The sequence below is a fragment of the Pseudomonas sp. 10-1B genome, assembly GCF_000935045.1.
Taxonomy (GTDB): domain Bacteria; phylum Pseudomonadota; class Gammaproteobacteria; order Pseudomonadales; family Pseudomonadaceae; genus Aquipseudomonas.
In genome coordinates this window covers 1-55734 of record NZ_JYKS01000011.1, presented here as the reverse complement: position 1 = coordinate 55734, position 55734 = coordinate 1, and the positions used below count along the sequence as shown (strand labels likewise).

Sequence of the window (55734 nt, the reverse complement as noted above, 5' to 3'; positions counted from 1 at the left end):
GCATCGGCGGTCTGCTGGGACAACCCGGCAGTATCCAGCACGTTGCGGTTGATTTCCTCGACCACATGCGACTGCTGCAAGGTGGCACTGGCGATGGAGGCATTCAGCGCGGTGAGGTTGTTCAGGGCCTGGTTGATGGCATCCAGGCTGGCACCGGCCTCGCGGGCTTGCTCGACCGTTTGGCGCGAGGCCTCGCTGCTGGTATCGATGGCCCTGACCGCGGCGTCCGACTGGCTTTGCAGGTGCTCGATCATGGTATGGATCTCGGCGGTCGACTGGGCGGTGCGCTGGGCCAACAGGCGCACCTCGTCGGCGACCACGGCAAAGCCACGGCCTTGCTCGCCGGCCCGCGCCGCCTCGATGGCTGCGTTCAGCGCCAGCAGGTTGGTCTGTTCGGCGATGGAGCGGATCACGTCGAGCACGCCACCGATGCGCGTGCTGTGCCCGGCCAGGTCGCGGACTACCTGCACGGCCTGGTCGATGGTCAGCGACAGCCGGTCGATCTGCGCCAGGCTGCCGTGAATGGCCTCCTGGCCGTGCGCCACTTGCTGCTGCGCGGTGCGCATTTCCCCAGCGGCCTGTTCGGCGGTCTTGGCCACGTCCTGCACGGCGTAGGTCACTTCGTTGACCGCGGTGGCCACTTGGTCCATTTGCAGCGATTGCTGGGCACTGTGCTGTTGTGCGGCACCGGCGTTGTCGCCGACATGCCCAGCGGACTGGGCCAGGGCGTGGGCAGCCCCCTGTAATTGGCCGACCACGCCCTGCAGCTTGCCGTTGAAGCGATTGAAGTGCTCGCCCAGGTGGGTGATTTCGTCGCGGCCGTGGGTGTCCAGGCGGCGGGTAAGGTCGCTTTCGCCGCTGGCGATGTTGCCCATGGCCTGCACCGCCTCCTGCAACGGGCGGGCGATGCTGCGGGCAATCAGCATGACCACCAGCGCCATCAGCAGGGCAATGGCCACGCCCACCAGCGAAGCGTCGCGCAACTGGCGGGCGAACTCGGCCTGCACATCATCGACGTACACACCCGAGCCGATGATCCAGCCCCAGGGTTTGAACAGCTGTATATAGGAGGTCTTGGCCACGGGCTCACTGGCGCCGGGTTTGGGCCAGCGATAGTTGACCGGCCCGGCGCCCTGCTGGCGGGCCAGGGCGACCATTTCGTTGAACACGGCGAAGCCGTCAGGGTCGCGGATGGCCGACAGGTCCTGGCCGTCAAGCTTGGGGTTGGCCGGATGCATGATCATCTTCGGCCCCAGGTCGTTGATCCAGAAATAGTCGTCGTGGTCGTAGCGCAGCGCCCGCACCACTTGCAGGGCCTGTTGCTGGGCGGTTTCGCGGCTGAGCGCGCCAGCCGCCTCCAGGCCTTGGTAATAGGCCAGTACGCCGGCTGCCGTCTGCACCACGTGGCGGGTCTTTTCCGCTTTGGCCTGGTACAGGTCGCCATGGATCTGGCGCAGCATCAGCAGGCCCAACACCACCAGCATCGCCACCGCCACCAAAAGGATCAGCCACAAGCGACGGCTGATAGACATCGATCTCAGGGTTTTCATCCACGAGCTCCCGCACTGTTCTGGCGCATTGTTCTTGTTATCGAGGTGCATCCAAGCATGCTTTGCCGCGGGCCCCCACTCGACTAATGGCTAAGTGCTATGTTTGTCATAGTCTGCCGCAGCTCGGGTGAAGCGATTGCAAAGGCGCTCTGCTAGGATCTCGGCCGCGCAAGATGAAACCTTTAGGCAGCGTGAACTTTTCTACTGGCATTCGGACCAACAGGCGCTGTAAAACAGCCGGGCCGCGTGCGGCAATCTCAAGCAAATCAAGAACAAGGGGCCTGCAACGAGCAGCGCTCCATCGGGGGAATGATGGATTTTTGGACTGCCTTCCAGGCAATCATCTTAGGCGTGGTCGAAGGGCTGACGGAGTTTCTGCCGATCTCCAGTACCGGCCACCAGATCATCGTCGCCGACCTGATCGGTTTTGGTGGCGAACGGGCCATGGCTTTCAACATCATCATCCAGCTGGCGGCGATCCTGGCAGTGGTGTGGGAATTTCGCGGCAAGATCTTCGAGGTGGTCTTCGGCCTGACCAGCCAGCCTACGGCGCGGCGCTTCACCGGCAACCTGCTGTTGGCGTTCCTGCCGGCGGTGGTGCTGGGCGTGCTGTTCGCCGACCTGATTCACGAGTACCTGTTCAACCCGATCACCGTGGCGGCGGCGCTGGTGGTGGGTGGTGTGATCATGCTCTGGGCCGAGCGTCGCGAGCACTGCGTGGAGGTGGACCATGTGGACGACATGCGCTGGAGCCATGCGCTGAAGATCGGCTTCATCCAGTGCCTGGCGATGATCCCGGGCACTTCGCGTTCCGGTTCGACCATTATCGGCGGCCTGCTGTTTGGCCTGTCACGCAAGGCGGCGACCGAGTTCTCGTTCTTCCTGGCGATGCCGACCATGGTCGGTGCAGCGGTGTACTCGGGCTACAAGTACCGCGACCTGTTCCAGCCGAGCGACCTGCCGGTATTTGCCATTGGGTTTGTGACCTCGTTCATCTTTGCCATGATCGCCGTGCGCGCGCTGCTCAAGTTCATTGCCAACCACAGCTACGCGGCATTCGCCTGGTACCGCATCGTTTTCGGCCTGTTGATTCTGGCGACCTGGCAGTTCGGTTGGGTTGACTGGGCGACGGCTCATGGCTGAGGTAGCACGGGGGCAAAGGGCGGAAGGTGTGCGCAATGTGCGCCTGAAGCTGCTGCTGTTGGGCGTGCTATGCCTGTTGCCGGGCCTGGGGGTTACGCGCATGGCCTGGAATGACCAGGTCTGGTGGCCGTTGGCGCTGTACCCGGCGATGAGCCTGGTCAGCCTGTTGCTGTATTGGCAGGATAAACAGCAGGCGCGTACGCAGGCCTGGCGCACGCCCGAGAAAGTGCTGCATGCCAGTGAGCTGCTGGGCGGTTGGCCGGGGGCGTTGGTGGCACAGCAACTGTTTCGGCACAAGACACGCAAGGCTTCGTACCAGCTGATCTTCTGGGGCATTGTCTTGGTACACCAGGTCTTCTGGGCGGATTGGTTGTTCTTTGACGGGCGCTATCTGCCTTTAAGTTGATGTGTGGCTGTACCTGCCCCCGCGGGTTAACCGCAGGTCTCGAATCTTGTATTGCCTGGGCTGGCCTCATCGCCGGCAAGCCAGCTCCCACCTCGACCGCAGAGGCCTCGAGCCCTGTGCGGTACCTGTGGGAGCCGGCTTGCCGGCGATGAGGCCGGCACAGGCTACTTACATCATCAACCCCACCTGCAACCGCTTCGGTAACCGCCGTACCACCAGCTGGTGCGACCGCTGCAACAAATCACACAGCTCATCGCGCCCCATGGGGTAGGGCAGCGCCATGCTGATCCACCGCGCCCGCGCCAGATACGGCGCAGGCCGCACCCCCGGGCGGTCGCAGTAGCCGAGAAACAGCTCGTCGGCCACCTTGAACGATAACCCCGCGCCCGCCAGGTCGAGCACCGCGAACATCTTGTTGCCCGCCACCGAGAACACCCGGATGCCGCCCCATTTGTAATCTTCCCGTGCACCGGGCAGGCTCAGGCAAAACGCCGCCACCTGGGCTTCGCTCATGTTCCGCTCAGACATACCGATCTCCACAGGCTTCGAAAGACGCCGCCAGGTGATCGATCCATACCCGCACCGCAGGCAGCAAACCGCGCCGGTGCGGGTACACCGCCTGCAGGTAACCACCCGGTAGCGACCAGTCTGGCAGCAGGCGCACCAACTCGCCGCGTTCCAGTTCTTCTTCGCAGAACATGCTGGGCAGCGCCGTGAACCCCAGGCCGGCCCGTACAGCAGCATTACGTACTACGAAATCATCGATGGCCAAGCGCGGCTCCAAGGCTATTTCCTGCTGCTTGCCATTGGGGCCGAGCAGGCGAAAGTGTACCAACCGGTCTGCCTCTGCTGCGCCCAGCACCGGCAATGACGCCAGCTCGCTCGGTTCGCGGATGTGGTCGGCGAAACCGGGTGCGGCAACCAGCTGCATCTGCGCCTGGCGTAGGCGGCGGGTGACCAGGGCTGGGTCTTCATCGCCCAGGTCGCGCACGCGCAGGGCCACGTCGATACCTTCGGAAATCAGGTCGACCCGGCGGTTGAGCAACACCATGTCCAGTTGCACCAACGGGTACTGCGCGAGAAAGCGGCTGATTACATCCGGCAGGAAGGCATGGGCCAGGGCCACCGGGCATGACACCCGCAAGCGCCCGCGCGGTTCGCTGCTCATGCTGGCCACGGCTTCATCGGCGGCTTCGGCCTCCAGCAACATGGCCTGGCAGTGATGCAGGTAGCGTTCGCCCACGGCGGTGAGCTTCAGCTGCCGTGTGGTGCGTTGCAGCAGGCGTGTGCCCAGGCGTTCTTCAAGCTCGGCGATACGCCGTGACAAGCGCGATTTGGGGATGCCCAATTGGCGCCCGGCGGCGGCGAAACCGCCGGCTTCGACCACGCGGGCAAAGTAGAAAAGGTCGTTGAGGTCTTGCATGGTGATTCCCCACTGTTCCATCCATGGGACAAACTAGCGCATTTTTGCCGACTTATCAGCCATTGTTCCCTCCAGTAGGATTCTTCCCATCGTGATCGCCCACCGCCGCGGTCTTCATTCACAGGAGAGTCCCATGAAACTGTTGCATATCGATTCGAGCATCCTGGGCGACAATTCCGCCTCCCGCCAGCTGAGCAGCGAAGTGGTCGCCGCCTGGAAAGCTGCCGACCCGAGCGTGGAAGTGGTGTACCGCGACCTGGCCGCCGACGCCATCGCCCACTTCTCCGCGGCCACCTTGGTAGCTGCTGGCACCCCCGAAGATGTGCGCGATGCAGCCCAGGCCTTCGAAGCCAAGCTGAGCGCGGAAACCCTGGAGGAGTTCCTGGCCGCCGATGCCGTGGTGATTGGTGCGCCGATGTATAACTTCACCGTGCCGACCCAGCTCAAGGCCTGGATCGACCGCGTCGCCGTCGCAGGCAAGACCTTCCGCTACACCGAAGCTGGCCCGGAAGGCCTGTGCGGTGACAAGAAGGTGGTGCTGGTGTCCACTGCCGGTGGCCTGCATGCTGACCAGCCGACTGGTGCCGGGCATGAAGACTTCCTCAAGGTATTCCTCGGTTTCATCGGCATCACCGACCTGGAAATCGTCCGTGCTCACGGCCTGGCCTATGGCCCGGAGCAGCGCAGCCAGGCAATCGATGCTGCGCAGGCGCAGATTGCCACTGAGCTGTTTGCAGCGGCCTGATCAAGGGTAGACGGTTGGTTGCAGGGGGGGCTCTGTGGCGCAGGGAATAGAGCCCGCAAGCGCGCCGCAAGGGTTTCCCTTGATGCCAGTCAGTTAAGCGATTTGGGGCCGCTTTGCGGCCCATCGCCGGCAAGCCAGCTCCCACAGGGATCGCATCAGGGCTGACAGGTGTTTGCCACACCATCTTCAGCGTGTGTGAGCACCTGGCAACCTTCCCACAGTTTCAGAATGTCGGCGGCGTGATCACCCAGATCACCACTGCATCCACCTCGCCAGGGTTGCCATAGCGGTGGGGCTCCTGGCTGGAAAAACTGAAACTGTCCCCTTCGCCCAACTGAAAATGCCGCTCACTCACCCACAGCTCGAAGCTGCCACTGAGGACATAGCCGGCTTCTTCGCCGTCATGGCTGTAGCTTTGCTGGCTGTAGGTGCCTGGGGGGAAGCGTGAGTGCAGGATTTCCAGCTGGCGGTTGGGCTGGGGCGTGAGCAGTTGATCGACGATGCCGTCTTCGTAATGCACGCTCAGGCGGCTGTTGCGCCTTACCACATAGCCCTGGTCCTCGGGCGCGGTCGTGGCTTCGCTGGCGAAGAACCACTGGATGGTCACACCCAGGCTGCGGGCAATGTTGAACAGCGCCGGGATGGACGGGTAGGAGAGGTTGCGCTCCAGCTGGCTGATGTAGCCGGCGGTCAGTTCACTGTGCGCGGCCAGCTCCGCCAGGGTCATGCCGCGGCGCTTGCGCAGGCCGCGGATGCGGGTGCCCAGGAACTGCGGCGCGGCGCCCCCGGCTTCACTGGCGGGGGGCTGGGGGAGTTGGCTCATGCACGTCGGTCCATCGGAAAAGCCGCAGTATGTACAGCCTCAGAGTGCCCAGGCAACCGTCAGACCATCGTGAATCGCTTCTTCGGCGGTACGCGGTGCCAGGCAGTCGCCGACGCGCCGCACTTCGACCAGGCCGGCCAGCTCCGTCGCCAGGCGGTCTTCAGGTTGATGGCCAAGGCACAGTACCAGGGTGTCGATGCCTTCGAAGATCATCGGTTCGCCGCTGGCGGTATGCTGCAGGTACACCGTGTTGTCGTCGCTGCCATAGAGGCGGGCATAAGGTGTGATGGGGATGCCCAGGCGATGCAGCTCACCGGCCAGCTGGTCGCGCACGTACAGCGGCAGGCTTTCACCGCAATGGGTGCCGTTGACCGCCAACTGCACTTGGTGCCCCTCGCGCACCAGGCGTTCGGCGATGCCGGGGCCAATCCAGTCGCAACGCCAGTCGATCACCAGCACCGAGCGCCCCAGCTTGGCTTCATTGCGCAACACTTGCCAGGCATCCACCACCTGCAAATCACCGGTGCGTTCGAACGCCGGCCAGTAGGGGGTGGCACCGGTGGCGGCAATCACCAGGTCGGGCCGTTCACGTTCGACCAAGGCACGGTCGACCCGGGTGTTGCGTACCACCTCCACACCCGCCAGGGCCATTTCCCGCTGCAGGTTGGTGCTGGCGCCGCCGAACTCGCTACGGCGTGGCAGCAGCTGGGCCAGCAGCACCTGGCCGCCGAGCTGCGGGCCAGCCTCGTACAGCGTAACCTGGTGCCCGCGCGCGGCGGCCACGGCGGCGGCCTTCATGCCGGCGAGCCCGCCACCGGCAACCAGGATGCGCTTGGGGGTGGCGGTGGGCGTCAGTTGCCCATACTGCAACTCGCGGCCGGTTTCTGGCCGTTGGATGCAGGAAATGGCCAGGCCGCGGTGGAAGTGGCCGATGCAGGCCTGGTTGCAGGCGATGCAGGCACGTACGTCTTCGACCTGGCCGCGCTCGGTCTTGCTCGGCATCAGCGGGTCGCAGATCAGCGCGCGCGTCATGCCGCAAACGTCGGCCTGGCCGCGGGCCAGGATCAGTTCAGCCTCTTGGGGCTGGTTGATGCGCCCGGTGACGAACAGCGGAATGTTTAGCTGTTGCTTGAAGGTGGCGGCTTCCCGGGCCAGGTATGCCGGCTCGATGGCCATTGGCGGGACGATATGCACGGCGCCGCCCAACGACGCCGAGGTGCCGGCAACGATGTGCAGGTAGTCGAGCTGGTGTTGCAAGGCAACGGCTGCGGCCAGCGACTCGTCCTCGCTCAGCCCCTGGCTGTCGCGCTCGTCGGCGCTGATGCGCAGGCCGATGATGAATTGTTCGTCGGTGGCCGCGCGCACGGCGGCCAGTACTTCGCGCAGGAACCTCAGGCGCTGTTCCAGCTCGCCGTTGTAGCCGTCGGTGCGCAGGTTCACCCGTGGGTTGAGGAACTGCGCGGGCAGGTATCCATGACTGGCCACCACTTCAACGCCATCCACCCCGGCCTGGTGCAGGCGCCGGGCGGCGCTGGCGTAGCCTTGGATGATCTCGTCAATCATCGCCTGGTCAAGCGCGCGCGGCATCACCCGGAAGCGTTCATTGGGCACTGCTGACGCCGAGTAGGCCACCGCCAGCAAGCCGTCCGCCGACTCCATGATCTCCCGCCCGGGGTGGAACAGCTGCGACAGCACCACGGTGCCGTGCTCATGGCAGGCGTCGGCGAGCTGGCGGTAGCCGTCGATGCAGGCATCGTCGGTGGCCATCAGCACATGCGAAGTGTAACGCGCGCTGTCATGCACCCCGGCCACCTGCAGCACGATCAGGCCGACCCCACCGGCGGCGCGGGCGCGCTGGTAGGCGATGAGCTTGTCGTTGACCAGGTTGTCGGTGGGTAGGCAGGTGTCGTGACCGCTGGACATGATGCGGTTCTTCAAGCGTTTGCCGCGGATCTGCAAGGCTTCGAACAGGTGTGGGAAGGCGGTCTGCATACAGGCGGCTCCGGTGCGGTGTTGTTCTTGTTTTCGTTATGAAAGTGTAGCCAAAGTAAAAAATCAACTTGTTTTTTTACTTTGGCGCGGCTAGGTTTTTCTCACCCTCACGGCGAGGGTGTGACCTCACAACAACAAGAAAACGGGCCCCATGGGCACCGGCAGGAGGAAACTACGATGCAGGCATTCCCACGTGTAACCAGCCTTTGCGCAGCGTTGCTGGCCTTGGGCCTGGGCAGTGCGCAAGCGGCGCCGCAGATGGTCGTGGTCGGCTATGGCGGCGCGGGCCAGAAAGCCCAGGACGAGGCGATCTTCAAGCCTTTCAGTGCCGAGGATGGCAGCAAGCTGATCCAGAGCGAATACAACGGCGAGATGGCGCGTATCCAGGTGATGGCCGATACCGGCAATGTCGACTGGGACGTGGTGCAGATCGAAGGCCCCGACCTGATGCGCGGTTGCGACGAGGGTATCTACGAGCACCTGGACTGGCAGCGCCTGGGTCATGCCGCCGAGCTGATTGCCGATGCCGCGCAGGACTGCGGCTCGGCTGCCTTGGTGTGGAGCGTGGCGATTGCTTACGACCGCAGCAAGCTGGCCCAGGCACCTGCGTCGTGGGCCGACTTCTGGGACGTCGCCAAGTACCCGGGCAAGCGTGGTCTGCGCAAGCGTGCGGTATACAACCTGGAGTTCGCGCTGCTGGCCGACGGGGTGAAAGTGGAGGATGTCTACCAAGTGCTGTCCACCCCGGCCGGAATCGAGCGTGCCTTCGCCAAGCTCAGCGAGCTCAAGCCCTATATCCAGTGGTGGGACGCCGGTGCCCAGCCAGCCCAGTGGCTGGCGGCGGGTGATGTGGTGATGACCTCGACCTACAGCGGGCGCATCGCGGTGGCGGCCCAGCAGGGTAGCCCGCTGGCCGTGGTCTGGCCCGGCAGCCTGTATGGCATGGACTACTGGGCGATTATCAAGGGCTCACGGCATGTCGACCAGGCCAAGCGGCTGATTGCCTATGCCAACCAGCCGGATACCCAGGTGCGCTATGTACAGCAGATCCCTTATGGGCCGACCAACACCCAGGCAGCGGCCAGGCTTGACCCGGCCTTGGCCGACTGGGTGCCCACTTCACCGCAGAACCTGCAAGGAGCGTTGGCGATGAATGTGGAGTTCTGGGTCGACCACGGCGAAGAGCTGGAACAGCGCTTCAATGCCTGGGCCAGCAAGTGACCTGCCGCACAGGGACAACGATGATGAACGCAACGGAACAAAGCCTGCGCCAGGAACTGGCCGCTTGCTACCGGCTGGTTGCCCATTTGCGCATGAGCGACCTGATCTTCACGCATATTTCCCTGCGCTTGCCGGGGCCGGAGCATCACTTTCTGATCAACCCGTACGGCCTGCTGTTCGACGAGATCACCGCCTCCAGCCTGGTCAAGATCGACCTGCAGGGGCAGCCGGTCGAGCCCTCGCCGCATCCGGTCAACCCGGCCGGGTTCGTCATTCACAGTGCCATTCATGCCGCCCGCGAGGATGCCCGCTGCGTGCTGCACACCCACACCCGTGCAGGTTGCGCGGTGGCGGCACTGGAGTGCGGCCTGTTGCCGGTCAATCAGATGTCCATGGAGTTTTACGGCAAGGTGGCTTACCACGCCTATGAAGGCATTGCACTGGATATGGATGAACAGCAACGGCTGGTGGCCGACCTGGGTGACAAACCGGTGATGATCCTGCGCAACCATGGCCTGCTGACCACTGGGCGCAGCGTGGCTGAGGCGTTCCTGCGCATGTATTACCTGGAGAAGGCCTGCGAGGTCCAGTTGGCGGCGCAGAGTGCCGGGCAACTGCTGTTGCCGCCTGCTGAGGTGTGCGCACATACCGAGCGGCAGTTCAATGAGCCGACGAGGGGGTTGAAGCGGGGTGAGCTGGCCGACCCGGATGCGATACAACTGGCATGGGCAGCGTTGCTACGGATGCTGGAGCGGGTGGCACCGGGTTATCGGGATTGAAGAGCCAGGCTGATAAGCCAGACCGCACACATGAATCTGGTCAAGCTTTCAGTTCCTGTGACAGGCAGTCGTACAGGGAGGGGGTGCGACTGCTGTCGCACCCTCGAAACTGCAATCAATGTGTCTCAGGCACGATCATCGCCGGCGGCGCCTCGAATGCCCGTCGCCGCGCCACCAAGTAGTACAGCACGCTTGGCACTACCAGGCCGATTAGCCATGACACGTCCACACCGCCCAGGTGCGCGACCATCGGGCCTGTGTACAGCTTGGTATCGATGAACGGCATCTGGATCAGCACGCCCACGGTGTAGACAACGATGCCTGGCCAGTTCCACCGGCCGTAGCGGCCTTGTGGGTCGGCGAGGGCAGGGATGTCGTAGCGCTCCTTGGTGATGAAGTAGTAGTCCACCAGGTTGACCGCACTCCAAGGTACGAAGAAGGTCAGCAGGAAAAGGATGAACGACTTGAACGCGGTGAGAAACGAATGTTGGCCAAGCAGGGCGACCAGGGTGGCGGCGCCGACTATGGCCAATACGAACCCCAGGCGTTGAGCGCGGCTGATCTGCAGGTGGCCACGGAAGCCACTGATGATGGTGGCGATACACATGAAGCTGCCGTAGGAGTTCAGTGTCGAGATGGTCACCTTGCCGAACGCTATGCAGAAATACAACAGCGCGGCGGTGGTGCCGACTCCCCCCAGGCCGACGATGTAGGCCACTTCGCGGCCGGAAAACTCGCCACCTGCGATAGCGGCGGCAAATACACCCAGGATCATCGATGCCTGGGCGCCGATTACCGAGCCCAGGCCTGCAGCGAGGAAGGTCTTGACCGGTGACGTGCTGCTGGGCAGGTAGCGTGAGTAGTCGGCCACATAGGGGCCGAAGGCGATCTGCCAGGATGCCGCCAGGGAGACCGCCAGCAGGAACGATGCCCAGGTGAAATGGCGGTTATCCAGCAACTGCCCGATATCGGCCAGCATGAGGATGCGGCTGAACAGGTAGATGAACGCGATGATGCCCAGCACGCTGGCGATCCGGCCGATCCAATGGATAACCCGGTATCCGGCTAGCGTGGCGAGCACGATCACGGCGGCGAATATCAAAATCCCGGTGCTGTCGCTGACACTCAACAGCTGGCCGATCGCCTGCCCCGAGAGCACCGTACCGGTGGCGGTGAAACCCATATACATCAAGCAGACCAGCACCATCGGGATAGCGGCGCCATAAACCCCGAACTGCACGCGGCTGGAGATCATCTGTGGCAGCCCCAAGCGCGGGCCCTGAGCGGCATGAAGCGCCATGACCGCACCACCAATCACCTGGCCAAGTAGCAGGCCGACCAGCGACCAGAACACGTCGCCACCCAGCACCACGGCCAGAGCGCCGGTAACGATCGCCGTGATCTGCAAGTTGGCTCCGAGCCACAGGGTGAACTGACTGTACACGCGTCCATGGCGTTCAGTTTCAGGGATGTAGTCGATCGAGCGCCGTTCGAGCACGGGTTTGCTGGACATTGAATGGCTCCGCTTCATTGTTTTTGTGTAAGCGTGTAAGTCATTTGCGGGACGCAAGGCGAATGACTGCTGTCTGATATGATCATGTATATACAAGTCTGGTCAAGTGAAGTTTGGCGATGATAACAGTGACACTGTTGCGCCATCCTTCACCGCAACTGTGCTGGTCCCTGGTAAAGGAATAGCCTTATGCTGTAACGAAATATGTCTAGAAAGCCTGAATAAGGAAGCCGCAATGCCGATCAAGGACCTGTTCATCGCCCTGGTGGTGATCGTCGCCTGGGGAGTCAACTTCGTGGTGATCAAAGTTGGCCTTGACGGCTTGCCGCCGATGTTGCTGGGGGCATTGCGCTTTTTGTTGGTGGCGTTCCCGGCGATCTTGCTGGTGAAGCGGCCGAAGCTGCCGTGGCGCTGGCTGATCGCCTACGGCGCGACCATTTCGCTGGGCCAGTTCGCCTTCCTGTTCCAGGCCATGTACAGCGGTATGCCACCGGGGCTGGCCTCGCTGATCCTGCAGTCGCAGGCCTTTTTCACCCTTGGCTTCGCCGCGCTGTTCCTCGGTGAGCGGTTGCGCCTGGCCAGTGTGCTGGGGTTGCTGGTGGCCGCCAGCGGGCTGGCACTGATCGGCAGCGAAGATGGCGGCCACGTGCCGATCTTGGCGCTGGTGCTGACCCTGTGCGGCGGTGCCATGTGGGGTTTGGGCAATATCATTACCCGGCGGTTTGGCTCGGTTGACCTGGTGGCGTTGGTGATCTGGGGCGGGCTGATCCCGCCGCTGCCTTTTCTGGTGTTGTCCTGGTGGTTGGAAGGCCCTGAGCGTATAGGCCATGCCTTGGCCAACATCAGCTGGAGTTCGGTGTTGGCCCTGGCGTACCTGGCTTTTGTCGCCACCATGCTTGGCTACAGCTTATGGAGCAAGCTGCTGTCGCGCCACCCGGCGGGCAAGGTGGCGCCGTTTTCGCTGCTGGTGCCGGTGATTGGTTTGAGTTCATCGGCGTTGTTGCTGGGCGAACGCTTGACGGTAATCCAGGGCTGGGGCGCCTTGCTAGTGATGGCCGGGTTGCTGGTGAACGTGTTCGGCGCGCGCATCGGCCAGCGCTTGCGGGCGGCTAACGCCTGAATTGTCGAGCATCCAGACACTGGCGCGGTCACTGGGAGCAACTGTCTTGTATTGCCTGAACTGGCCTCATCGCCGGCAAGCCAGCTCCCACCTCGACCGCATAGGCCTCAAGCCCTGTGCAGTACCTGTGGGAGCTGGCTTGCCGGCGATGGGCTGCGTAGCAGCCCCGCTCTGCTAGAATCGGCCTCCTTTTGTCAGGCCAGCGGAGCGCCCCCATGATCATTTCCACCACCAGCCAGCTCGAAGGCCGCCCGATTGCCGAATACTTGGGTGTGGTCAGTTCCGAATCGGTGCAGGGCATCAACTTCGTGCGCGATTTCTTTGCACGTTTTCGCGACTTCTTCGGCGGCCGTTCGCAAACCCTGGAAAGCGCGCTGCGCGAGGCCCGTGAACAGGCCACAGAAGAACTGAAGGCGCGGGCACGCCAGTTGCAAGCCGATGCGGTGGTAGGGGTGGATTTCGAGATCAGCATGCCGTCGGTACAGGGCGGCATGGTCGTGGTATTCGCCACCGGTACGGCGGTACGCTTGAAGTAGAGCGTTTTGCCACTGGTCGGCTGCAGGGCTTTTGTCTAGTCGGTCTGCAAATGACCGGCTAGTCTCAGTTTCACAGGCCGCGTTTACCTGGGCAACTTTTCTGGTTGCCGGCGCGACCGTCACTGGAGGGAGACAGGGCATGAGCGAATCTTTTTTCGAAGACCTGAACGACGCGTTCCCGATCAACAGCCAGGTGCGTTGCGGCCAGGCGGCCTTCCGCCTGGGTTTCGCCCACATGACGCTGGATGATTCGGAACAGCTCCAGCCTGCACACCTGCAGCGCAGCAAGAAAGGCCGCTTCATGCCGCGGGTTCCGCTGAAGAAGTGATCCCGCCCCCAAATACCCCGCCCGATGGCGGGGTAATTTTTTACGCCCATGAAAAAGCCCGGCCTATGCAGGCCGGGCTCAGGTAAGGGTGCGAACCCTCAGTTGAGCGGTTCGATCACCTTGACTGCCTGCTGCTCACGGGCAGCGGGCCATTCTTGTTGCAGGGTCTGCAGTACGCGGCCGACGAACTCGGTGTCGGCGGCGGCCTTCTTGCCGACGTAGCCTTGGCCACGGCGGTAGACCTTGAAACGGGCACGCATGCTGGGCAGGTGCTCTTCGAATTCATCTTCGACGGTGTTCGGTGGCAGGCGGTCGAGGCGCACTTCACCGGTTTGGCTAACCCACAGCAGATGGTCGTCGAGGCTGTCCTTGCGCATGGCGAACAGCTGGGCCAATTGGTCGATTGTGGGATTGTTGTTCAAGTTCATCATAAAGCCCCCATTACCCATTCGTAGGTGATTTTCACAGTTGGCGCTACCACGGTGTAGCGCACTACCAAGGCTGCTACAGCAGCATCGCAACAGGGGCTTTCTCACGCTGCCTTTTGGACAGTTTCCCTCTCCACGGACGGCCTGCGTTACCGCGCAGGCCGTCTGGAACACCCTTGCCACCGCTCCCGATCGGGGAGACGGCTTCATCATGCACAAGGGCGATGAATGGCGTCAACCATTTTGTAGTGAATATTTTCAGTCACTACATTTTTGTCATTTTGTTCGACAATTACTGCCGACACTACAGCCCGGAGAGAATGCCGAAGGCTGCGCGCACCCTGGCTTCATTGGGAAAATTGCGGTTGGCCAGCAGCACCACAGCCAGCTGTTCGGCGGGCACGAACGCGGCGTAGGCACCAAAACCGTTGGTCGAACCGGTCTTGTTGTACCAGGCAGCAGGCAGGGCGGGGAGGGCCGGTTGCAAGCGTGTGGTGGCCTGCGGTTCACGGATCAGCCGCGGGCTGTTGCCATCGACCAGCGTGTCCAGCGGGACCGGGTAGGGGTAACGTTCCCAGCCCAGGCCTTGGGTCATGGCGCCGACCTGGAAGTAGCCCTGCTGGGTAAGGGCGGTGGCTTGCACCAGTGCCGGCGGCAGGCCCTGCGGCTGCATGTGCAGGCGCACATAGTGCAGCAGGTCGCTGGCGCTGGTCTTGATGCCATAGGCCTCGTCGGCGTAAGGGCCAGGGCCGACACGCACTGGTTGGTTCGTGGCATCGTAGCCCTGGGCATAGAGCCCCTGGGCACTGGCCGGGACATTCAGGTAGGTATGCTCGAGGCCCATCTTGGCCAATAGGCCTTGGGTCATCAACGTGGCAAAGGGTTGTTGCTGGGCGCGTGCGGCCAGGTCACCGAACAAACCCAGGCTGGGGTTCGAGTAGCAGCGCTGGGTGCCGGGTTTGGCGTGGGGTTGCCAACTGCGGAAGAACGCGACGACCTGCTGCGGCGTCTGCACCGTATCCGGGAACTGTAACGGCAGGCAGTCGGCACTGTAGGCGCCCAGTTCCAGCACCGTCGCTTCGCCGATGGGCGCCCCGGCAAGTGCCGGGTGATAACGTTTGGCCGGGGCGTCGAGGTCCAGTTTGCCCTCGGCGCTGGCCAGCGCGGCCAGGGTGGCGGTGTAGGTCTTGCTCAGCGAGCCGATTTCGAACAGCGTGTCGCGGCTGACGGGCACACCCTCGGCCTTGCTGGCCACGCCATAGCTGAAGTAGTGCGCATGGTCGCGGGCGTAGATCGCCACGGCCATTCCGGCAATGCCGTGCTCCTGCATCAGCGGGCGGATGATCCGGTCGACCTTGGCCTGCAGTTGGTCGTCGGCATGAGCGGCAGTGTGGCCCAAGGTGAGGGTGATGGCGGTCGCAAGTGCGGCCAGGCGGGGAAGGGGCATGGGCGGGTCCTTTTCTGGAGCGTGTCCGTTGAGCGATACCGGTGGGGGTTCCGGCGTTAGCGGCGCAAAGCCGCAGACCTTATCGTCTGCCCTGGCACAATGACAAGACGGAAGCAGTGATGAAGTATTTGCGCATGTTGTTCGACAATTTCACCCTGGCCTTACTCGGGGTGGTCCTGATCGCCACGGTGCTGCCTTGTTCGGGCACTGGTGCGGTGTATTTCGGCTGGCTGACCAACCTGGCCATCGGCCTGCTGTTCTTCCTGCACGGCGCCAAGTTGTCGCGCGAGGCGATCATCGCCGGTGCCGGGCACTGGCGCCTGCACCTGCTGGTGTTCTCGTGCACTTTCGTGCTGTTCCCGCTGCTGGGCCTGGCGTTCAAGCCGCTGTTCGTGCCGCTGGTTGGCAATGAGCTGTACCTGGGCGTGCTCTACTTGTGTGCCTTGCCGGCAACCGTGCAGTCGGCCATCGCCTTCACCTCGCTGGCCCGCGGTAACGTGCCAGCGGCCATCTGCAGTGCAGCGGCGTCCAGCCTGCTGGGTATCTTCCTTACGCCGTTGCTGGTGATGATGTTGCTGGGGGCTAGCGGGGATACCGGTTCTGGCCTGGATGCGGTGCTGAAGATCACCCTGCAACTGCTGGTGCCGTTCGTTGCCGGGCAGCTCGCGCGGCGTTGGATCGGCGCGTGGGTCAAGCGCAATGCGCGCTGGCTCAAGATGGTCGACCAGGGCTCGATCCTGCTGGTGGTCTACACCGCCTTCAGCGAGGCGGTGGTCACCGGGTTGTGGCACACGGTATCGCCGCAGCACCTGGCCGGGCTGTTCGCCGTGTGCGGGGTCCTGCTGGCGGTGGTGCTGTTCGCCACCCGGTTGCTCGGCAAGCTGCTGGGCTTTGACCTGGAGGACCGCATCACCATCCTGTTCGCCGGTTCCAAGAAGAGCCTGGCCACCGGGGTGCCGATGGCCCAGGTGCTGTTCGTAGGCAGCGGTATTGGCGCGATGATCTTGCCGCTGATGCTGTTCCACCAGATCCAGCTGATGGTCTGTGCGGTGCTGGCACAGCGTTATGCCAGCCGTGAGCAGGTGGCTGAAGAGGCTTCGGCGGCGTCCTGACTACTTGGTTGGCAACTGGCGAGGTCCCTATGTAGAAGCGGCACAATGGCTAATGCCAGTCAGTTAAGTCTTAGTGGCAGCCATTGGGGCTGCTTTGCAGCCCATCGCCGGCAAGCCAGCTCCCACAGGTACTGCACAGGGCTTGAGGCCCATGCGGTCGAGGTGGGAGCTGGCTTGCCTGCGATGGGCCGCAAAGCGGCCCCAATCGCTTAGCTGACTGGCATTAGGCACAATGGCTGGCTTTATCTGGCCTGCCCTGAGCTGCGCTCGCGCAGTGCCTTGCCCACCTCGGCCTCGATCTTGTAGGCCGGCCCCTCCAGGTCGTCGTAGTTGCGCGTATAGCGCCGGGCAAATTCCTCCACGCCCAGCTCCTGGTACTGCTGCACATGCTTGAGCTCGTGCGCCCACAAGGCCACGTTGTCCTCGGCATCTGCGGCACGGCGGAAGATGATCGTGTCGATCAGCGTCACGGCGTTTACATCGGGGTTCTGCAGTAGCGCATTGGCAGCGCTGATCTGCTGCTCATCACCCACCCGAAAGCGCGCCGCGTCGAGTACGGCAAAGTCATACCAGGGTTCAAGCTGCGCGCGGATATGCAAGGGGATCGGCTGCACGCCGCTGGTCGTAGCCTCGTCGCGGGCCTGGCGCAAGGCGTAGGTCAGGCTGGACGAGGCCATGACTTCCACGTCCTTGAGGATCTGCCCGGCCTGGCCAGGATCGATCGGGGCGCAGAAGCAACCCATCAGGCACACTTGGTACTGTCCCGGTGGGCAGGCTTGTTCGGCGAGCGCAGGCAGGGCCAGCAACAGCCCCAGCAATGCACTAATCGGCTTCATGCAGGGCCTTTTCGACGAAGTGGCGGCTGGCGTCCAGCACCTGCGACTGTACGCTTTCAGTGGCCAGCATGCGTCCGACCAGTAAGGCACCCACGCACTGGCTGATCAACACCCAGGCCAGTTGTTCATCCTCCAGTGTCGCGCTCCAGGCCTGGTGCAGTTCAACCAGCCAGTGCTCGGCCACTTCGCGCACCGGCTCCGGGGCTCGGGCGATTTCCACGCCCAGTGGCGGCAGCGGGCAGCCACCCTCGGCATTGTGCAGGTGGGCCAGGCTCAGGTACTGCTGCAGGCAACGCCCCAGGCGTTCACGGCTGGCGCCTTGGTTGGCCAGGCGCGCCAGCGGGCTGTTGCACAATTCCTGGCGCACCACTTCGGTGAACAGGTCATCCTTGGACGGGAAGTGGTTGTAGAAGGCACCGCCGGTCAGGCCGATCGCCTTCATCAACCCGGCCACGCCGGTAGTGGAGAACCCCCCGCGCTTGGCCAGCGCGCCGCTGCTGGCCAGCAGCCGTTCGCGGGTTTGCTGCTTGTGTTCATTGGAGTAGCGCATTCACATGCCTCTGCAGGCGGGCTTGACGATACCAGGGATCATAACATAGCGTTCGTTTACTAAACGATCATTCATCAATGGAGGCGGGCATGGCAGAACGACAAAAAGTAGTGCTGGTGATAGGCGCAGGCGATGCCACTGGTGGCGAAATCGCCAAGCGCTTTGCCCGCGAGGGCTACATTGCCTGTGTAACCCGGCGTCAGGCGGACAAGCTGCAGCCGCTGCTGGACGAAATCCGTGCTGCCGGCGGCCAGGCCCACGGTTTTGGTTCCGATGCGCGCAAGGAGGATGAAGTGGCAGCGTTGGTCGAGACCATAGAGCGTGATATCGGCCCGATCGAAGCCTTTGTGTTCAATATCGGTGCCAATGTGCCGTGCAGCATCCTTGAGGAAACCCCGCGCAAGTACTTCAAGATCTGGGAGATGGCCTGCTTCGCCGGCTTCCTCACCGCCCAGGCGGTCGCCCGGCGCATGGTCCAGCGCGAGCGCGGTACGATCCTGTTCACCGGTGCCACCGCCGGTACCCGTGGTGCGGCGGGTTTCGCCGCCTTCGCCGGGGCCAAGCACGGCCTGCGCGCCTTGGCCCAGAGCATGGCGCGCGAGCTGGGGCCGCGCAACATCCATGTCGCGCACGTGGTGGTGGACGGGGCTATCGACACTGCCTTTATCCGCGACAGTTTCCCCGAGCGCTATGCCCTCAAGGACCAGGATGGCATCCTCGATCCGGCCCACATCGCCGACAGCTATTGGTTCCTGCATGCTCAACCCCGCGATGCCTGGACCTTCGAACTGGACCTGCGCCCGTGGATGGAACGCTGGTAAACCCCTTACCCTGATCAAGGACCCTATCCATGCACAAGACCGTCGATTTCTTTTTTGACCTGGGCAGCCCGGCCAGCTACCTGGCCTGGACCCAACTGCCTGGCATATGCACACGCCAGGGGGCCTCGTTGCGCTACCGACCGATGCTGCTGGGCGGGGTTTTCCAAGCCACGGGCAACGCCTCGCCTGTCATGATCCCGGCCAAGGGGCGCTACATGTTTACCGATCTGGGGCGCTTTGCTGCGCGCTATGGGGTGCCGTTCGGGCTGCCGCCGGGGTTTCCGGTCAATACCTTGAGCTTGATGCGCGGGCTGATGGGCACCCAACTGCGTACGCCGGAGCGCTTCGAGGCGTTGCTGGCGGTGTTGTTCAATGGGCTGTGGGTGCAGCGCCGCAACCTCGGTGATAGCGCCGTTCTGGACGAAACGCTCAGCCAGGGTGGTTTCGACCCGCAGGCTTTTCATGCGCTGGCGGCTGACGGTGAGGTGAAAGCCGCACTCAAGCAGGCGACTGAGGAGGCTGTGGCACGCGGGGTGTTCGGCGCGCCAGCCTGCTTTGTCGGTGACGCGATGTTCTTCGGGCAGGATCGCCTGGACTTTGTCGAGGAGGCGTTGCGTCAGGGCGCCAGCAGCCTTTCCAACTGAGTGCGTTCCCACAGGCTGAGCAGATCGACCGGGTTGCTGCCATAGCGCTGCCAGTCTTCGAGCCCGGACTGTTCGCCATCGGCGCTCTGGCAGTGAACGCAATGTGCCAGGCTTTCGTTGTCTAGCGCGAGGGTCAGGCGCCAGCCATTGATGACGATGTCCACCAGGCCTTGGTCGTGGCGAGCTTCAATCGACAGCGCATGGATGCCGAGTGCGGCGTCGCGCAGGCATTGGTAGATAGTTCGAGTGTTCATGCCTCTCTCACAATGTGGGGCATTACCTGTGGGAGTGGCTTTAGCCGCGAACACCGGCGAAGCCGGTGCCATGCGCAGCGCATCACCCAATCAGAAATTCGCCGGGGTGTTGGCGCTGATGATCTCGGCCTCGTCCGGCCCGACGTTCTTGAAACTGTGCGGCAGGGTAGTGGGGATGTAGTACCCGTCGCCCGAGTTCAGCACGCTCACCTGGCCATCGACCCACAGCTCGACAGTGCCCCGGGTGACCAGGCCACATTCTTCACCCTCGGCATGCACGATCGGCTCGCCCGAGTCGGCACCCGGTGCGTACAGTTCCCGCAGCATGCGCATCTGCCGGCCTTCGACACTGGCACCGACCAGCAGCATGCGCAGGCCGTTGCGGCCCAGGTCTGGCTGTTCGCCACCACGGAACACGTAGCGCTCTTCGCGCACCGGCTCGTCGAAGCTGAAGAACTCCGCCAGGCTCATCGGTATGCCTTCGAGCAGTTTTTTCAGGGAGCTGACCGAAGGGCTGACGCGGTTCTGTTCGATCTGCGAGATCGTCGAGTTGGTCAGCCCGCTGCGACGGGCCAGTTCTCGTTGGGAGAGGTTGTTGCGTTCACGCACCAGTTTGAGTCGCGTCCCCGTGTCCATAGCCGCCTTGTAATCAGAGGTGTTAAAAATAATGAGCGATGCGCATTAAAACACACTCTGCGGGCTTGCGCGCTGTGCTTCTCAAACCCTCTGTTCACGCGGCATTGGCCACAGCCCGACGAGCAACAACAACGCTGCCACGGCCAGGAATGGCAAGCGCGGATCAAGGGCATACACCAGGGTGCCGGCCAGCGGCCCGATCACCGCGCCCATGCCTTGGGCGGCGCCAATGGAGCCGGCGGTGGCGCCTTGCTCGGAGGCCTGCATGGCATTGGCTGCCAGCGCCGAAAACGCCGGGAAGACAAAGCCCATGCCCGCTGCCGCGACGAAGTAGCAAGCCCACAGCCAGGGCGCCGTGGTCGCCAGCGCGCCGCAGGCAAAGCCCAACCCGGAAACCGTGGCGCCTACCCGGATCATCTTCAGTGGCGGCCACTCCAGTTGGCGCAGCAGCACCTGTGCCAGCATCAGCGCCACGCCCACTGTGGTCAGGGCGATGCCGGCGGCCTGGGCGGCTTCGGCAGGGCCCAGGTGCAGGCGGTCGATGGCGAAGAAACCGACGATGATCTGCGACACCGTAACGCTGAGCATGGCGCTGAACGCCACCAGCAGGGGCCGGCGCAGGCGCGGGTCGTTCAGCCGCACAGGGCTGGGTGCATGGCTGTGCGGCAGGGCCTGCGGCTTGAGGGTGAACAGCAGCACGATGAAGGCGCTGGCAGGCAGCAGCGACATGATATGGAACGGCAGGCTCAGGCTATGCCGCGCCAGCAGCGCTGCCAGCGCCGGCCCTACCACCAGGCCGACAGCGTTGGCCGCCCCCAATGAGGCCATGGCCCGGGCTCGGCGCTGTGGCTCGACATGGTCGGCGATCAGTGCATTGCAGCTCACCGGGATGGCGGCATAGAAGGCGCCGATGCAGCCACGGGCGAGCATCAGGCCAATGAAGGCCAAGGTCGCCCCGGGCATCCAGCGCAGGGCGCCTTCGACGAACAGGCACAGCAGCCAGTAAGCCAGGGTGAAACCAGCGCTGCCCAGCAGCAGGATGCGCCGGCGGCCCAAGCGGTCTGCGGCGCGGCCCCAGGGCCGGGCCAGCAGCACCCAGACCACGCCCGCCACGGTCACGGCGGCGCCAGCTTGCCAGGTGGCCATGCCAAGCTGGCGGGCGATCGGGCCAATCAGGGCGACGAAGGCCATCATCGACATGGTGCAGGCCATGTTGGCCAGCAGCAGGGGACGCAGGTCCAGCGTGCTGGCAGGTAGAAGGGTGGCAGGGTCCTTTGCGACGTTCATAGGGCAGTCCAGAGCAGTTCGGCAAGTAAAAGCCGATGTTATTAAGAATTATTATTGTTTGTCGAACGCCCCGGCTGCCATGGATCATTCACTGCGGCGCAAGGGAGTTGGCCACATGCTACGCAACACGCCGTCGCGGCGCACCCATGCATGCATCAGCGCCGCGCCAACGTGCACCAGGATCGTGGCGAATAACAGGTAGCCGGCCCAGCCATGGGCCTGACGCAGTACGGCATACAGCTGCAGGTTGTGAGGGACGATGGCGGGTAAGCCCAGCGGGCGCGGGTAGCCATCTGCCGACAACATGGCCCAGCCCAGCAGTGGCATGGCTAGCATCAGGCCATAGAGCAGCAGGTGCGAGGCCCCGGCGGCCCAACGTTGCAGCATTGGCAGGTCGCGCGGCAGGGGTGGATGGGGCAGTGCCAGGCGCACAGCGATGCGCAGCACCACCAGTACCAGCAGGGCCAGGCCGGTAGCCTTGTGCAGCCCGATCAGCACAGGGTGGCGCGGCGACAGGTCGCCGACCATGCTCACACCGATGAACAGCATGGCCAGGATCAGCACTGCCATCAACCAGTGCAGCAGGCGGGCGAATGGATGGAAGGCTTCGGGTTTCATGGGCGGACTCCGGTACTGAGCGATTCGCGGCTGCGGCGGTTGAAGGATTCCGAGTAGGCGGCCGAGCGGGCGGCGAGGATCGGGTCGGCGGACGCTTCGATGCCCTGGGGCAGGATCAGTGGGTCGAAGTTGAGGTCGCGGCACGCCCCTTGCTCAGGAGCGTCGATCTGTTCCAGCACCAGGGTGCCGGCGTCCACGCTGCGTCGGTCGGCAGGCCAAGGGCTGGCGGGGTCGTCCACCGCATCGCCCGGTTCGGCCAGCACCAGGCGCAAGGTCCAGCGCAGTGGGCCTTGGGCCAGGCGATGCTGCAAGTCGTGCTGCAGGAACTGTTTGTCGTCGACCTGGCCAGGCAATGCAGCAAACGCCGTTTGTGGCTCAAGTTGCCAGCGCACCGGATGGGCGGCGCCGGATGCGTCGATCAGGCGGAAGGCATTGATACTGTGGTACTGCGTGCTGGCGAAACTGTCGCTAGGTTTGTAGCTCGCCGCCCATTGGCGAAACGCCGCGCTTTCCGGGTGGGCGGCGAAGAATGCCTGCATCTTGGCCGGGTCCGGTTTGCCGGTGGCGGGGGCGGGGGCGCCTGCCAGCACTTGCTCGTAGAACCCTTGCGGCGTGCTCACCGCCAGCACTGGCGGGTTGTTCATGCCGGTGCGCCAGACCTGGCCATCGTCGGTGCTCAGCTGAATCGCCAGGCTACGTACCGGTATGCCGGTGTCCGGGGCGAACGGGTTGGCGCCGCCGATGGCGAAACGGCCGATCACCGGCACCCGTTGCTGGCTGAACGCACGTGCCGTGGACAAGCTGGCGGCTTGCCCGCTGGCCTGGAAGTAGCCGCTGACGCACAGGCCCTTGGCGTGGTTCTTGCGGTAGCCCGGGTAATGCCCGGCCTGGGCTTCGAAGGTGTCGATGATGCGCTGGGGCGTCAGTCGGGTATCGCCGAGCCATCCGGCGGCATAGGCAAAACTGGCGCCCGTCGCCAGCATCACGCTGCCGATGGCGGCCAGGCGCCAGGCCTTGGCCGGGCCGTGCAAGGGTGAGTTCATGGTCATCGTCCGGTTCAGTGAAGGTGCCGGTACGACGGCGCAGGGAAAAACTTATTCCCGCGCAAGGAATAGAATTTCCTGGTAGGCGTCTGCCTTTTACACTGACAGCCTCAGAGGCCGGGACTTTGCCATGCATGATCTGGACGACCACCAGTGGCGCGAGCTGCTGGCCCGCCTGCGCCGCTTTGCCGTGTGGCTGACCCGCGAGCCGGGCAGCGCCGACGACCTGGTGCAGGCCACGGTCGAGCGGGCCTTGAGCCGGCGCGACCAGCAACGCGATGCCAACGCGCTGCGGGCCTGGCTGTTCACCATTCTTTATCGGCTTTTCCTCGACGGTAAGCGCCGCGACCGCCTGCATGCGCGCTGGCTGTCCTGGTTCGGCCGTGCCGAGCGCGACGACGAGCCGCTCGGCGGCAACCTCGAGGCCATCGTCCTGGCCCAGGCCGACCTGCAGGCGTTTGCCCGGCTCACGGCCGAGCAGCGTGCCTTGCTGCTGCTGGTGAGCATCGAAGGTTTGAGTTACAAGGAGGCCGCCCAGGCCTTGGGTATCCCCATCGGCACTGTGATGTCGCGCCTGTCGCGCGCGCGCAATGCCTTGCGCGAACTGACCGAGGGCAACCCTCAGCCCCCGGCCTTGCGGAGACTGAAATGACGCGCCTGATCCCCAGCGAAGACGAATTGCACGCTTACGTCGATGAGCGCCTGGAGCCTGTGCGCCGGGCCGAGGTGCAGGCCTGGCTGGCGGCCAACCCGCAGGCTGCAGCCAAGGTCGAGGGTTGGCGTGCCGACGCCCGTCGTTTGCGCACGGCATTGGCCGGGTTCGGCGAACTGCCTGGGGCGGCGCCGCTGGACCTTGGCCAGTTGCGCCGGCAAATGCGCCAACGCCGCCAGCGGCGCTGGGCAGCGGCGGCGGTGGTGATGCTGGCGCTGGGCGTGGGTGGCCTGGGCGGCTGGCAGGTGCGCGATGCGACCCTGGCGCATGCCGAACTGCCCATGGCCGATGCCGTGCAGGCGCACCGCTTGTTCGCAGGTGGCCAGGCGCTGGATATCCAGGCCAGCGACCCTGAGCAGTTGCGCGACTGGCTGGGGCGCCACTTCAGCCGCGTGGGCCAATTGCCGGACCTGGCAGGGTATGGTTTCCAGCCAGTGGGTGCGCGGCTGCTCAGCAACGAGCAAGGGCCGGCAGCGTTGCTGGTGTTCGAGGATGGCAAAGGGCAGCGTATCAGCCTGTTCCTGCGCTCACCGGGTGAGCAGTACCGACGCATGCCGGACGGGCAGCGGGTGGATGGCCAGTTGGAGGCTCGGTATTGGTCACATGGGGCCTACAACTTTGCCCTGGTCAGTGCGGCGGACGATGTGCGTGGGGCGGGGGTAGGGGAGGCCTTGCGGTTGGGGTTGTGATTGGGCCTCGGTGTTGTGGGCGTGTGGATGTCTTGGGGGCACAGTACCTGTGGGAGCGGGCATGCCCGCGAAGAATCCAGCGCGGTGGATGGCACCGGCTTTGCCGGTGTTCGCGGCGGTTCGACGCCTCGACATGCCCGCTCCCACAAAGATTGCGCAAGCCTTCAGACTTTGAGCAAGACAGTTGCCTGCCTTGGTGCATGTCTCAAGACAAGTGGGGCGGTGGATGCGCCAGTCGAGAAGTCCAGTCAAGGCAACAAGGCAGGCAACCATGACCTGACAGGTTCGGCACGTTGCAACAAATGTGGGAGCGGCCTTGCGTCGCGATGCGCCGCGCGGGCGGCGCTCGATTTCACAGGCACCACCTCCCCCAAGACAGGCCCCTCGCAGCCCCACCACTAAACTCAGCTCAGCTCCAGCCAGATCGGCGCATGATCCGAAGGCTTTTCCATCGCCCGCAGCTCATAGTCCACACCCGCCGCCTTGATCCGTGGCACCAAGTGCTGCGAGGCCATGATCAGGTCGATGCGCAGGCCACGCTTGGGCTCGTCCTCGAAGCCGCGGCTGCGGTAATCGAACCAGCTGAAACGGTCGGCCACTTCCGGGTGCAGGTGGCGGAAGCTGTCGACCAGGCCCCAGCCTTTCAACCGTTCCATCCACTCGCGCTCTTCCGGCAGGAAGCTGCACTTGCCGGTCTTCAGCCAGCGCTTGGCGTTGTCCGGGCCGATGCCGATGTCGCAGTCCTGCGGCGAGATGTTCATGTCGCCCATGACCAGCACTGGCTGGTCGTTGCGGAACTGGGTTTCCAGCAGCGCCTGCAGGTCGCTGTAGAAGCGCTGCTTGGCCGGGAACTTGGTGGGGTGGTCGCGGCTTTCGCCCTGGGGGAAATAGCCGTTCATGATGGTGATGGGGTTGCCATCGGCATCGGCGAAGGTGCCCCAGATGAAACGCCGCTGGGCTTCTTCTTCATCGCTGGCGAAGCCCTTGTGCAGGCTCAGCGGCGCCTGGCGCGACAGCAGGGCCACGCCGTAGTGGCCTTTCTGGCCGTGGTAATGCACGTGGTAACCCAATGCCTGCACGTCGGCCAACGGGAACTGATCGTCGCTGACCTTGGTTTCCTGCAGGCCGATCACGTCCGGCTGGTGCTTTTCGATCAGCGCCGCCAGCTGGTGCGGGCGGGCCCGCAGGCCGTTGATGTTGAAACAGACGATCTTCATGGAAAGATAATCCCGGTAAAAAGCGCGATGCTAGCCGACATCGCCGGCCATCACCAGCATGGCGGCTTTGCAAGCCTGCTGCTAACGTGCTGTAGGAGGTGAACGATGCGCGCAAGGGCACCTCCAAGGCACTGATATGCCCATTCCAGGAGGTTTGCCCGCAATGCCCGAAACCACTGCCGCTCCGGCGCGCGTCTGCCTGCTCGATGATGGTTACAGCCGTGAGGCGCGTTCGCTGCTGTACAACGCCTACCGCCACGAACCCACCTTCGCCTACATCTTCGAGGCCCAGCGCCCGGGATATGAGCGGCGCCTGCGGGTGATGGTGCGCGAATGGGTGCGCCAGCACTTTTACCTGCAGTTGCCCGCTATCGGCCTGTTGCTGGAGGACCGCCTGATTGCCTTGGCTCTGATCGTACCGCCGCTGCGCCGGCTGGGCGTGGCTGACAGCTGGGCCTGGCGCCTGCGCATGATCCTGGGTACCGGCCTGCGCTGTACGCGGCGCTACATGGACTACCAGGCCGCGCTGGCCACCTGCCTGCCAACTGACCAGGTGCATGTGCTGCCATTGCTGGGGGTGCACCCGCAATTTCAGGGTAGGCACTACGGTGAGCAATTGTTACAAGCTGTGCACGACTGGTGCGCAGAGGACCCGGGCACCCAGGGTGTGGTGCTGGATACTGGCAACGAGCACTACCTGGCCTTTTACCAGCGCCAGGGTTATGAGGAAATTGGCGAGGTCGCTGTAGGGCCAATCCGGGAGAGGGTGTTCTTCCATCCCAATCCGGTTTCTTCAAGTTCCGCTTTTGCCTGAGCAGGCCTCCAGGCGGCTCCCTTGAGCGCCCGGCTCTGGTAGCATGCGCCGCATGACGTATTCAGGAAGATTGACCTGGGGCCTGGTTTTCTGGGCCGCCAGTTTCTCAGCATGGGGCCAGAGTGAGTTGCTGGTGAAGGTAAAACCGGCCAACAAGGCGCTCAAGGCCAATGTCGAAGGCTATATCGGTACCCTTGGCGACCGCGACGAAGAAGCGCTACTGCGCTTCAGTCGCGGCGCTCAGGAGCAGGCGCGCAAAGCCGCGCAGGCACTTGGCTACTACCAGGCGCGGATCGATACCGAGGTCAAGCCCGCCAGCGAGGCTGACCACTCCCCGCAACTGATCATCAGCATCGACCCGGGCGAGCCGATTCGCCTGCGCAACGTGACCGTGCGCATAGAAGGCCCTGCCAGTGAGATGAAGGCTTTCCGCGTGCCCGACAGCAAGGCGCTGCGCGCGGGCGAACAACTCAACCATGGCCATTATGAAGATGCCAAGCGACTGATCCAGAACCAGGCGTCGCGCTACGGCTTTTTCAGTGGCCGCTTCAGCCGCCAGCGCCTGGCGGTCGACCCCCAGGCCGGCGTGGCCGATATCGAACTGGTCTACCAGAGTGGCCCGCGTTACCGCCTGGGCGCGGTCACCTTCGGTGGCGACACGCCGCTGGACGACGAGCTGCTGCAGCGTATGGTTGGGTTCAAGCCGGGCACCCCCTACGACTCGGAACTGATCGCCGAGCTGAACAATGACCTGCAATCGAGCGGCTATTTCGAAGGCGTGCGCGTGGATGCGGCGCCCACCGCTGCAGTGGGCGAAGAGATCCCCGTGGATGTCCGCCTGGAAACCCGCAAGCCACGCACCATGGGCCTGGGCCTGGGCTTCTCGACCGACGTCGGGCCACGCGGCAAGGCTAACTGGACCCGGCACTGGGTCAACCCACAGGGCCACAGCTATGGCTGGGAAACCGAGCTGTCGGCGCCGCGGCAGAACGTCGGCCTGTGGTACGACATCCCCCTCGACCCGCCGCTGACCGACAAACTGCGCTTCGCCGGCGGCTACCAGAATGAGGAAATCGCCGGTACCGACACCCTCAGCAAGCTGTTGACGGTCGGCCCCGAGTGGCACAGCAAGCTGCCCAGTGGTTGGCAGCGGGTGATTTCGCTCAAGTACCAGCGCGAGGAGTACCGCCTGGGCGACGACTCCGGGTTGAGCAACCTGCTGATGCCGGGGGTGAGCTATTCCTACCTGCGCAGTGACAACCGGATCGACCCGCACAACGGCTACCGCCTGCAGTTCGATGTACAGGTAGCCAAGGAAGGGCTGGTTTCAGACACCAATCTGCTGCATGGCAACGTGTTGCTCAAGGGCCTGACCACGCTCGGTCACAACCACCGCTTCCTCGGCCGGGTGCAGTTCGGTGGCAGCGCGACCAATGGCTACAAGAACAACATTCCGCCGTCGCTACGCTTCTTCGCCGGTGGCGACCAGAGCGTGCGTGGCTACGACTACCAGACCCTGTCGCCGAAGAACAGCGACGGCGACCGCATCGGTGGGCGCTACCTGGTGGCTGGCAGTGTCGAGTACCAGTATTCGCTAAGCGAAAAGTGGCGCCTGGCAACCTTCGTCGACCAGGGCAACTCGTTCAACAACCTCGAGCTACCCAGCCTGAAGACCGGTATCGGTTTTGGCGTGCGCTGGGTTTCGCCGGTCGGGCCGCTGCGCCTGGACCTGGCCAAGGCGCTGGACGACGACGGGGGGATTCGCCTGCACTTTTCCATGGGGCCTGAGCTTTGAAACGCGTGATCAAATACATTCTGCTGGGCTTGCTTGGGGGCGTCGCGAGCCTGGGCCTGGCGCTGGGCGTGCTGCTGGGTACCGAGGCTGGCAGCCGCTGGGCACTGGGCCTGGTGCCCGGGCTCGAGGTGGCCGACTTCCAGGGCCGGCTGGCGGGCAACTGGCAGGCCAGCCGGCTGCACTGGGCCGACGGCGGCAGCACGGTAGAGGTGCAGGCACCCCTGCTGGCCTGGTCGCCCGCGTGCCTGCTGCGCGGCACACTGTGCATCGACCAGTTGCAGGCGCAACGCATCGACATGGCCTTTGCGCCAAGCACGCAGCCGGCCGACAGCGCCCCGTTGCAATTGCCGGCCCTGCGCTTGCCACTGGCCATCGAGCTGGGTGAGGTCAAGGTCGGCCAGCTGCGCCTGGATGGCAGCGACCTGTTTGGCGACTTGCAACTGGTGGCGCACTGGAGCAATGCCGGGATGCGCATCGATAGCCTGTATGTGCAGCGCGACGACCTGCAATTGAGCCTGCAGGGTGACCTGCAGCCCGAAGGTGACTGGCCGGTGCAATTGCAGGCGCAACTGCAGCTGCCTGCGGTAGAGGGCAAGCCCTGGCAATTGGCGTTGACCGCCAACGGCGAATTGCAAAAGACCCTGAAGCTCGCAGGCACCAGCAGCGGTTACCTCGATGCCAGGCTGAGCGGGCAGTTGCAGGCATTGGCCGAGCACCTGCCGGCGACCTTGCAGATCCGTTCCGAGGCCTTCAAGCCGGTCGGCTCGTTGCCCGACACCTTGCAGCTCGACCAGCTCAAGCTCGATGCCAAAGGCGACCTGCTCAACGGTTATCGACTGTCGGGGTCGGCCAGCCTGCCTGCCGAACAGTCACCGATCGAGCTGGTGCTGGCCGGGCTGGTGGACAGTAAAGGCGCCAGGCTCGATGCGTTGGAGCTGAATGCCAGCGCTACGCAACGGGTCAAGTTGCAAGCCACGGCCGACTGGCAGCAAGGCCTGGTCGCCGATGCCCAACTGGACTGGCAGGACTTCCCGTGGCTGCGTCTGTACCCACTGGAGACGCCACCCGAGGTCACGCTCAAGCGCTTGAACGCCCAGGTGCGCTATCGCGATGGCAACTACCAGGGCACCTTCAATGGCGACCTGGACGGCCCGGCCGGGGCGTTCACCCTGGCCAGCCCATTCGAAGGTGACCTGAGCCAGGTGAAACTGCCGCAGTTGGCGCTGACTGCCGGGCAAGGCAAGGCCGCTGGCAGTGTCGCCGTGCGCTTTGCCGAAACCTTGGCATGGGATGTAGACCTGCAGCTGTCGGCACTCGACCCGGCCTACTGGCTGGCCGAGCTGCCGGGAACCTTGGCAGGGCCCCTGCGCAGCAAGGGCCAGATGAAGGGCGACACGCTCAGTCTCGATGCGCAGCTCGACCTGAAAGGCCGCTTGCGTGGCCAGCCGGCGTTGCTCAAGGTCGAAGCCCAAGGGGCCGGGGAGAGCTGGACCCTAGGGGCGCTGGCGATTCAACTGGGTGACAATCGCATCAACGGCAGTGGCAGTCTGCAGCAGCGCCTGGCCGGGCGGATCGACCTCGACCTGCCGCGCCTGGGCCAGTTGTGGCCGAGGCTGCAGGGCCAGGTCAAGGGCCGGCTGGACGTCGCCGGCACCTTGCAGGCCCCGCAAGGTACGCTGACCTTGCAAGGCCAGCGGTTGGCCCAGGCCGAGAACCGGCTTCAGCAGTTGCAGCTGGATGCCCGCCTGGACAATGCCCAGCGCGGCGTGATCGACCTCAAGGCCAGCGGTATCCACTTGGGCGACACGGCATTGGGCACATTACAGGCCAACGGCAAGGGCGACATTCGCCAGCAAGCCCTGGTCCTGGCGCTGGATGGCCCGCAGCTCAAGCTCGACCTGGGCCTGGATGGCCAGTTGAACAAGGGTGACTGGCGTGGGCGACTGGCCAATGGGCGGATCCAGGCCGGTGGCCAGGACTGGCAATTGCAGGCACCGACACGCCTGCAGCGGCTGGCCAGCGGCCAGCTGGACGTTGCTGCCCACTGCTGGCGCTCCGGTCAGGCCAGCCTGTGTGGCGACGACCAGCGTCTGGCGCCCGAGCCGCGCCTGCGCTATCACCTCAAGCAGTTCCCGCTGGGCAGCCTGGCCCAGTGGCTGCCGAAGGACTTTGCCTGGCAGGGCCTGCTCAATGCCGACATCAACCTAGACATCCCGGCCAGTGGTCCCAAGGGCAACATCGTCATCGATGCCAGTGGTGGCACCCTGCGCGTGCGCGACAAAGACCGCTGGGTCGACTTCCCGTACCAGGCCCTGCGCCTGGACAGCACACTGGCACCACGGCGTATCGATACCCGCCTGGTTTTCCGTGGCGAGCGCCTGGGCGAGTTGAACCTCAACACCCGTCTCGACCCGCTGGGCAAGAACAAGCCGCTTTCGGGGGATTTCCGCCTGGCCGGCCTGGACCTGTCGGTGGCGCGCCCGTTCGTCCCGATGGTCGAGCGACTGGCCGGGCAGCTCAATGGCACAGGCCAGCTATCGGGTACCTTGCTGGCCCCGCAGGTCAACGGCAACCTGATGCTCAGCGGCGGCGAAGTCAGTGGCGCCGAGCTGCCGGTCAGCCTCGAAGACCTGTCCTTGCAGGCGTTGATTGCCGGTGAGCAAGTACAGCTCAGTGGTGGCTGGCGCAGTGGTGAGCTGGGGCGTGGCCAACTGAGTGGCAACCTCACCTGGGGCCAGACGCTGGGTATGGACGTGCGTCTGCAGGGCCAGCAACTGCCCGTCACCGTTGAGCCGTATGCGACGCTGGCGGTGGCCCCAGACCTTACCTTGCGGCTGATCGACGACAAGTTGGCAGTGAGCGGCAAGGTTCAGGTGCCCACGGGCAAGATCACCGTGCGCGAACTGCCGCCTTCTACCGTGAAGGTGTCGGATGACACCGTGATCGTCGGCCATCAGACAGAAGAGGGCAAGCCGCCCATGGCGATAGCCATGGACATCGATGTCGAAGTGGGCCGCGACAAGCTGTCGTTCAGTGGCTTTGGCCTTACGGCCAACCTGCTCGGCCACGTGCATATCGGCGACAACCTCGATACCCGCGGTGAGCTGAGCCTGACCGACGGCCGCTACCGTGCCTATGGCCAGCGGCTGACCATCCGCCGCGCGCGGCTGCTGTTCGCTGGCCCGATCGACCAGCCGTACCTGGACATCGAAGCGGTTCGCAAGGTTGACGACGTGATTGCCGGTATCCGTTTGAGCGGCAGTGCCGAGCAGCCCACCACGAACGTGTTCTCGGAGCCGGCCATGAGCCAGGAGCAGGCGCTGTCGTACCTGGTATTGGGGCGGCCTTTGGGCACTTCCGGCGAAGACAACAACATGCTCGCCGAGGCTGCGCTGGGCTTGGGCCTGGCCGGCAGTGCCGGTATCACCGGCAGCCTGGCTTCGAGCCTGGGGATCGACGACTTCCAGCTGGATACCGAAGGTTCGGGCAATACCACCAGCGTGGTCGCCAGCGGCAACCTTACCGAGAAGCTGAGCCTGCGTTACGGCGTAGGGGTGTTCGAGCCCGCCAACACCATCGCGTTGCGCTACAAGCTGAGCAAGAAGGTTTACCTGGAGGCCGCTAGCGGGCTGGCCAGCTCATTGGACATCTTCTACAAGCGCGACTTCTGAGGCGGGGCCGGGGCGGCCATCAACCAACGGTGGCCGCATCGATGAATTCATTGGTGTCCGGGGAAGGCGGTGGGCTGGGGGTGCGCACCGGGATGATCAGGCTGGTGTATTCCTCGATCAACCGGTTAAGCGCTTCTGGCGGTTCACTGGCCTGGAATTGCATACGGATCTGCACTTCGTCAGGGTCACGGTTTTCACCCTGGCGGCCCTGGGCACCGATGGTGACCTTGAAGCTCGCGGCCTTGTTTTCGCCAGCGCTCTGCAATGCCTGTTGCGCGTCGGCACCTTTGACCCGCACCGACAGGTCGACCTGCATGCGCTCCAGGGCCAGGCCCTTGGGCGACACCAGCGCGAACAGCGGCACGCGCATGATGTGCTGGCCGTCCATGGCCACCTCGACCATCTTGGCCTTCATGGGGGTGCCCAATGCCTCGGTATCGCACTCGAAGAACTGGTCGAACAGGTTGATGTACTGCTGCGCGATCAGGCTGTTGGTAGCGCTGGCGGCCTCCTGCAGGCCGCGGGTGATCTCGCGCAGGTCGATAGAGGTCATGGGGACGGGGGGCTTTTCCATTGATTCGACTCATCAGGCCAGTTGGGCCCCCCGTTGCTGGCGGGTGGGGCTGTCTTGGTGAAGCAGGGGCACCTCAAGAAGAAGGGGTGGCCGGATCAGGGGCCTTATCGGAAGAAGGCTTTTTCAAGGCGGCCGCAGGGTTTTTCAAGGTATCGTCCTTGGAAATTTCGTCCGGGCTCTCCAGTTTGGCGGTTTTGAGCATGGTGGGCTTGGTCGCGGCATCGGTAAGGAACTCGATCACCCGCATCATCGCCTCAGGTGGCTCCTGGCGTTTCAAGGTCGTGTTGAAGGCGTAACGGGCGCGGGTGTCGGTCTTGCGGGTTTGCGTGGACTTGTGGCTGACGCTGCCTTTCACGTTCAGCTTGAACGGCCCCCATCCCAGCGAGCCGCTCGCCTCGGCGCTCATGTCCTTGCTGGATACGTCTTCCGACATCTGGTTGATGACCAGTTCGAACTCGACGTTACCTTCTTCGATGGTGATGTTCGGGTGAGTGATGGCCGCCACCAACGGCACCTTCATGGTCTTGTTGACCACGCCCTGGTATTCACCCTGTTCGTCAACGATGGTTTCGTTGTAGTCGAACTGGATGGCCACTGCCTTGCCTTCCTGGATACACACTTGCATCAGGAAGTCGGCGTACGATTTGCTGGCGGTGACCTGTGCCTGAACCATGGCCTGCAAGGGGCCTGCGATCATGCGGTCCATCGGCAAGGAATTGATTACGGAGCCAATGAGGCTGTTGTCTATAGACATGACTGGATGCTCTCTTTAGTTGGGGTATCGGTGGCCATCAATGGTGACCACGGTGGCAGGCCGTCAGCGAACGCAAGGTTCCTGGCGACGAATGTTGCCGATCTGGCGCAGGCTCAGGCCGTACTTGTTGGCCAGCAGGCTGCGGGACAAGCCGCTGGCGCTTTCCTTCTGGATCTGCAGGTTGCGCAGCTGGCGCAGGAAGTGGTCTGCCTTGGGTATCTCCAGGGCTACCCCGGCAAAGCGCTTGATCAGTGCGTCCAGCGCGTCGGCCGGCAGCACGTCGGCGAGCTTGGTGCGCTCGCGGTGCTTGGGGATGTACTTGGGCCTGCCGCCGTAGGCGCAGGTCAGTTGGTAGGCGTTGTCGATGCCGATGCAGTCGATCAGGGCCTGCAGCGAATGGGGCAGTTGGCTGATATCGATGTGGCTCAAGTCTGGTAGTTCCATATGACGCTCCTTCGGGATGGATGGGATGTGCTACCCGATCACCAGCGGCGGTATGTCGACGGTGTGACTGAATTTTCTGCGACAGCCACGGTGCGTCGCTAGGCGGCATATGGGGTGGGACTTGTAGCTTCGGTGAACAGGTTTTGCAGGCAGCGATATCCTGCGTTGTAGGACATGGCGTCAAGATTTGGCTGCGGCGTGTGATTTCCCATCAGTTCACTCCCACTGTTGCGTGTTGGGTCCGGGGACCCTCAATCGCACGGATAGCTGCTCAGCAGGCTGGTGCTGCGCAGGTAGGCCTGCGGGGTGTCGCGCATGCCTTGTGGCAGCGTGCGCCAGTCAACCAGCAGGCACAGCGCATGCAGCGGCTGCCCACCGCGCTGGCCGATGACCAGGCCTGCAAAGCTGCGCCGGTATAGCGCGTGGGTCTGCTGCAGTGGCTGGACCTGGTCGGCCTGGGCCAAGGTTTGCCGGGCAAGCTCGGGCAGGCGGGCACTGGGTACAGTGAAATGCACGGGGGCACCATTGGCTTGCAGGTAGCCAGCCTGGCGCACACGGTGCCACAGCTGTTGCCATTGGCTGGCACCGGCGTTGGCGGCCAGCTCGCCGCCCAGCTCGAGCAGCCGCTCGGCAGGTACCTGGCGGGTGTCCAGTGCATGAAGAGAAAAGGGTGTCAGAAACAGCGACGCGAACAGCAGGGGTTTGTACATGGTGCCTCCGGCATGGGTGCTTGCGAGCCCCATGCTTTCAGGCCACTGTCGCCTTACCCAGCAGGAAATGCAGCGCCGGAGTCGATGGGCGTTGTATCATTGCTGCGGCTCGTTGCGAGCCAATTTGCCCCTGATGTTGCAAGGAACCTTCGATGACACACGTGCAGCGCCTCAAATATTCACTTCTGATCATCCTGGTAGTACTGGGCCTTATGCTGGGCCTGTCCCACCTGCAGAAGCAGGGCACGATCAGCGAGCAGACCTTCCAGATGCTGGCCATTGCCATCGCCGTGGTGGTAGTGGTGATCAACGGCATTCTGCGGCGCAAGGTCAAGCCTTGATCTGTGCGGGCCGGCCAGGTGTGGCCGGCCATGCCTCAGCGCGAGTGTGATTGCTCCAGCACGGCGCGCGCCTGGGGATTGAGGCTGTAGCACTTGTCGCTGCCCAGCTGGATGACCCCTTCGGCGCACAACCGCTTGAGCACTTCGCGCACGCTGAGGAATGACAGCGGGATATCCAGCTGTTCCAGTTGCGCATGCACGCCACGCACGCCGATGCTGCGGCCATTGCGGTCGGCGGCGTGCAAGGCATCGATCACCTTGAGGCGGATCAGGCTGGTGCGCAGGCCAAAGGTGCGCAATAGCTCGCGAATCTGCTCGTTGCCGATACGTTCCTCAGCAAAAGCGTCCTGTCCCGTGGGCGCCTTGCCTGGGATGTGCCCGGCCTGGATCGAGGGTTGCGGGTTGTACATGTGAATGCTCCTTTTCGTGGACGAACCCGAAATGTGGGTGGCTCACTTACTAAGACGAATGAGAACGCAAAAACTGCAACCCATTCGTAAAAAAAATGCCTGTTCCTGTTCAAGACGTTCCATCGTCTTGTAATACGTAAAATTTTCACTTGGCCATTCGTCTAGTCGGGATGACCCCTGACTCCGAGGAGTGCCCGTGTTCTCACTTTCCCGTCCCATGACTTGCGCTGGCCTGGTTACGGCCCTGGTGGCTTTCGGCGTTGACGTACAGGCGCAGAACGCCGTCGCCGATGCCAGTGCGCAGATTCGCCGAACCAGTTACGGGGTGCCGCACATCGTGGCCAAGGATGAGCGTGGCCTGGGCTATGGCATCGGCTACGCCTACGCCCAGGACAACCTGTGCCTGCTGGCCAATGAAGTGTTGACCGTGAGCGGTGAACGCTCCCGCTACTTCGGCGCCAAGGGCAAGACCTTGGAACAGCGTGACAACCTGGCCAGCGACCTGTTCTTCACCTGGCTCAACAGCCCGGTGGCGGTTAACGCGTTTCTGCAGGCCCAGCCCGCGCCGGTACAGGCGCTACTGGAGGGGTATGCCAGCGGCTACAACCGGGCGTTGGCCGAGCGCCGCAGTCAAGGGTTGCCGGCCGAGTGCGGCAAGGGCGAGTGGGTGCGCCCCATCACCAGCCAGGACCTGGTCAAGCTGACCCGTCGGCTGTTGGCCGAGGGTGGTGTCGGGCAGTTCGCCGAAGCGCTGGCGGGGGCGCAACCGCCGGCGCTGACCAGCCAACGCGCGACGGCAGACTTTGCCACTGCGCTGGCCCGGCAAGCGCGTTTTGCCGCGGAACGCGGCAGCAATGCCGTGGCGGTGGGCGCGCAGCGCTCGGCCAATGGCCGTGGCCTGTTGCTGGCCAACCCGCATTTCCCATGGATGGGCGGCATGCGCTTCTACCAGATGCAACTGACCATCCCCGGCCAGCTCGACGTGATGGGCGCGGCACTGCCGGGCCTGCCATTGGTCAACATCGGTTTCAACCGGCACCTGGCCTGGACGCATACCGTCGATACCTCAAAGCACTTTACCCTCTACCGCCTGCAGCTCGATCCCAAGGACCCGACCCGTTACCTGCTCGATGGCAAATCGCTGCCGCTGGCCCGGCAAACCGTCAGCATTGCGGTCAAGGCCGAGGATGGCAGCGTGAGTCAGCTACAGCGGCAGGTCTACAGTTCGCAATTCGGCCCGGTGGTGCAATGGCCTGGTCGGCTGGACTGGGACGCACATACGGCTTACAGCCTGCGTGACGCCAACCTTGAGAACACCCGGGTACTGCAGCAGTGGTACCAGATCAACCGGGCCGACAGCCTGGCGGGGTTGAAGGGTTCGGTCGAGCAGTTGCAGGGCATTCCCTGGGTCAACACCCTGGCCGTGGACCAAGGCGGCCAAGCCCTGTACCTGAACCAGTCAGTGGTGCCTTACGTCGACCAGCAACTGCTGGGCGAATGCAGCAACCCGCAGGCACAAGGGCATCTGGTGGTGCTCGATGGCTCGCGCAGTGCATGCCAGTGGAAGGTCGATGCACAGGCGGCGCAGCCGGGTATCTTCCCGGCGCGACTGCTGCCGAGCCTTGCGCGCGAAGACTTCGTGCAGAACTCCAACGACCCGGCCTGGATGGCCAACCCGGCGCAGCCGCTGACCGGTTATTCGCCGCTGGTCAGCCGCAGTGACCAGCCGCTGGGCATGCGCGGCCGCTTTGCCCTGCAACGCCTGCAGGGTACAGCCAAGCTGGGTGTCGATGACCTGCAGCGCATGGTGACCGATGACGAGGTCTACCTGGCCAGCCTGGTGCTGCCAGACCTGCTGCAATGGTGCAAGGGTGCCACTGCGGATGTGCAGGCCGTGTGCAGCAGCCTGGCGGCCTGGAATGGCAAGGCCGACCTCGACAGCGGTATTGGCCTGGTGCATTTCCAGAACCTGTTCGATGCCCTGGCCGAGCACCCGGAAAGCTGGCGGGTGGCCTTCGACCCGGCCGACCCGCAACACACTCCGCGCGGGCTGGCCGTGGAGCAGGCGGCGGTGCGCAAGCTGGTACACGAGGCGGCGCTGGCCTCGCTCGAACAAGTGAATGACAGCGGTGTAGCGGGGGAGGCGCGCTGGGGCCAGGTGCAACAGGCCCTCGATGGCACACCGGTACCGGGCGGCCCGCAGGCGTTGGGCGTGTACAACGCGATCTACAGCGTGCCGCACGGGCAGGGCAAGCGGCTGGTGGTCAGTGGTACCAGCTACCTGCAACTGGTCAGCTTCACCGACAAGGGGCCAGAGGCCCGTGGGCTGCTGGCGTTTTCGCAGTCGAGCGAAGCGGCTTCGGCGCATGCCAGTGACCAGACCAAGGCATTTGCGGCCAAGCAACTGGCGGTGATTCCGTTTACCGAGGCACAGATCAAGGCCGACCCGGAGTACCGGGAAGTGGTGATCAGTGAAGGGGACAAGGGGGCAGTGGCTCAGCAGTAAGGCATTCCGGCCCTATCGCCGGCAAGCCAGCTCCCACCTCGACCGCATCGCCTCAAGTCCTGCACAGTACCTGTGGGAGCTGGCTTGCCGGCGATGAGGCCAGCCAGGCAATACAAGACAGTTGCTCCCGCAAGTACCCCACAGTATTCGAGACCTGTGGAGAACCTGTGGGAGCTGGCTTGCCGGCGATGAGGCCAGCCCAGGCAATACAAGACAGCTGCTCCCACAAGTACCCCACAGTATTCGAGGCCTGTGGAGAACCTGTGGGAGCTGGCTTGCCGGCGATAGGGTCAGTGCAGCCAACCACATTGCCTTCAGGAAAACTCGAACGGCGCCAGCTGAAAGCCTTGCTCGTCAACCTGTAGGGCCCAGCCCTGGCGGTCCCAGTCACCCAGCACGATACGCCGTGCCGGCTGCCCGTCGACCACCAGCTTGTGTATCGCCGGCCGGTGGGTATGGCCATGCACCAGCGTGCGCACGCCATGCGCCGCCATTACCTTCGGCACTTCCTCGGGCGTGACATCGACGATCTCGGTGGCCTTCATCCGCGTTTGCGTGCGGCTTTCGCTACGTAGCTTGCGTGCCAGCTTGTAGCGAGTGGACAGCGGCAGGTGCCGCAAAATCCACAGGCTCAGCGGGTTGCGCAGCAAACGGCGCATTTTCATGTAGGCCAGGTCGCGGGTGCACAAGGTATCGCCATGCATCAGCAACACCTGCTCACCGCCCAGCTCGATCACGCTGGGGTCGCTCAACAGGGTGCAGCCTGCGGCTTCGCAGAAGGCCTGGCCAATCAGGAAATCACGATTGCCATGCATCAGGTAGATGGCCGTGCCGCTGTCGCTCAAGCGGCGCAAGGCCTGGCAGACCGACTGCTGAAAGGGCGTCATGGCATCGTCGCCGATCCAGGCTTCGAAGAAGTCGCCCAGGATGTACAGTGCCTTGGCGTGGCGCGCGCGGCCATCGAGCAGATCAAGAAACGCCCGGGTGATGTCCGGGCGTTCTTCTTGCAGGTGCAGATCGGAGATCAGCAGGATCACTCAACGATCTCGGCTTTCTCGATGATGACGTCGTCTTTCGGCACGTCCTGGTGGCCAGCCTTGGAGCCGGTGGCGACTTTTTCGATGGCGTCGACGATTTCACGGCCTTCGATCACTTCACCGAACACGGCATAGCCCCAGCCCTGCACGTTCTTGCCGCTGTGGTTGAGGAAGTCGTTGTCGGAGGCGTTGATGAAGAACTGCGCCGAGGCGGAGTGCGGTTCCATGGTGCGGGCCATGGCGATGCTGTACTTCTTGTTCTTCAGGCCGTTGTCGGCTTCGTTCTGGATGCTGGCGCGGGTTTTCTTCTGGCTCATGCCAGGCTCGAAGCCGCCGCCCTGGATCATGAAGCCCTTGATCACACGGTGGAACACGGTGCCATTGTAATGGCCATCCTTGACGTACTGAACGAAGTTTTCGGTAGTCAGCGGCGCTTTTTCGGCATCCAGTTGCAGGACGATGTCGCCGTGGTTGGTGCTCAGTTTGACTTTGGACATGCTGAAACTCGCTCTTTCAAGGCAATCGGGAATTAGGGTGCGCAGGGCGCGGGGTTATCACCTGACGCAGGATCAGGCGATCGCGACACATGGCGCGCACTGGCCATTTTGCCAGGCCGCGGCAAAAAGCCGTGATAAATCACGCCAGTTTGTCCGGGCCCGACTGTCAGCAGCTTGACTGCTTCGGCTATGATAGGCCCTTTGATTCAATCGGCCTACCCAGGCCGGACACGTGCATTCAAGGATCCTATGAGCAAGCCCACTGCCGACAACGCGCCCAACGCCGCTGCCAAAGGCGCCCCCGCTGTCCCTGCGAACTTCCTGCGGCCGATCATCCAGGCCGACCTGGACTCGGGCAAGCACAGCAGCATCGTCACCCGTTTCCCGCCGGAGCCCAATGGTTACCTGCACATCGGCCATGCCAAGTCGATCTGCGTCAACTTCGGCCTGGCCCAGGAATTCGGGGGTGTCTGCCACCTGCGTTTCGACGACACCAACCCGGCCAAGGAAGACCAGGAGTACATCGACGCCATTCAGAGCGATGTCAAGTGGCTGGGCTTCGACTGGGCCGGTGACGTGCGCTACGCCTCCGACTACTTCGACCAGCTGCACGACTGGGCGGTCGAGCTGATCAAGCGTGGCAAGGCCTATGTCTGCGACCTGACCCCTGACCAGGCCAAGGAATACCGCGGCAACCTCAAGGAGCCGGGCAAGAACAGCCCGTTCCGTGAGCGCAGCGTGGAAGACAACCTCGACCTGTTCGCGCGCATGAAGGCTGGCGAATTCAAGGACGGCGAGCGCGTGCTGCGGGCCAAGATCGACATGGCTTCGCCGAACATGAACCTGCGCGACCCGATCCTGTACCGCATCCGCCATGCCCACCACCACCAGACCGGTGACAAGTGGTGCATCTACCCCAACTACGACTTTACCCACGGCCAGTCGGACGCCATCGAGGGCATCACCCACTCGATCTGCACCCTGGAGTTCGAAGGGCATCGTCCGCTGTACGACTGGTTCCTCGACAACCTGCCGGTACCGGCACACCCGCGCCAGTACGAGTTCAGCCGCCTGAACCTGAACTACACCATCACCTCCAAGCGCAAGCTCAAGCAACTGGTCGACGAGAAGCACGTCGAAGCCTGGGACGACCCGCGCATGTCGACCTTGTCCGGCTTCCGTCGCCGTGGCTACACCCCGGCATCGATCCGCAACTTCTGCGAAATGATCGGCACCAACCGTTCCGACGGCGTGGTCGACATGTCGATGCTCGAATTCAGCATCCGTGACGATCTGGACCGCACCGCGCCGCGCGCCATGTGCGTGCTGCGCCCGCTGAAAGTGGTCATCACCAACTACCCGGAAGGCCAGGTCGAGCAGCTCGAACTGCCGCGCCACCCGAAGGAAGACATGGGCGTGCGCGTGTTGCCGTTCGCCCGCGAGCTGTACATCGACCGCGACGACTTCATGGAAGAGCCGCCGAAGGGCTACAAGCGCCTGGAGCCGGCCGGTGAAGTGCGCCTGCGCGGCAGCTACGTGATCCGCGCCGACGAAGCGATCAAGGACGCCGACGGCAACATTGTCGAACTGCGTTGCTCGTACGACCCGGACACCTTGGGCAAGAACCCCGAGGGCCGCAAGGTCAAGGGCGTGATCCACTGGGTGCCGGCCGAGGGCAGCGTCGAGTGCGAAGTGCGCCTGTACGACCGCCTGTTCCGCTCGCCGAACCCGGAAAAGACCGAGGAGGGCGGCAGCTTCCTGGACAACATCAACCCGAACTCGCTGCAAGTGCTCAGCGGTTGCCGTGCCGAGCCATCGCTGGCCCAGGCCCAGCCCGAGGACCGCTTCCAGTTCGAGCGCGAAGGCTACTTCTGCGCCGACCTGAAAGACAGCCAGCCGGGCCGCCCGGTGTTCAACCGCACTGTCACCCTGCGTGACTCCTGGGGCAGCTGAGGAACCGCCGTGCTTACCATCTACAACACCCTGAGCAAAGCGAAGGAAACCTTCAAGCCGCTGGATGGCAACAAGGTGCGCATGTACGTGTGCGGCATGACCGTGTACGACTACTGCCACCTGGGCCATGGCCGCAGCATGGTGGCCTTCGACCTGGTCACCCGCTGGCTGCGCAAGAGCGGCTATGAGCTGACCTACGTGCGCAACATCACCGACATCGACGACAAGATCATCAACCGGGCCAACGAGAACGGCGAAAGCTTCGACGCCCTGACTGCCCGCATGATCGACGCGATGCACGAAGACGAGCGCCGTCTGAACATCCTGCCGCCAGACCAGGAGCCGCGTGCCACCGACCATATCGCCGGCATGCACGCCATGATCCAGACCCTGATCGACAAGGGCTATGCCTACGCCCCGGGCAATGGCGACGTGTACTACCGCGTCGGCAAGTTCGTCGGTTATGGCAAGCTGTCGCGCAAGAAGATCGAGGACCTGCGCATCGGTGCACGTATCGAGGTCGACGAAGCCAAGCAGGACCCGCTGGATTTCGTGCTGTGGAAAGGCGTCAAGCCGGGCGAGCCGAGCTGGGAATCGCCATGGGGCCCGGGGCGTCCGGGTTGGCACATCGAGTGCTCGGTGATGTCCACCTGCTGCCTGGGCGAAAGCTTCGACATCCATGGCGGCGGCAGCGACCTGGAGTTCCCGCACCACGAGAACGAGATTGCCCAGAGCGAGGCGGCCACCGGCAAGCAGTACGCCAACGCCTGGATGCACTGCGGCATGATCCGTATCAATGGCGAGAAGATGTCCAAGTCGTTGAACAACTTCTTCACCATCCGCGACGTGCTCGAGAAGTACCACCCGGAAGTGGTGCGTTACCTGCTGGTGGCCAGCCACTACCGCAGCGCGATCAACTACTCCGAAGACAGCCTGCGCGACGCCAAGGGCGCGCTGGAGCGCTTCTACCACGCCTTGCGCGGCTTGCCGCGGGTGGCGGCCAAGGGCGGCGAAGAGTTTGTCGAGCGCTTCAGCGTGGCGATGAACGACGACTTCGGCACCCCCGAAGCCTGCGCGGTGCTGTTCGACCTGGTGCGCGAGATCAACCGCCTGCGCGACAGCGACCCAGAAGCGGCTGCCGGCCTGGCGGGTCGCCTGCGTGAGCTGGGTGATGTGCTGGGTGTGCTGCAGTTGGACGCCGATGACTTCCTGCGTGCCGGTGCCGAAGGCAAGGTGGATGCGGCTGAGGTCGAGGGCTTGATCCAGGCGCGTCTGCAGGCGCGTGCCGACAAGAACTGGGCCGAGTCCGACCGCATTCGCGACCAGCTGACTGCCATGGGCGTGGTGCTGGAAGACGGCAAGGGTGGGACGACCTGGCGCCTGGCTGACTAAACCAGTCAAGCGGGGCCGCGTTGCGGCCCAATCGCCGGCAAGCCAGCTCCCACCTCGACCGCATGGGCCTCAAGCCCTGTGCAGTCCCTGTGGGAGCCGGCTTGCCGGCGATGAGGCCAGTCCAGGCAATACAAGACAGTTGCTCCCACAAGGACATCGCAGCTTTCGAGCCTTGTGATGTACCTGTGGGAGCTGGCTTGCCGGCGATTGGGCTGCAAAGCAGCCCCAAATTTACTTGGCCGGCCCGGTCAATGGACAGTGCAACACCAGCCTGGCCCCACCCAACTCGCTCTCGCCAATCTCCAGCCCGAATCCATGCAGGTCGACGATCGCCGCTACGATCGACAACCCCAGCCCGAACCCCGCATGGCGGTGCCCTTCATCGCTGCGGTAGAACCGCTTCAGCACTGCGACACGTTCCTCTTCCGGAATGCCCGGCCCGCTGTCCTCGACTGCTACATGCAGGCCATTGTCGCCCTGTGTCGCGGTAATCCGAACCTGGCCACCCTCGGGGGTGAACTTGATAGCGTTGCCCACCAAGTTGGCCAGCGCCTCGAATAGCAGCTCGCGGTCACCATGCAATGCCGACAGTTGCGCTGGCTGCCGCAGCTCCAGGTGAATGCCGCCGTCTTCGGCCAGCGGCAGGTAGAAGTCGTGCAACTCTACCAGCAGGTCATGCGGGTCTAGTTGGACGAAGCCGGCACGGCGCTGGCGGTCTTCCAGCTCGCTGATGCGCAACAACCCGCGAAAACGTGCCATCAGGGTGTCGGTCTCGCCAATGGCCTGGTCAAGCGCCTCGGCCTGAGCCGAGTCGACGTCGCTTTGCTGGCGAATCCGGTAGAGCTGGGCGCGCAGGCGGGTCAGTGGGGTGCGCAGGTCGTGGGCAATGTTGTCGCACACGCCCTTGACCTCGTGCATCAGCCGCTCGATGCGGTCGAGCATGGCATTGACGATGGCCGCCAGCATGTCCAGCTCGTCACGCCGGGCCGATAGCGGCAGGCGGTGGGTCAGGTCGCCGGCGACGATCAGCTCGGCCTGGGCCTGGATAGCACGGATGCGCTTGAGCGGCCGGCGGCGCAGCAGGTACCAGCCGGCAAAACCCGGGATCAGCGTCAAGGAAATACCCCAGAGCAAGGCATCGAGAATGATCCGGGTCACCACGAACAGTGAGCCGTTATCGCGGAACAGCACCAGCCAGCGGCCATCCTGCACCTTGATCGCCACCGCATCGCAGCTGTTGCGGGGCATGCGTGGGTCGTCGGCATCCAGGCAGCGTTTCAGTTCATGGATCTTGCCGTCCAGCCGTAGCTCCGGGGGTAGGGCGCGGACGCTGCCGCTCAGCGGATTGAGCTGGGCGTCGAACAGGCCATAGGCGTCGAAACTGCGTTCTTCGAAGGCCTGGCTGGCAATCAGGGCGTCATCCAGTTGTTTGCCGCTCATGTGCGCGAACAGGTGCTGGCGCTGCAGCATGGAATGGCGGGTGAGTTTGTTCAGGTAGCTGGACACCTCGAAGTACAGCACCCCCATGAGGATGCTGCTCCAGGCTACGAACAGGAAACTGTACAGTGCCAGCAGGCGGCTGGTCGAGGAGCTCCAGCCCTTAGACGGGTTCAGCAATGGCATAGCCGGAGCCCCGTACCGTACGGATCAGCGGCGACTGGCCGGGAGAGTCGATTTTCTTGCGCAGGCGGCCGATGTGCACGTCGATCAGGTTGGTCCCCGGGTCGAAGTGGTAGCCCCAGACTTCCTCGAAAATCATCATCCGCGTGATCACCTGGCCGCTGTGACGCATCAGGTACTCCAGCAGCTTGTACTCGGTGGGCAGCAGGTTGAGGGTTTGCTCGCCGCGGCGCGCCTCGTGGCTGATCAGGTCCAGTTGCAGGTCGGCGACCTGCAGGCGGGTCTGGGTCATGGGCACGCTGTTGCGGCGCAGCAATACTTCGACCCGTGCGGCCATCTCGTCGGAAGCGAACGGCTTGGTCAGGTAGTCGTCACCCCCGGCACGCAGGCCGCGCACCCGCTCGTCGACGTCGGAGAGGGCGCTGATCATCAGGATCGGCGTGGCGATCTTGAGGCTGCGCAGGGTGGTGACGATGGTCAGCCCGTCGACCTCGGGCAGCATGCGGTCCAGGGTGATCAGGTCGTAGCCGCCGGCAATGGCCTTGGCCAGGCCTTCACGGCCATTGTCGGCCCAATCCACCTCCAGGCCGTGGCTGGTAAGTTCGGCGACGATTTCCTGGCCGGTGACGGCATCGTCTTCGATGGTCAGTACGCGAGGCATGCTGGTTCCTGGGCATCTAATGGAGATTCGATTGTGCCAAAGAATAGACAACCGGCGATTTAAGAAAAATTCATCTAGGGTGTTTTGCCTGTCAGGGCCCTATCGCCGGCAAGCCGGCTCCCACAGTGACCTGCAGGCCCCGAGGGCAGCGCAGTACCTGTGGGAGCCGGCTTGCCGGCGATAGGGCCCTGACAGGCAAATGCAGTGGCTCAGCGGGCGCCAATCCCTTCTGCATGCATGATCTGCGCAATGATCGGCACCGGGGTCATCAGGTGCGAGCGCATCATGGCGCTGGCGCGCTTGGCATCGCGGGCGAGGATCACCTCGACCAGCGCCGCATGCTCCTGGCGCTTGAGCTCCAGGGCCTGCTCGGAAAACACCGTCTGCGTCAGCCACAGGTGCCGGTAGCGTTCGGCCTGGTCGAACAGGTAGGTGCGCGCCTGCAGCAGGTGCTTGGAGCCGCAGCCCGAGGCAATTGCGGTGTGGAACGCCTTGTGCCGTTCGTCCCACACGTCCAGGCGCTGTTCGCGGGTTTTCACCTCCACCACCTTGGCCAGGGTATGCGAGTGGGCCAGCACCGAGGCCTCCCAGGCGTCGTCGCCACGTTCGATGGCCAGGGCGATGATCATTGCCTCCAAATTGGCGCGGGCATCGTAGATGTCGTTCATCTCCTCCAGCGACATAGGCGCCACGCGGTAGCCTTTCTGGCTGATCACGTTGACCAGGTGCTCGGCTACCAGTTGCGACAGCGCTTCGCGCAGCGGGCCCACGCCCAGATCGTAGCGCTCCTTCAGGGTGCTCATCAAAAGCTTTTCGCCGGGCTTGAACATGCCACGGATGATGTCCTTCTTGAGCCTCTCATACCCGCTGAATGCTGAATTTTGTCGGGGGGCGAGCGCTTCCAAGATCCTGTTCCTCAAACCGTTTTGTCGATCATACCGAAACCGGCTGTCGACGAAAAACAATGGACAAAACAAACTAATATCGTCGAACTACAAAAATGTAGACATTTTGTTTGAGTGGCGATATTTTTACTTCGCCCGCACTGCTTCAGGTCATGAGTGGGCGGCGCCATCCACCTCTTTTGCCAGGACACTGCCATGAACGCTTTTACGCAGATCGACGAACTTGTGATGCCACTGCCGCTCGAGCCGCGTGGTTACACCATCGCCCCTTCGAAACAGTCGCCGCGCCTGCTTGAACTGACCTTCGCCCGGGAAACCGTCGAAGCGTTCGTCCAGGCTGTCGCCCAGTGGCCGGTGCAGGCGCTGGAGTACAAGTCGTTCCTGCGTTTCCGTGTTGGCGAGATCCTGGACGACCTGTGCCAGGGCACCCTGCGCCCGGTATTGCTCAACACCATCCTCGACCGCGCCAGCGGCGGCATGCTGATCACCCCGCTGGGCCTGGATGACGTGAGCCAGGCCGAGGACATGGTCAAGTTCACCACCGCCTGCGCGCACCTGATCGGCCGCTCCAACTACGACGCCATGAGCGGCCAGTTCTATGCGCGCTTCGTGGTGGTCAACACCGACAACTCCGACAGCTACCTGCGCCAGCCGCACCGGGTCATGGAACTGCACAACGACGGCACTTTCGTGAACCAGATCACCGACTACGTGCTGATGCTGAAGATCGACGAGAAGAACATGGAAGGCGGTAACTCCCTGCTGCTGCACCTGGACGACTGGGAGCAGTGCGACGAGTTCTTCCGCCAGCCGATGGCCCGCCGCGAAATGCGCTGGACCGCGCCGCCGAGCAAGAAGGTTTCCGAGGATGTGTTCCACTCGGTGTTCGACACCGATGCTGAAGGCCGCCCGACCATGCGCTACATTGACCAGTTCGTGCAGCCGGAAAACTACGAGGAAGGTATCTGGCTGAACGCCTTGTCCGAATCGCTGGAAGGCAGCGACAAGAAGCTTTCGGTACCGGTGGGGGTGGGCAGCTTCCTGCTGATCAACAACCTGTTCTGGCTGCATGGCCGCGACCGTTTCACCCCGCACGAGGGCCTGCGCCGCGAACTGATGCGTCAGCGTGGTTATGTCGCCTTCCCCAAACCGCTGTACCAGCGCGGTCAATGATGACAGGGCGCGGGGCGCACGTCCGCCCACGCGTCTTTGCACAAAACGATGCCACCAGGGCCCGCGCGGGCCTTGGTGAGCCAGCCAGGCAATGCCTGCGTGTGAGGTAAGGCTGTGTACGATTTCATCATTATTGGCGGTGGCATTGTGGGCATGTCCACGGCCATGCACCTGATCAAGGTCTACCCGGAGGCGAAGATTCTCCTGCTGGAGAAGGAATCCGGCCCGGCCCGCCACCAGACCGGCCACAACAGCGGCGTGATCCACGCCGGCGTGTATTACACCCCCGGCAGCCTCAAGGCGCGCTTCTGCCTGGAGGGCAACAAGGCCACCAAGGCCTTCTGCACCCAGCAGGGCATCCGCTTCGATGAGTGCGGCAAGCTGCTGGTGGCCACCAACGATCTGGAAATGCAGCGCATGAAGGCGCTGTGGGAGCGCACTGCGGCCAATGGCCTGGAGCGCTACTGGCTGTCGGCGGCTGAACTGCGCGAACGTGAGCCCAATATCGTTGGCATGGGTGGCATCTTCGTGCCCTCCAGTGGCATCGTCAATTACGCCGAAGTCACCGCGGCCATGGGCGCCGAATTCCAGCGTGCCGGCGGCGAAATCCGCTATGGCGCCGAGGTGGTCGGCCTGCAGGAACAGGCCAGCGAAGTGATCGTGCGCACTCACGGCGATGAGTTCCGCAGCCGTTTCCTGGTGACCTGCTCGGGCCTCATGGCCGACCGCGTGGTCAGCATGCTCGGCCTGCGCACCGAGTTCGTCATCTGCCCGTTCCGTGGCGAGTACTACCTGCTGCCCAAGCAGCACAACCAGATCGTCAACCACCTGATCTATCCGATTCCCGACCCGTCCATGCCATTCCTGGGCGTGCACCTGACCCGCATGATCGACGGTACTGTCACCGTCGGCCCCAACGCCGTGCTGGCGATGAAGCGCGAGGGCTACCGCAAGACCGACGTCAGCGCCAGTGACCTGCTGCAGACCCTGACCACCCCCGGCATCCTCAAGGTGCTGGCGAAGAACTTGCGCCCGGGCCTGATCGAGATGAAGAACTCGCTGTTCAAGGGCGGTTACCTCAAGCAGGTGCAGAAGTACTGCCCGAGCATCACCAAGGCCGACCTCACGCCTTACCCGGCCGGCGTGCGGGCCCAGGCCGTATCGCGCGACGGCAAGCTGATCGACGACTTCCTGTTCGTCAACACCGCGCGCAGCGTCAACGTGTGCAACGCGCCGTCGCCGGCGGCCACCTCGGCCATCCCGATCGGCGCGTACATCGTCGACAAAGTGCGTGAGCAGGTCAGCCTGCAAGGGGGCAGCTTCCCCAAGGCCGATCGTGCTGCCAATCAGCGGGCGGCCAGTTGACCCGCCTGTAACACTCTCTGCGGTCTCGCTTTACTCAACCCGAACTGCCCTACTCACCATCTAGGGCAGGGCGGGCTTTTTCGCGCCTGCGTCGGTGACGTGCAGCCCGCGGGCATGACAAAAACAACAAGGTAGTGCCATGCAAACCCACAAGAACAATTTGAGTCATGGATTGAAATCCCGGCATGTGACCATGCTGTCCATTGCCGGTGTGATCGGCGCCGGCCTGTTCGTCGGCTCTGGTCGCGCCATCGCCGAAGCCGGGCCGGCCACTATCCTGGCCTATATCCTGGCGGGCGGCCTGGTCGTGCTGGTAATGCGCATGCTGGCGGAAATGGCCGTTGCTTCGCCGGATACCGGTTCGTTCTCCACCTATGCCGACCTTGCCATCGGCAAATGGGCCGGCTACACCATCGGCTGGCTGTACTGGTGGTTCTGGGTGCTGATCATCCCGATCGAGGCCAATATCGCCGCAACCATCATCAATTCCTGGGTGCCGCAGCTGGAGATCTGGGTGTTGTCGCTGGTGATCACCTTGCTGCTGACCGCCACCAACCTGTTCAGCGTAAAGAACTACGGCGAGTTCGAGTTCTGGCTGGCCCTGGTCAAGGTGGTGGCCATCGTCAGCTTCATCGCGCTTGGCGTTTGCGCCATTTTCGGCCTGTTGCCTGGTTCCGGTGTCAGCGGTGTTTCGCGCCTGTGGGATACCGGCGGCTTCATGCCCAACGGCTTTGGCGCGGTGCTCAGTGCCATGCTGATCACCATGTTCTCGTTCCTTGGCGCAGAGGTGGTGACTATCGCGGCTGCTGAGTCCGACCAAGCGGGCAAGCATATTTCCAAGGCTACCAACTCGGTGATCTGGCGGATCACCCTGTTCTATATCCTGTCGATCTTCATCGTCATCGCACTGGTGCCGTGGACTGACCCGCGCCTGGCTACCGAGGGCTCCTACGTCACCGTGCTGGACACCCTCGGCGTGCCAAATGCCAAGGCGATCATCGACTTCGTGGTACTGACTTCGGTGACCAGTTGCCTCAACTCGTCGCTGTACACGGCCTCGCGCATGGTCTATTCGCTGAGCCGTCGCGGTGATGCCCCGGCCTGTGCCCAGGTGACCAGCCGCAGTGGTACGCCGGTGGTGGCGGTGTTGCTGTCCACTGGGGCTGCGTTCCTGGCGGTGATCGCCAACTACCTGGTGCCGGCCAAGGTGTTCGGTTTTCTCATGGCCAGTTCGGGTGCGATTGCCTTGCTGGTTTACCTGGTGATCGCCGTTTCCCAATTGCGCTTGCGCCAGCGCCTGACCGCGCAAGGCAAGAGCCTGGGCTACCGCATGTGGCTGTTCCCGTGGCTGACCTGGGGCGTGATCCTGTTCATCAGTGGAGTGCTGGTGCTGATGCTGTTCCGTCCGGATCACCAGATTGAAGTGGTATCGACCATGGTGCTGGCGGTGCTGGTGGTATGTTCCGGCCTGCTGGTCACTAGGCGCCGAGCGCGTGGGTTGGCAGTGAGCGGTGCAGGGCAGGGCGCCTGAAACACGGCTTGTCGGCGAGTGGGCCAGTGCAGACAGGCAAGCAAGTCGCATCAGGCTGTGAGAGGATGTCCGCCAACATAGCCAGGACCCTGAACGCAGCCTGATGAAGACACCCAAAAGAATCGAACCCCTGATCGAGGACGGCCTGGTCGACGAAGTACTGCGGCCGTTGATGAGTGGCAAGGAAGCCGCCGTGTATGTGGTGCGCTGCGGTAGCCAGGTACGCTGCGCCAAGGTCTATAAAGAAGCCAACAAGCGTAGTTTCCGCCAGGCTGCCGAGTACCAGGAAGGCCGCAAGGTGCGCAACAGCCGTCAGGCCCGGGCCATGTCCAAGGGCAGCAAGTACGGCCGTAAAGAAGCCGAAGATGCCTGGCAGAACGCCGAAGTGGCGGCACTGTTCCGCCTGGCTGGCGCCGGTGTGCGGGTGCCCAGGCCCTACGACTTCCAGGACGGTGTGCTGTTGATGGAGCTGGTGACCGATGCCGACGGCGATGCGGCCCCGCGCCTGAACGACGTGCACCTCGAAGCCGAGGATGCCCGCGCGTTCCATGCCTTCGTCATTCGCCAGATCGTGCTGATGCTGTGTGCCGGGCTGGTGCATGGCGACCTGTCCGAGTTCAACGTGCTGCTTGGCCCTGACGGGCCGGTGATCATCGACTTGCCGCAAGCGGTGGATGCGGCGGCCAACAACCACGCTTTCAGCATGCTGCAACGTGATGTGGCCAACATGGCCCATTATTTCGGGCGTTTTGCGCCGGAACTGAAAAGTACCCGCTATGCGCAGGAGATGTGGGCGCTGTACGAGGCGGGCGAGCTGCGCCCGGACAGCCCGTTGACCGGGCTGTTCGAGGATGACGAGCATGACGCCGATGTGGCTGGGGTGCTGCGTGAAATCGATGCGGCGCGGCTGGATGATACGCGCCGGCGTGCTGCGCGGGCCGAGGCCGAGCATGGGCCGGCCAGGACAGAGGAGCCGACGCCGCCCTGGTTGCAGTGATGTATTGCCTGTACTGGCCTCTTCGCGGGTAAACCCGCTCCCACAGGTAACGCACAGCACCTGCGAGCTGAGCTGTTGGGAGCAACTGTCTTGTATTGCCTGCACTGGCCTCATCGCCGGCAAGCCGGCTCCCACAGGGACTGCACAGGGACTGCACAGGGCCTGAGGCGAATGCGGTCGAGGTGGGAGCTGGCTTGCCGGCGATGAGGCCAGCCCAATTGCTCCCAGAGTTGCAGCGTGTTGCGCGATCCCTGTGGGAGCGGGTTTACCCGCGAAGAGGCCGGCACAGGATAATCAGACCCCAGAACAGCCATTGCCATTGACGCAAGACATTATCTCGTCATTTGGCCTTTCCACTGGCGCGCGACAGGCATAAGGTATACGCCGTTCAAATTCCCTGGAGCTGTCATGTCCAACCAATTTCCGTCCGTTCGTCCCCGCCGCCTGCGCCAGAACGAGTCCCTGCGCACGATCTTCCAGGAAACCGAGTTCCGCCTTGAAGACCTGATCCTGCCGATCTTCGTCGAAGAGGGCATCGATGACTTCGTGCCGATCACCAGCATGCCGGGGGTCAACCGCATTCCCGAGAAGCTGCTGGCACAGGAAATCGAGCGCTATGCCCGTGCCGGTATCAAGTCGGTGATGACCTTCGGTGTGTCGCACAACTTGGACGCCACCGGTAGCGACACCTGGAACGAAAACGGCCTGGTCGCACGCATGTCGCGCATCTGCAAGGACACCGTGCCGGAAATGGTGGTGATGTCCGACACCTGCTTCTGCGAATACACCAGCCATGGCCACTGCGGGGTGCTGCACGACCATGGCGTGGACAACGATGCCACCCTGGCCAACCTGGGCAAGCAGGCGGTCATCGCCGCGGCCGCCGGTGCCGATTTCATCGCCCCGTCGGCGGCGATGGACGGCCAGGTTCAGGCCATCCGCAGCGCGCTCGATGCTGCCGGTTTCCACGACACCGCGATCATGGCTTATTCCACCAAGTTCGCCTCTTCGCTGTATGGCCCGTTCCGTGAAGCCGGTGGTACCGCGTTGAAGGGCGACCGCAAAAGCTACCAGATGAACCCGATGAACCGCCGCGAAGCCGTGCGCGAGTCGCTGCTTGACGAGCAGGAAGGGGCAGATGTACTGATGGTCAAGCCGGCCGGTGCCTACCTCGACGTGATCGCCGACATCCGCGCTGCGTCGCGCCTGCCGCTGGCCGCGTACCAGGTGAGTGGCGAGTACGCGATGATCAAGTTCGGCGGCCTGGCTGGCGCCATCGACGAAGGCCGGGTGGTGCGCGAGAGCATTGGTGCGATCAAGCGTGCCGGTGCCGACCTGATCCTGACCTACTTCGCCATGGACTTGGCCCGCGAAGGCATCTGATTTCAAAGGGCGCTGCTATCGCGGCGCATCGCCGGCAAGCCCCACAGGTACAGTGCCAACCTGTGAGGGCGGCGTTGCGCCGTTTGCCCAAGCACAAAAAATCAGTAAGCGCTGAATTATTTAGTGTCCCGTTGTATCTGATCCCTTAGAGCATTCATCGACAGGGAAACGGGTATGAAATCTCGCAAGAAAAGCGTCCAGCCAATCGGCCTGCAGGACATCACCATCGTCGACGACGCCAAGATGCGCAAAGCGATCACCGCTGCTGCGCTGGGCAACGCCATGGAGTGGTTCGACTTCGGCGTGTACGGCTTCGTCGCCTACGCCTTGGGCAAGGTGTTCTTCCCCAATGCGGACCCTGGCGTGCAGATGATCGCGGCGCTGGCCACCTTCTCGGTACCGTTCCTGATCCGCCCGTTGGGCGGGCTGTTCTTCGGCGCCTTGGGCGACCGCTTCGGGCGGCAGAAAATTCTTGCCGCGACCATCGTGATCATGTCGCTCAGCACCTTCGCCATCGGCCTGATACCGTCCTATGCCAGCATCGGCATCTGGGCACCGATCCTGTTGCTGTTGGCCAAGATGGCTCAAGGCTTCTCGGTGGGCGGCGAGTACACCGGCGCCTCGATCTTCGTCGCCGAATATGCGCCCGACCGCAAGCGTGGTTTTCTTGGCAGTTGGCTGGACTTCGGCTCGATCGCCGGCTTTGTCCTTGGCGCCGGTGTGGTGGTGCTGATTTCCACCCTGCTCGGTGAGGAGAAGTTTCTTGACTGGGGTTGGCGCCTGCCATTCTTCCTCGCCTTGCCGCTAGGCATCATCGGCCTCTACCTGCGCCACGCGCTCGAGGAAACCCCGGCGTTCCAGCAGCACGTCGAAAAGCTGGAGCAGGGCGATCGCGAAGGCCTGGCCTCGGGGCCCAAGGTGTCGTTCAGGGAGGTCGCCACCCAGCACTGGCGCAGCCTGGTGACCTGCGTCGGCGTGGTGATCGCCACCAACGTCACCTACTACATGCTGCTCACCTACATGCCCAGTTACCTGTCGCACAATCTGCATTACAGCGAAGACCATGGTGTGTTGATCATCATCGCCATCATGGTCGGCATGCTGTTCGTGCAACCGATGATCGGGCTGCTCAGCGACAAGTTCGGCCGCCGGCCGTTCATCATCGCCGGCAGCGTCGGGCTGTTCGCATTGGCCATCCCGGCGTTCATGCTGATCAACAGTGGCGTGCTGGTGGTGATCTTCGCCGGGCTGTTGATCATCGCCGTACTGCTGAACTTCTTCATCGGCGTGATGGCCTCGACGCTGCCAGCGATGTTTCCCACGCACATCCGCTACAGCGCCCTGGCCAGCGCATTCAATATTTCGGTGCTGATCGCCGGCCTTACCCCAACCATCGCCGCCTGGCTGGTGGAAAGCACCGGCAACCTGTACATGCCGGCGTATTACCTGATGGTGATCGCCGCCGTTGGCCTGGTCACCGGCCTGACCATGAAGGAAACCGCCAACAAGCCGCTGCGCGGCGCGGCACCGGCGGCGTCGGACATCGAGGAAGCACGTGAACTGCTGCAAGAGCACCACGACAACATCGAGCAGAAGATCGAGGACATCGATGCGCAGATCGCCGAGCTGGAGGCCAAGCGCAAGCTGTTGGTGCAGCAGCACCCACGCATCGAGTGATCAGCGCGGCATGTAGCCACGCTGCCAGGACAGCGGGATGAACCGCGACACCAGGGCCAGTACGCAGGCCAGCGCGCAACTGCCGGCCAGTGCCTGCAGGCCCAGGTGTTGCTGCAGCCAGGCACCCAAGGCAGCCCCCAGCAGCATGCCGGCCCAGGGCACCAGCTGAACCCGCCAGCCATTGCGCCGCTCACCCAGCAGCCAGCGCCCCAGGCCACGGCCGAAGCGCGACAAGGCGCCGGTGACGTAGGTCAGGCCGATGGGCAGGCCGTTCACTTGTTCCACCACGGCATTGATCATGCCCATGGCCAGGGTGGTGGCCAGTAGTGCCGGGAAGGTGACTGCCAGGGGCCACGTCGCGGCGAAGGCCAACAGTGCCGCGACTACCAGCAGTACAGGCCAGGCGCGGCGGCGGAAGCCGCGCGCCAGGAGCACGCCTAGGGCGTTGCCGGCCACGAAGCCCAGCACCGCGCCACTCAGGCGCAGCACCAGGGCCAGGTCCGCTTCACTGATGGCTACGGCCAGGCGCGTGGTGTTGCCGCTCATGAACGACACGAAGTCGCCCAGCGCCAGCAGGCCGATGGCATCGGTCATGCCAGCCAGTACCGACAGGCCGGCGACCAGGCCGAGGCCGACACGGCCACGCAGAATTTGCAGGCGCAGCCGCCTGGCCGTGCGTGCGGGGAGAGCGTTGGGCAGCATGGGCGGGCCTCAGGGCAGCAGTTTTTCGCGGGCCAGGGTACCTTTGATGGTGCGCTCCACCACATCGACCAGCACCATGGTCTGGTGGTCGACTTCGATGTTGAGCAAATCGCCGGCCTTGTAGTGGGCGAAGGTGGTCTGGCGCAGGGTTTCCGGGATCAGGTTGATGGTGACGACATTGTCCTCGACATCGGCGACGGTCAGGCTGCAGCCATTGACCCCGATGAAGCCGCGCGGGAACACGTACTTGCCCCACTCCGGTGGCATGCGGAACCTGATGAACGCGCCGGTTTTCTTGATCGACAGTTCGACGATCTCGGCGGTGGTGGCGATGTGGCCGGCCATCAGGTGGCCGCCGACTTCGGCGTTCATCTTTGCCGAACGCTCGATGTTGACGCCCTGGCCGGCCTTGAAGAAACGCAGGTTGGTGCGTTCGAGGGTGGCGGTCATGGCGTCGAACCTGACCTGGGTACCGTCGATTTCGGTGACCGACAGGCAGGTACCTTCGACACTGACGCTGGCGCCGATCTTCAACTCGTCGAGCAGTTCCGGGGTGAGGTCGATGGTGAACTGGTTGTGGCCCGGGTAGGTAGCCACATCAAGCAGAGGGCGGACGGCCTGGACGATGCCGGTGTACATGGAGTTGCTCCTGGGCACAGAAAAGAAAACTCCCGAACGCTATGCCCGTGGAGCGGCAAAAGCAAGACCGGCCTCTTCGCGGTGGATGACACGGGCAAGCCCTGATGCCAGTCAGTTAGCGCCATGGGGCTGCTGCGCAGCCCATCGCCGGCAAGCCAGCTCCCACAGGGATCGCGCAATTCCTGAATTTTGCGCGGTACCTGTGGCTTGCCGGCGATGAGGCCAGTCCAGTCAATACAAGACAGTTGCTCCCACAGGATGGACTGCCCCCAAAAAGTTGGACAGTTTAAGCTGCCGCCTGGGTCCTGTA

Annotated in this window: 54 protein-coding genes (1 of these 54 only partly in view); 26 read left to right on the top strand and 28 right to left on the bottom strand. The window is 63.5% G+C overall.

The genetic code is table 11. From position 1 onward, the window contains the following. A protein-coding gene (gene mcpP, locus TZ03_RS08095; RefSeq protein ID WP_051096882.1) for a methyl-accepting chemotaxis protein McpP crosses the window boundary here: on the bottom strand, positions 1-1550 show its 5' portion. The gene continues 85 nt to the left of window position 1, outside the view; 1550 of the gene's 1635 nt are visible here — the first part of the coding sequence; its start codon is at positions 1548-1550; the stop codon falls past the left edge of the window. Between the two features lie 312 nt (positions 1551-1862). On the opposite strand from mcpP, the gene TZ03_RS08090 reads away from it, so the two are divergent. Both TZ03_RS08090 and TZ03_RS08085 read left to right on the top strand, forming a co-directional pair. Beyond that, the gene (locus tag TZ03_RS08090) at positions 1863-2693 is read left to right on the top strand and encodes an undecaprenyl-diphosphate phosphatase (protein WP_051097100.1); all 831 of its coding nucleotides are present in this window, start codon (positions 1863-1865) and stop codon (positions 2691-2693) included. After that, positions 2686-3099 (top strand): DUF1294 domain-containing protein, encoded by a 414-nt coding sequence (locus tag TZ03_RS08085; RefSeq protein WP_051096881.1) that lies wholly within the window; start codon positions 2686-2688, stop codon positions 3097-3099. The genes TZ03_RS08090 and TZ03_RS08085 overlap by 8 nt, the downstream gene beginning before the upstream one ends. A gap of 168 nt (positions 3100-3267) precedes the next feature. On the opposite strand, the gene TZ03_RS08080 is transcribed toward TZ03_RS08085, so the two are convergent. Together TZ03_RS08080 and TZ03_RS08075 are read right to left on the bottom strand one after the other, a co-directional pair. Next, complete coding sequence (locus TZ03_RS08080; RefSeq protein ID WP_051096879.1) at positions 3268-3627, bottom strand: MmcQ/YjbR family DNA-binding protein; 360 nt, start codon at positions 3625-3627, stop codon at positions 3268-3270. Next, on the bottom strand, positions 3620-4522 hold the full coding sequence (locus tag TZ03_RS08075) for a LysR substrate-binding domain-containing protein (protein ID WP_051096877.1): 903 nt from the start codon (positions 4520-4522) through the stop codon (positions 3620-3622). Before TZ03_RS08075 ends, TZ03_RS08080 begins: the two co-directional genes overlap by 8 nt. Positions 4523-4655: 133 nt before the next feature. Between TZ03_RS08075 and TZ03_RS08070 the strand changes: the two genes are divergently transcribed. Continuing rightward, positions 4656-5267 (top strand): FMN-dependent NADH-azoreductase, encoded by a 612-nt coding sequence (locus TZ03_RS08070; protein WP_051096875.1) that lies wholly within the window; start codon positions 4656-4658, stop codon positions 5265-5267. Positions 5268-5490: 223 nt separating this feature from the next. Here TZ03_RS08070 and TZ03_RS08065 read toward each other — a convergent pair whose 3' ends face one another. Then, the gene (locus TZ03_RS08065; protein WP_051096873.1) at positions 5491-6090 is read right to left on the bottom strand and encodes a helix-turn-helix domain-containing protein; all 600 of its coding nucleotides are present in this window, start codon (positions 6088-6090) and stop codon (positions 5491-5493) included. 39 nt (positions 6091-6129) lie between these two features. Next, the gene (locus TZ03_RS08060; protein ID WP_051096870.1) at positions 6130-8082 is read right to left on the bottom strand and encodes an FAD-dependent oxidoreductase; all 1953 of its coding nucleotides are present in this window, start codon (positions 8080-8082) and stop codon (positions 6130-6132) included. A 177-nt stretch (positions 8083-8259) separates the two neighbouring features. On the opposite strand from TZ03_RS08060, the gene TZ03_RS08055 reads away from it, so the two are divergent. Together TZ03_RS08055 and TZ03_RS08050 are read left to right on the top strand one after the other, a co-directional pair. Continuing rightward, a complete protein-coding gene (locus TZ03_RS08055) occupies positions 8260-9303 on the top strand; it encodes an ABC transporter substrate-binding protein (protein WP_051096868.1) in 1044 nt (347 codons plus the stop codon). Between the two features lie 23 nt (positions 9304-9326). Continuing rightward, positions 9327-10082, top strand: a complete 756-nt coding sequence (locus TZ03_RS08050) for a class II aldolase/adducin family protein (protein ID WP_051096866.1) — start codon at positions 9327-9329, stop codon at positions 10080-10082. 115 nt (positions 10083-10197) lie between these two features. Here the strand turns inward: TZ03_RS08050 and TZ03_RS08045 are convergent, their stop codons facing one another. After that, positions 10198-11595: a purine-cytosine permease family protein gene (locus tag TZ03_RS08045; protein ID WP_051096865.1), complete on the bottom strand. Its 1398-nt coding sequence runs from the start codon at positions 11593-11595 to the stop codon at positions 10198-10200. Positions 11596-11830: 235 nt separating this feature from the next. Between TZ03_RS08045 and TZ03_RS08040 the strand changes: the two genes are divergently transcribed. The 3 genes from TZ03_RS08040 (at position 11831) to TZ03_RS08030 (ending at position 13579) form a co-directional block, all read left to right on the top strand. Further along, positions 11831-12715 (top strand): EamA family transporter, encoded by an 885-nt coding sequence (locus TZ03_RS08040; protein ID WP_051096862.1) that lies wholly within the window; start codon positions 11831-11833, stop codon positions 12713-12715. 215 nt (positions 12716-12930) lie between these two features. Further along, a complete protein-coding gene (locus TZ03_RS08035) occupies positions 12931-13251 on the top strand; it encodes a YbjQ family protein (protein WP_003258990.1) in 321 nt (106 codons plus the stop codon). A gap of 139 nt (positions 13252-13390) precedes the next feature. Then, a complete protein-coding gene (locus TZ03_RS08030) occupies positions 13391-13579 on the top strand; it encodes a hypothetical protein (protein ID WP_003253897.1) in 189 nt (62 codons plus the stop codon). Positions 13580-13677: 98 nt separating this feature from the next. On the opposite strand, the gene TZ03_RS08025 is transcribed toward TZ03_RS08030, so the two are convergent. Together TZ03_RS08025 and ampC are read right to left on the bottom strand one after the other, a co-directional pair. Continuing rightward, complete coding sequence (locus TZ03_RS08025; RefSeq protein WP_051096860.1) at positions 13678-14010, bottom strand: hypothetical protein; 333 nt, start codon at positions 14008-14010, stop codon at positions 13678-13680. A gap of 301 nt (positions 14011-14311) precedes the next feature. After that, positions 14312-15454, bottom strand: coding sequence for a class C beta-lactamase (ampC, locus tag TZ03_RS08020; RefSeq protein WP_051096858.1), 1143 nt, complete (start codon positions 15452-15454; stop codon positions 14312-14314). A 119-nt stretch (positions 15455-15573) separates the two neighbouring features. Here ampC and TZ03_RS08015 point away from each other — a divergent pair, with 119 nt between their 5' ends. Further along, complete coding sequence (locus tag TZ03_RS08015; protein ID WP_051096856.1) at positions 15574-16566, top strand: bile acid:sodium symporter family protein; 993 nt, start codon at positions 15574-15576, stop codon at positions 16564-16566. A 242-nt stretch (positions 16567-16808) separates the two neighbouring features. On the opposite strand, the gene TZ03_RS08010 is transcribed toward TZ03_RS08015, so the two are convergent. Further along, positions 16809-17402: a DUF4157 domain-containing protein gene (locus TZ03_RS08010; RefSeq protein WP_051096854.1), complete on the bottom strand. Its 594-nt coding sequence runs from the start codon at positions 17400-17402 to the stop codon at positions 16809-16811. Then, positions 17389-17952 carry a TetR/AcrR family transcriptional regulator gene (locus TZ03_RS08005; protein WP_051096852.1) on the bottom strand — a complete coding sequence of 188 codons (564 nt, stop codon included), beginning with the start codon at positions 17950-17952 and terminating at the stop codon, positions 17389-17391. The genes TZ03_RS08010 and TZ03_RS08005 overlap by 14 nt, the downstream gene beginning before the upstream one ends. 89 nt (positions 17953-18041) lie before the next feature. On the opposite strand from TZ03_RS08005, the gene TZ03_RS08000 reads away from it, so the two are divergent. Both TZ03_RS08000 and TZ03_RS07995 read left to right on the top strand, forming a co-directional pair. Continuing rightward, positions 18042-18773, top strand: coding sequence for an SDR family oxidoreductase (locus TZ03_RS08000; protein ID WP_051096845.1), 732 nt, complete (start codon positions 18042-18044; stop codon positions 18771-18773). 29 nt (positions 18774-18802) lie between these two features. After that, positions 18803-19417 carry a 2-hydroxychromene-2-carboxylate isomerase gene (locus TZ03_RS07995; protein WP_051096843.1) on the top strand — a complete coding sequence of 205 codons (615 nt, stop codon included), beginning with the start codon at positions 18803-18805 and terminating at the stop codon, positions 19415-19417. Here the strand turns inward: TZ03_RS07995 and TZ03_RS07990 are convergent. The 5 genes from TZ03_RS07990 to TZ03_RS07970 all read right to left on the bottom strand — a co-directional run bounded on the left by TZ03_RS07990 (position 19390) and on the right by TZ03_RS07970 (position 23261). Next, the gene (locus TZ03_RS07990; RefSeq protein WP_177328447.1) at positions 19390-19671 is read right to left on the bottom strand and encodes a hypothetical protein; all 282 of its coding nucleotides are present in this window, start codon (positions 19669-19671) and stop codon (positions 19390-19392) included. The genes TZ03_RS07995 and TZ03_RS07990 overlap by 28 nt on opposite strands. Positions 19672-19761: 90 nt before the next feature. Beyond that, entirely contained in the window at positions 19762-20307 is a 546-nt protein-coding gene (locus tag TZ03_RS07985; protein ID WP_051096841.1) for a cupin domain-containing protein, read from the bottom strand. Between the two features lie 81 nt (positions 20308-20388). Continuing rightward, positions 20389-21594 (bottom strand): MFS transporter, encoded by a 1206-nt coding sequence (locus TZ03_RS07980; protein WP_051096839.1) that lies wholly within the window; start codon positions 21592-21594, stop codon positions 20389-20391. 84 nt (positions 21595-21678) lie between these two features. After that, complete coding sequence (locus TZ03_RS07975; protein WP_051096837.1) at positions 21679-22212, bottom strand: cytochrome b; 534 nt, start codon at positions 22210-22212, stop codon at positions 21679-21681. Continuing rightward, positions 22209-23261, bottom strand: coding sequence for a catalase family peroxidase (locus tag TZ03_RS07970; RefSeq protein WP_051096835.1), 1053 nt, complete (start codon positions 23259-23261; stop codon positions 22209-22211). The genes TZ03_RS07975 and TZ03_RS07970 overlap by 4 nt, the downstream gene beginning before the upstream one ends. Before the next feature lie 124 nt (positions 23262-23385). Between TZ03_RS07970 and TZ03_RS07965 the strand changes: the two genes are divergently transcribed. Both TZ03_RS07965 and TZ03_RS07960 read left to right on the top strand, forming a co-directional pair. After that, positions 23386-23907, top strand: a complete 522-nt coding sequence (locus TZ03_RS07965) for a sigma-70 family RNA polymerase sigma factor (protein ID WP_051096833.1) — start codon at positions 23386-23388, stop codon at positions 23905-23907. After that, positions 23904-24656 (top strand): anti-sigma factor family protein, encoded by a 753-nt coding sequence (locus TZ03_RS07960; protein WP_051096831.1) that lies wholly within the window; start codon positions 23904-23906, stop codon positions 24654-24656. The genes TZ03_RS07965 and TZ03_RS07960 overlap by 4 nt, the downstream gene beginning before the upstream one ends. A gap of 404 nt (positions 24657-25060) precedes the next feature. Here TZ03_RS07960 and xthA read toward each other — a convergent pair whose 3' ends face one another. Further along, on the bottom strand, positions 25061-25873 hold the full coding sequence (gene xthA, locus TZ03_RS07955) for an exodeoxyribonuclease III (RefSeq protein ID WP_051096828.1): 813 nt from the start codon (positions 25871-25873) through the stop codon (positions 25061-25063). Positions 25874-26036: 163 nt separating this feature from the next. On the opposite strand from xthA, the gene TZ03_RS07950 reads away from it, so the two are divergent. Genes TZ03_RS07950 through TZ03_RS07940 form a run of 3 tightly spaced genes read left to right on the top strand, consistent with a single transcriptional unit; the run spans position 26037 to position 32153 of the window. Beyond that, on the top strand, positions 26037-26687 hold the full coding sequence (locus TZ03_RS07950; protein ID WP_051096826.1) for a GNAT family N-acetyltransferase: 651 nt from the start codon (positions 26037-26039) through the stop codon (positions 26685-26687). A gap of 52 nt (positions 26688-26739) precedes the next feature. Further along, a complete protein-coding gene (locus TZ03_RS07945; RefSeq protein ID WP_051097098.1) occupies positions 26740-28482 on the top strand; it encodes an autotransporter assembly complex protein TamA in 1743 nt (580 codons plus the stop codon). After that, positions 28479-32153, top strand: coding sequence for a translocation/assembly module TamB domain-containing protein (locus TZ03_RS07940; protein ID WP_051096824.1), 3675 nt, complete (start codon positions 28479-28481; stop codon positions 32151-32153). The genes TZ03_RS07945 and TZ03_RS07940 overlap by 4 nt, the downstream gene beginning before the upstream one ends. Positions 32154-32172: 19 nt before the next feature. Here TZ03_RS07940 and TZ03_RS07935 read toward each other — a convergent pair whose 3' ends face one another. The 4 genes from TZ03_RS07935 to TZ03_RS07920 all read right to left on the bottom strand — a co-directional run bounded on the left by TZ03_RS07935 (position 32173) and on the right by TZ03_RS07920 (position 34635). After that, the gene (locus TZ03_RS07935) at positions 32173-32727 is read right to left on the bottom strand and encodes a DUF2589 domain-containing protein (RefSeq protein ID WP_051096822.1); all 555 of its coding nucleotides are present in this window, start codon (positions 32725-32727) and stop codon (positions 32173-32175) included. Positions 32728-32800: 73 nt separating this feature from the next. Next, entirely contained in the window at positions 32801-33481 is a 681-nt protein-coding gene (locus tag TZ03_RS07930; protein ID WP_051096819.1) for a DUF2589 domain-containing protein, read from the bottom strand. 63 nt (positions 33482-33544) lie between these two features. Then, positions 33545-33925 carry a Mor transcription activator family protein gene (locus TZ03_RS07925; protein WP_051096816.1) on the bottom strand — a complete coding sequence of 127 codons (381 nt, stop codon included), beginning with the start codon at positions 33923-33925 and terminating at the stop codon, positions 33545-33547. Positions 33926-34176: 251 nt separating this feature from the next. Next, entirely contained in the window at positions 34177-34635 is a 459-nt protein-coding gene (locus TZ03_RS07920) for a hypothetical protein (protein WP_051096814.1), read from the bottom strand. Positions 34636-34787: 152 nt separating this feature from the next. Here TZ03_RS07920 and TZ03_RS07915 point away from each other — a divergent pair, with 152 nt between their 5' ends. Continuing rightward, complete coding sequence (locus TZ03_RS07915; protein WP_003248064.1) at positions 34788-34976, top strand: hypothetical protein; 189 nt, start codon at positions 34788-34790, stop codon at positions 34974-34976. A 35-nt stretch (positions 34977-35011) separates the two neighbouring features. Here TZ03_RS07915 and TZ03_RS07910 read toward each other — a convergent pair whose 3' ends face one another. Then, complete coding sequence (locus TZ03_RS07910; protein ID WP_051096812.1) at positions 35012-35386, bottom strand: fe2+ zn2+ uptake regulation protein; 375 nt, start codon at positions 35384-35386, stop codon at positions 35012-35014. 196 nt (positions 35387-35582) lie between these two features. Here TZ03_RS07910 and TZ03_RS07905 point away from each other — a divergent pair, with 196 nt between their 5' ends. Next, positions 35583-37892: an acylase gene (locus tag TZ03_RS07905; protein WP_051096810.1), complete on the top strand. Its 2310-nt coding sequence runs from the start codon at positions 35583-35585 to the stop codon at positions 37890-37892. A 314-nt stretch (positions 37893-38206) separates the two neighbouring features. Here TZ03_RS07905 and TZ03_RS07900 read toward each other — a convergent pair whose 3' ends face one another. Together TZ03_RS07900 and TZ03_RS07895 are read right to left on the bottom strand one after the other, a co-directional pair. Next, entirely contained in the window at positions 38207-38929 is a 723-nt protein-coding gene (locus tag TZ03_RS07900; RefSeq protein WP_051096807.1) for a UDP-2,3-diacylglucosamine diphosphatase, read from the bottom strand. Beyond that, entirely contained in the window at positions 38926-39426 is a 501-nt protein-coding gene (locus TZ03_RS07895; RefSeq protein WP_051096805.1) for a peptidylprolyl isomerase, read from the bottom strand. Before TZ03_RS07895 ends, TZ03_RS07900 begins: the two co-directional genes overlap by 4 nt. A gap of 249 nt (positions 39427-39675) precedes the next feature. On the opposite strand from TZ03_RS07895, the gene TZ03_RS07890 reads away from it, so the two are divergent. After that, the gene (locus TZ03_RS07890; protein WP_051096802.1) at positions 39676-41379 is read left to right on the top strand and encodes a glutamine--tRNA ligase/YqeY domain fusion protein; all 1704 of its coding nucleotides are present in this window, start codon (positions 39676-39678) and stop codon (positions 41377-41379) included. Positions 41380-41388: 9 nt separating this feature from the next. Then, positions 41389-42771 carry a cysteine--tRNA ligase gene (gene cysS / locus TZ03_RS07885; protein ID WP_051096799.1) on the top strand — a complete coding sequence of 461 codons (1383 nt, stop codon included), beginning with the start codon at positions 41389-41391 and terminating at the stop codon, positions 42769-42771. 231 nt (positions 42772-43002) lie between these two features. Here the strand turns inward: cysS and TZ03_RS07880 are convergent, their stop codons facing one another. The 3 genes from TZ03_RS07880 to csiR all read right to left on the bottom strand — a co-directional run bounded on the left by TZ03_RS07880 (position 43003) and on the right by csiR (position 45957). After that, on the bottom strand, positions 43003-44394 hold the full coding sequence (locus tag TZ03_RS07880) for a sensor histidine kinase (protein ID WP_051096797.1): 1392 nt from the start codon (positions 44392-44394) through the stop codon (positions 43003-43005). Next, entirely contained in the window at positions 44372-45052 is a 681-nt protein-coding gene (locus TZ03_RS07875) for a response regulator transcription factor (protein WP_025338946.1), read from the bottom strand. The genes TZ03_RS07880 and TZ03_RS07875 overlap by 23 nt, the downstream gene beginning before the upstream one ends. 209 nt (positions 45053-45261) lie before the next feature. Beyond that, the gene (gene csiR / locus TZ03_RS07870) at positions 45262-45957 is read right to left on the bottom strand and encodes a DNA-binding transcriptional regulator CsiR (RefSeq protein ID WP_051096794.1); all 696 of its coding nucleotides are present in this window, start codon (positions 45955-45957) and stop codon (positions 45262-45264) included. 195 nt (positions 45958-46152) lie between these two features. On the opposite strand from csiR, the gene glaH reads away from it, so the two are divergent. The 6 genes from glaH (at position 46153) to proP (ending at position 54083) form a co-directional block, all read left to right on the top strand. Continuing rightward, positions 46153-47130, top strand: a complete 978-nt coding sequence (gene glaH, locus TZ03_RS07865; protein WP_051096792.1) for a glutarate dioxygenase GlaH — start codon at positions 46153-46155, stop codon at positions 47128-47130. Between the two features lie 114 nt (positions 47131-47244). Beyond that, positions 47245-48495 carry an L-2-hydroxyglutarate oxidase gene (gene lhgO / locus TZ03_RS07860; protein WP_051096790.1) on the top strand — a complete coding sequence of 417 codons (1251 nt, stop codon included), beginning with the start codon at positions 47245-47247 and terminating at the stop codon, positions 48493-48495. A 139-nt stretch (positions 48496-48634) separates the two neighbouring features. Next, on the top strand, positions 48635-50026 hold the full coding sequence (gene gabP / locus TZ03_RS07855) for a GABA permease (protein ID WP_051096787.1): 1392 nt from the start codon (positions 48635-48637) through the stop codon (positions 50024-50026). A gap of 103 nt (positions 50027-50129) precedes the next feature. Beyond that, the gene (locus TZ03_RS07850; protein WP_051096785.1) at positions 50130-51023 is read left to right on the top strand and encodes a PA4780 family RIO1-like protein kinase; all 894 of its coding nucleotides are present in this window, start codon (positions 50130-50132) and stop codon (positions 51021-51023) included. Between the two features lie 408 nt (positions 51024-51431). After that, positions 51432-52406: a porphobilinogen synthase gene (gene hemB / locus TZ03_RS07845; protein ID WP_051096783.1), complete on the top strand. Its 975-nt coding sequence runs from the start codon at positions 51432-51434 to the stop codon at positions 52404-52406. A 174-nt stretch (positions 52407-52580) separates the two neighbouring features. Then, positions 52581-54083, top strand: coding sequence for a glycine betaine/L-proline transporter ProP (gene proP / locus TZ03_RS07840; RefSeq protein WP_051096781.1), 1503 nt, complete (start codon positions 52581-52583; stop codon positions 54081-54083). On the opposite strand, the gene TZ03_RS07835 is transcribed toward proP, so the two are convergent. Both TZ03_RS07835 and TZ03_RS07830 read right to left on the bottom strand, forming a co-directional pair. Then, the gene (locus TZ03_RS07835; RefSeq protein ID WP_051096779.1) at positions 54084-54785 is read right to left on the bottom strand and encodes a YoaK family protein; all 702 of its coding nucleotides are present in this window, start codon (positions 54783-54785) and stop codon (positions 54084-54086) included. 9 nt (positions 54786-54794) lie between these two features. Continuing rightward, positions 54795-55424, bottom strand: a complete 630-nt coding sequence (locus TZ03_RS07830) for a riboflavin synthase (protein ID WP_051096777.1) — start codon at positions 55422-55424, stop codon at positions 54795-54797. Positions 55425-55734: the final 310 nt, after the last annotated feature.

Coding starts and splice junctions, on each gene's coding strand:
- TZ03_RS08090 (WP_051097100.1), top strand. CDS start 1,863: ATGGATTTTTGGACTGCCTTCCAGGCAATCATCTTAGGCGTGGTCGAA.
- TZ03_RS07920 (WP_051096814.1), bottom strand. CDS start 34,635: ATGTACAAACCCCTGCTGTTCGCGTCGCTGTTTCTGACACCCTTTTCT.
- TZ03_RS07850 (WP_051096785.1), top strand. CDS start 50,130: ATGAAGACACCCAAAAGAATCGAACCCCTGATCGAGGACGGCCTGGTC.
- TZ03_RS07835 (WP_051096779.1), bottom strand. CDS start 54,785: ATGCTGCCCAACGCTCTCCCCGCACGCACGGCCAGGCGGCTGCGCCTG.
- TZ03_RS07895 (WP_051096805.1), bottom strand. CDS start 39,426: ATGTCCAAAGTCAAACTGAGCACCAACCACGGCGACATCGTCCTGCAA.
- TZ03_RS08080 (WP_051096879.1), bottom strand. CDS start 3,627: ATGTCTGAGCGGAACATGAGCGAAGCCCAGGTGGCGGCGTTTTGCCTG.
- TZ03_RS08040 (WP_051096862.1), top strand. CDS start 11,831: ATGCCGATCAAGGACCTGTTCATCGCCCTGGTGGTGATCGTCGCCTGG.
- ampC (WP_051096858.1), bottom strand. CDS start 15,454: ATGCCCCTTCCCCGCCTGGCCGCACTTGCGACCGCCATCACCCTCACC.
- TZ03_RS07985 (WP_051096841.1), bottom strand. CDS start 20,307: ATGGACACGGGGACGCGACTCAAACTGGTGCGTGAACGCAACAACCTC.
- TZ03_RS07925 (WP_051096816.1), bottom strand. CDS start 33,925: ATGGAACTACCAGACTTGAGCCACATCGATATCAGCCAACTGCCCCAT.
- TZ03_RS07945 (WP_051097098.1), top strand. CDS start 26,740: ATGACGTATTCAGGAAGATTGACCTGGGGCCTGGTTTTCTGGGCCGCC.
- TZ03_RS07965 (WP_051096833.1), top strand. CDS start 23,386: ATGCATGATCTGGACGACCACCAGTGGCGCGAGCTGCTGGCCCGCCTG.
- TZ03_RS07995 (WP_051096843.1), top strand. CDS start 18,803: ATGCACAAGACCGTCGATTTCTTTTTTGACCTGGGCAGCCCGGCCAGC.
- TZ03_RS07935 (WP_051096822.1), bottom strand. CDS start 32,727: ATGGAAAAGCCCCCCGTCCCCATGACCTCTATCGACCTGCGCGAGATC.
- TZ03_RS08070 (WP_051096875.1), top strand. CDS start 4,656: ATGAAACTGTTGCATATCGATTCGAGCATCCTGGGCGACAATTCCGCC.
- TZ03_RS08050 (WP_051096866.1), top strand. CDS start 9,327: ATGAACGCAACGGAACAAAGCCTGCGCCAGGAACTGGCCGCTTGCTAC.
- TZ03_RS08065 (WP_051096873.1), bottom strand. CDS start 6,090: ATGAGCCAACTCCCCCAGCCCCCCGCCAGTGAAGCCGGGGGCGCCGCG.
- gabP (WP_051096787.1), top strand. CDS start 48,635: ATGCAAACCCACAAGAACAATTTGAGTCATGGATTGAAATCCCGGCAT.
- hemB (WP_051096783.1), top strand. CDS start 51,432: ATGTCCAACCAATTTCCGTCCGTTCGTCCCCGCCGCCTGCGCCAGAAC.
- TZ03_RS08055 (WP_051096868.1), top strand. CDS start 8,260: ATGCAGGCATTCCCACGTGTAACCAGCCTTTGCGCAGCGTTGCTGGCC.
- TZ03_RS07975 (WP_051096837.1), bottom strand. CDS start 22,212: ATGAAACCCGAAGCCTTCCATCCATTCGCCCGCCTGCTGCACTGGTTG.
- TZ03_RS08085 (WP_051096881.1), top strand. CDS start 2,686: ATGGCTGAGGTAGCACGGGGGCAAAGGGCGGAAGGTGTGCGCAATGTG.
- TZ03_RS07890 (WP_051096802.1), top strand. CDS start 39,676: ATGAGCAAGCCCACTGCCGACAACGCGCCCAACGCCGCTGCCAAAGGC.
- TZ03_RS08035 (WP_003258990.1), top strand. CDS start 12,931: ATGATCATTTCCACCACCAGCCAGCTCGAAGGCCGCCCGATTGCCGAA.
- TZ03_RS07950 (WP_051096826.1), top strand. CDS start 26,037: ATGCCCGAAACCACTGCCGCTCCGGCGCGCGTCTGCCTGCTCGATGAT.
- TZ03_RS08045 (WP_051096865.1), bottom strand. CDS start 11,595: ATGTCCAGCAAACCCGTGCTCGAACGGCGCTCGATCGACTACATCCCT.
- TZ03_RS07980 (WP_051096839.1), bottom strand. CDS start 21,594: ATGAACGTCGCAAAGGACCCTGCCACCCTTCTACCTGCCAGCACGCTG.
- TZ03_RS07880 (WP_051096797.1), bottom strand. CDS start 44,394: ATGCCATTGCTGAACCCGTCTAAGGGCTGGAGCTCCTCGACCAGCCGC.
- proP (WP_051096781.1), top strand. CDS start 52,581: ATGAAATCTCGCAAGAAAAGCGTCCAGCCAATCGGCCTGCAGGACATC.
- xthA (WP_051096828.1), bottom strand. CDS start 25,873: ATGAAGATCGTCTGTTTCAACATCAACGGCCTGCGGGCCCGCCCGCAC.
- TZ03_RS07930 (WP_051096819.1), bottom strand. CDS start 33,481: ATGTCTATAGACAACAGCCTCATTGGCTCCGTAATCAATTCCTTGCCG.
- TZ03_RS07910 (WP_051096812.1), bottom strand. CDS start 35,386: ATGTACAACCCGCAACCCTCGATCCAGGCCGGGCACATCCCAGGCAAG.
- TZ03_RS08075 (WP_051096877.1), bottom strand. CDS start 4,522: ATGCAAGACCTCAACGACCTTTTCTACTTTGCCCGCGTGGTCGAAGCC.
- TZ03_RS08010 (WP_051096854.1), bottom strand. CDS start 17,402: ATGAAGCCGATTAGTGCATTGCTGGGGCTGTTGCTGGCCCTGCCTGCG.
- TZ03_RS08015 (WP_051096856.1), top strand. CDS start 15,574: ATGAAGTATTTGCGCATGTTGTTCGACAATTTCACCCTGGCCTTACTC.
- TZ03_RS07970 (WP_051096835.1), bottom strand. CDS start 23,261: ATGACCATGAACTCACCCTTGCACGGCCCGGCCAAGGCCTGGCGCCTG.
- TZ03_RS08025 (WP_051096860.1), bottom strand. CDS start 14,010: ATGATGAACTTGAACAACAATCCCACAATCGACCAATTGGCCCAGCTG.
- TZ03_RS08000 (WP_051096845.1), top strand. CDS start 18,042: ATGGCAGAACGACAAAAAGTAGTGCTGGTGATAGGCGCAGGCGATGCC.
- TZ03_RS07875 (WP_025338946.1), bottom strand. CDS start 45,052: ATGCCTCGCGTACTGACCATCGAAGACGATGCCGTCACCGGCCAGGAA.
- TZ03_RS08030 (WP_003253897.1), top strand. CDS start 13,391: ATGAGCGAATCTTTTTTCGAAGACCTGAACGACGCGTTCCCGATCAAC.
- TZ03_RS08060 (WP_051096870.1), bottom strand. CDS start 8,082: ATGCAGACCGCCTTCCCACACCTGTTCGAAGCCTTGCAGATCCGCGGC.
- TZ03_RS08005 (WP_051096852.1), bottom strand. CDS start 17,952: ATGCGCTACTCCAATGAACACAAGCAGCAAACCCGCGAACGGCTGCTG.
- glaH (WP_051096792.1), top strand. CDS start 46,153: ATGAACGCTTTTACGCAGATCGACGAACTTGTGATGCCACTGCCGCTC.
- TZ03_RS07960 (WP_051096831.1), top strand. CDS start 23,904: ATGACGCGCCTGATCCCCAGCGAAGACGAATTGCACGCTTACGTCGAT.
- TZ03_RS07990 (WP_177328447.1), bottom strand. CDS start 19,671: ATGAACACTCGAACTATCTACCAATGCCTGCGCGACGCCGCACTCGGC.
- TZ03_RS07915 (WP_003248064.1), top strand. CDS start 34,788: ATGACACACGTGCAGCGCCTCAAATATTCACTTCTGATCATCCTGGTA.
- TZ03_RS07830 (WP_051096777.1), bottom strand. CDS start 55,424: ATGTACACCGGCATCGTCCAGGCCGTCCGCCCTCTGCTTGATGTGGCT.